At 70.8% G+C, this 47,083-nt stretch carries 44 protein-coding genes and 2 tRNA genes; 22 read left to right on the top strand and 24 right to left on the bottom strand.

Features of this window, described 5'->3' with window-relative positions:
- A partial coding sequence (locus E4F61_RS07505) for an EAL domain-containing protein (RefSeq protein WP_133479055.1) occupies positions 1 to 774 on the top strand: 774 nt, incomplete at its 5' end.
- Positions 775 to 783: 9 nt separating this feature from the next.
- Here the strand turns inward: E4F61_RS07505 and E4F61_RS07500 are convergent.
- Together E4F61_RS07500 and xseA are read right to left on the bottom strand one after the other, a co-directional pair.
- Positions 784 to 2,214 (bottom strand): aldehyde dehydrogenase family protein, encoded by a 1,431-nt coding sequence (locus E4F61_RS07500; protein WP_133479054.1) that lies wholly within the window; start codon positions 2,212 to 2,214, stop codon positions 784 to 786.
- Between the two features lie 69 nt (positions 2,215 to 2,283).
- Positions 2,284 to 3,633 carry an exodeoxyribonuclease VII large subunit gene (gene xseA, locus E4F61_RS07495; protein ID WP_133479053.1) on the bottom strand — a complete coding sequence of 450 codons (1,350 nt, stop codon included), beginning with the start codon at positions 3,631 to 3,633 and terminating at the stop codon, positions 2,284 to 2,286.
- A 110-nt stretch (positions 3,634 to 3,743) separates the two neighbouring features.
- On the opposite strand from xseA, the gene ispG reads away from it, so the two are divergent.
- Together ispG and E4F61_RS07485 are read left to right on the top strand one after the other, a co-directional pair.
- Positions 3,744 to 5,021 (top strand): flavodoxin-dependent (E)-4-hydroxy-3-methylbut-2-enyl-diphosphate synthase, encoded by a 1,278-nt coding sequence (ispG, locus tag E4F61_RS07490; protein WP_133479052.1) that lies wholly within the window; start codon positions 3,744 to 3,746, stop codon positions 5,019 to 5,021.
- Complete coding sequence (locus E4F61_RS07485) at positions 4,999 to 5,724, top strand: phosphatase PAP2 family protein (protein ID WP_133479051.1); 726 nt, start codon at positions 4,999 to 5,001, stop codon at positions 5,722 to 5,724. The genes ispG and E4F61_RS07485 overlap by 23 nt, the downstream gene beginning before the upstream one ends.
- Here the strand turns inward: E4F61_RS07485 and E4F61_RS07480 are convergent, their stop codons facing one another.
- The 6 genes from E4F61_RS07480 to E4F61_RS07455 all read right to left on the bottom strand — a co-directional run bounded on the left by E4F61_RS07480 (position 5,725) and on the right by E4F61_RS07455 (position 10,874).
- The gene (locus E4F61_RS07480; RefSeq protein WP_133479058.1) at positions 5,725 to 6,609 is read right to left on the bottom strand and encodes a DMT family transporter; all 885 of its coding nucleotides are present in this window, start codon (positions 6,607 to 6,609) and stop codon (positions 5,725 to 5,727) included. It abuts the gene before it with no gap.
- Between the two features lie 141 nt (positions 6,610 to 6,750).
- A complete protein-coding gene (murB, locus tag E4F61_RS07475; protein ID WP_238382840.1) occupies positions 6,751 to 7,797 on the bottom strand; it encodes a UDP-N-acetylmuramate dehydrogenase in 1,047 nt (348 codons plus the stop codon).
- Positions 7,794 to 8,855: a quinone-dependent dihydroorotate dehydrogenase gene (locus E4F61_RS07470; RefSeq protein WP_133479049.1), complete on the bottom strand. Its 1,062-nt coding sequence runs from the start codon at positions 8,853 to 8,855 to the stop codon at positions 7,794 to 7,796. The genes murB and E4F61_RS07470 overlap by 4 nt, the downstream gene beginning before the upstream one ends.
- Positions 8,855 to 9,169 carry a DUF4190 domain-containing protein gene (locus tag E4F61_RS07465; protein WP_133479048.1) on the bottom strand — a complete coding sequence of 105 codons (315 nt, stop codon included), beginning with the start codon at positions 9,167 to 9,169 and terminating at the stop codon, positions 8,855 to 8,857. The genes E4F61_RS07470 and E4F61_RS07465 overlap by 1 nt, the downstream gene beginning before the upstream one ends.
- A gap of 4 nt (positions 9,170 to 9,173) precedes the next feature.
- Entirely contained in the window at positions 9,174 to 10,706 is a 1,533-nt protein-coding gene (gene amaB, locus E4F61_RS07460) for an L-piperidine-6-carboxylate dehydrogenase (protein WP_133479047.1), read from the bottom strand.
- Positions 10,707 to 10,797: 91 nt separating this feature from the next.
- Positions 10,798 to 10,874 (bottom strand) — tRNA-Arg (locus E4F61_RS07455).
- 112 nt (positions 10,875 to 10,986) lie between these two features.
- On the opposite strand from E4F61_RS07455, the gene E4F61_RS07450 reads away from it, so the two are divergent.
- Positions 10,987 to 11,062 (top strand) — tRNA-Ala (locus tag E4F61_RS07450).
- 74 nt (positions 11,063 to 11,136) lie between these two features.
- Here the strand turns inward: E4F61_RS07450 and rnd are convergent.
- Positions 11,137 to 12,240 (bottom strand): ribonuclease D, encoded by a 1,104-nt coding sequence (gene rnd / locus E4F61_RS07445; protein WP_238382838.1) that lies wholly within the window; start codon positions 12,238 to 12,240, stop codon positions 11,137 to 11,139.
- An 83-nt stretch (positions 12,241 to 12,323) separates the two neighbouring features.
- Here rnd and E4F61_RS07440 point away from each other — a divergent pair, with 83 nt between their 5' ends.
- Complete coding sequence (locus E4F61_RS07440; protein WP_133479045.1) at positions 12,324 to 14,156, top strand: formylglycine-generating enzyme family protein; 1,833 nt, start codon at positions 12,324 to 12,326, stop codon at positions 14,154 to 14,156.
- Between the two features lie 25 nt (positions 14,157 to 14,181).
- On the top strand, positions 14,182 to 15,108 hold the full coding sequence (locus E4F61_RS07435) for a M48 family metallopeptidase (protein WP_133479044.1): 927 nt from the start codon (positions 14,182 to 14,184) through the stop codon (positions 15,106 to 15,108).
- Between the two features lie 39 nt (positions 15,109 to 15,147).
- Here the strand turns inward: E4F61_RS07435 and phaR are convergent, their stop codons facing one another.
- The 3 genes from phaR to gluQRS form a co-directional block, all read right to left on the bottom strand.
- Complete coding sequence (gene phaR, locus E4F61_RS07430; protein WP_133479043.1) at positions 15,148 to 15,624, bottom strand: polyhydroxyalkanoate synthesis repressor PhaR; 477 nt, start codon at positions 15,622 to 15,624, stop codon at positions 15,148 to 15,150.
- A 105-nt stretch (positions 15,625 to 15,729) separates the two neighbouring features.
- Positions 15,730 to 16,470 carry an acetoacetyl-CoA reductase gene (gene phbB, locus E4F61_RS07425; RefSeq protein WP_133479042.1) on the bottom strand — a complete coding sequence of 247 codons (741 nt, stop codon included), beginning with the start codon at positions 16,468 to 16,470 and terminating at the stop codon, positions 15,730 to 15,732.
- Positions 16,471 to 16,526: 56 nt separating this feature from the next.
- On the bottom strand, positions 16,527 to 17,393 hold the full coding sequence (gene gluQRS, locus E4F61_RS07420) for a tRNA glutamyl-Q(34) synthetase GluQRS (RefSeq protein WP_133479041.1): 867 nt from the start codon (positions 17,391 to 17,393) through the stop codon (positions 16,527 to 16,529).
- 105 nt (positions 17,394 to 17,498) lie between these two features.
- Between gluQRS and htpX the strand changes: the two genes are divergently transcribed.
- The gene (gene htpX / locus E4F61_RS07415) at positions 17,499 to 18,392 is read left to right on the top strand and encodes a protease HtpX (RefSeq protein ID WP_133479040.1); all 894 of its coding nucleotides are present in this window, start codon (positions 17,499 to 17,501) and stop codon (positions 18,390 to 18,392) included.
- Positions 18,393 to 18,457: 65 nt separating this feature from the next.
- On the opposite strand, the gene E4F61_RS07410 is transcribed toward htpX, so the two are convergent.
- A complete protein-coding gene (locus tag E4F61_RS07410) occupies positions 18,458 to 20,536 on the bottom strand; it encodes a GGDEF/EAL domain-containing response regulator (protein WP_133479039.1) in 2,079 nt (692 codons plus the stop codon).
- Positions 20,537 to 20,693: 157 nt separating this feature from the next.
- Positions 20,694 to 21,707: an EF-P beta-lysylation protein EpmB gene (gene epmB / locus E4F61_RS07405; protein WP_133479038.1), complete on the bottom strand. Its 1,014-nt coding sequence runs from the start codon at positions 21,705 to 21,707 to the stop codon at positions 20,694 to 20,696.
- 99 nt (positions 21,708 to 21,806) lie between these two features.
- On the opposite strand from epmB, the gene efp reads away from it, so the two are divergent.
- From efp to folE2, 6 genes are all read left to right on the top strand, one after another.
- A complete protein-coding gene (efp, locus tag E4F61_RS07400; protein WP_133479037.1) occupies positions 21,807 to 22,373 on the top strand; it encodes an elongation factor P in 567 nt (188 codons plus the stop codon).
- Between the two features lie 137 nt (positions 22,374 to 22,510).
- Complete coding sequence (locus E4F61_RS07395; RefSeq protein WP_133479036.1) at positions 22,511 to 23,848, top strand: TRZ/ATZ family hydrolase; 1,338 nt, start codon at positions 22,511 to 22,513, stop codon at positions 23,846 to 23,848.
- A complete protein-coding gene (gene ubiG, locus E4F61_RS07390) occupies positions 23,848 to 24,561 on the top strand; it encodes a bifunctional 2-polyprenyl-6-hydroxyphenol methylase/3-demethylubiquinol 3-O-methyltransferase UbiG (RefSeq protein ID WP_133479035.1) in 714 nt (237 codons plus the stop codon). Before E4F61_RS07395 ends, ubiG begins: the two co-directional genes overlap by 1 nt.
- Positions 24,558 to 25,226 (top strand): phosphoglycolate phosphatase, encoded by a 669-nt coding sequence (gene gph, locus E4F61_RS07385; protein WP_133479034.1) that lies wholly within the window; start codon positions 24,558 to 24,560, stop codon positions 25,224 to 25,226. The genes ubiG and gph overlap by 4 nt, the downstream gene beginning before the upstream one ends.
- Positions 25,226 to 25,930 carry an isoprenoid biosynthesis enzyme family protein gene (locus tag E4F61_RS07380; protein ID WP_133479033.1) on the top strand — a complete coding sequence of 235 codons (705 nt, stop codon included), beginning with the start codon at positions 25,226 to 25,228 and terminating at the stop codon, positions 25,928 to 25,930. Before gph ends, E4F61_RS07380 begins: the two co-directional genes overlap by 1 nt.
- 84 nt (positions 25,931 to 26,014) lie before the next feature.
- Positions 26,015 to 26,935, top strand: a complete 921-nt coding sequence (gene folE2, locus E4F61_RS07375) for a GTP cyclohydrolase FolE2 (protein ID WP_202908968.1) — start codon at positions 26,015 to 26,017, stop codon at positions 26,933 to 26,935.
- Positions 26,936 to 26,947: 12 nt separating this feature from the next.
- On the opposite strand, the gene E4F61_RS07370 is transcribed toward folE2, so the two are convergent.
- Together E4F61_RS07370 and yidD are read right to left on the bottom strand one after the other, a co-directional pair.
- Positions 26,948 to 27,814 carry a M23 family metallopeptidase gene (locus E4F61_RS07370; protein ID WP_238382842.1) on the bottom strand — a complete coding sequence of 289 codons (867 nt, stop codon included), beginning with the start codon at positions 27,812 to 27,814 and terminating at the stop codon, positions 26,948 to 26,950.
- Between the two features lie 34 nt (positions 27,815 to 27,848).
- Positions 27,849 to 28,055, bottom strand: a complete 207-nt coding sequence (gene yidD, locus E4F61_RS07365; RefSeq protein WP_238382841.1) for a membrane protein insertion efficiency factor YidD — start codon at positions 28,053 to 28,055, stop codon at positions 27,849 to 27,851.
- Between the two features lie 214 nt (positions 28,056 to 28,269).
- Here yidD and dksA point away from each other — a divergent pair, with 214 nt between their 5' ends.
- Positions 28,270 to 29,439 (top strand): RNA polymerase-binding protein DksA, encoded by a 1,170-nt coding sequence (dksA, locus tag E4F61_RS07360; RefSeq protein WP_133479056.1) that lies wholly within the window; start codon positions 28,270 to 28,272, stop codon positions 29,437 to 29,439.
- Positions 29,440 to 29,519: 80 nt separating this feature from the next.
- Here the strand turns inward: dksA and E4F61_RS07355 are convergent, their stop codons facing one another.
- The 3 genes from E4F61_RS07355 to cysS are packed head-to-tail and all read right to left on the bottom strand — an operon-like array spanning position 29,520 to position 32,588.
- On the bottom strand, positions 29,520 to 30,752 hold the full coding sequence (locus E4F61_RS07355; protein WP_133479030.1) for an MFS transporter: 1,233 nt from the start codon (positions 30,750 to 30,752) through the stop codon (positions 29,520 to 29,522).
- On the bottom strand, positions 30,749 to 31,195 hold the full coding sequence (locus E4F61_RS07350; RefSeq protein WP_133479029.1) for a SufE family protein: 447 nt from the start codon (positions 31,193 to 31,195) through the stop codon (positions 30,749 to 30,751). The genes E4F61_RS07355 and E4F61_RS07350 overlap by 4 nt, the downstream gene beginning before the upstream one ends.
- A gap of 10 nt (positions 31,196 to 31,205) precedes the next feature.
- A complete protein-coding gene (cysS, locus tag E4F61_RS07345; protein ID WP_133479028.1) occupies positions 31,206 to 32,588 on the bottom strand; it encodes a cysteine--tRNA ligase in 1,383 nt (460 codons plus the stop codon).
- Between the two features lie 151 nt (positions 32,589 to 32,739).
- Between cysS and E4F61_RS07340 the strand changes: the two genes are divergently transcribed.
- The 8 genes from E4F61_RS07340 to argH all read left to right on the top strand — a co-directional run bounded on the left by E4F61_RS07340 (position 32,740) and on the right by argH (position 40,923).
- Positions 32,740 to 33,147 (top strand): hypothetical protein, encoded by a 408-nt coding sequence (locus tag E4F61_RS07340; protein ID WP_133479027.1) that lies wholly within the window; start codon positions 32,740 to 32,742, stop codon positions 33,145 to 33,147.
- Positions 33,148 to 33,384: 237 nt separating this feature from the next.
- A complete protein-coding gene (locus E4F61_RS07335) occupies positions 33,385 to 34,395 on the top strand; it encodes an N-acetylornithine carbamoyltransferase (protein ID WP_133479026.1) in 1,011 nt (336 codons plus the stop codon).
- A 27-nt stretch (positions 34,396 to 34,422) separates the two neighbouring features.
- Positions 34,423 to 35,655: an argininosuccinate synthase gene (locus tag E4F61_RS07330; protein WP_133479025.1), complete on the top strand. Its 1,233-nt coding sequence runs from the start codon at positions 34,423 to 34,425 to the stop codon at positions 35,653 to 35,655.
- Positions 35,648 to 36,742 (top strand): acetylornithine deacetylase, encoded by a 1,095-nt coding sequence (locus tag E4F61_RS07325; RefSeq protein ID WP_133479024.1) that lies wholly within the window; start codon positions 35,648 to 35,650, stop codon positions 36,740 to 36,742. Before E4F61_RS07330 ends, E4F61_RS07325 begins: the two co-directional genes overlap by 8 nt.
- Positions 36,739 to 38,067, top strand: coding sequence for an acetylglutamate kinase (locus E4F61_RS07320; protein ID WP_133479023.1), 1,329 nt, complete (start codon positions 36,739 to 36,741; stop codon positions 38,065 to 38,067). Before E4F61_RS07325 ends, E4F61_RS07320 begins: the two co-directional genes overlap by 4 nt.
- Complete coding sequence (locus tag E4F61_RS07315; RefSeq protein WP_133479022.1) at positions 38,064 to 38,663, top strand: GNAT family N-acetyltransferase; 600 nt, start codon at positions 38,064 to 38,066, stop codon at positions 38,661 to 38,663. Before E4F61_RS07320 ends, E4F61_RS07315 begins: the two co-directional genes overlap by 4 nt.
- Positions 38,660 to 39,625: an N-acetyl-gamma-glutamyl-phosphate reductase gene (gene argC / locus E4F61_RS07310; protein ID WP_133479021.1), complete on the top strand. Its 966-nt coding sequence runs from the start codon at positions 38,660 to 38,662 to the stop codon at positions 39,623 to 39,625. Before E4F61_RS07315 ends, argC begins: the two co-directional genes overlap by 4 nt.
- Positions 39,622 to 40,923 carry an argininosuccinate lyase gene (gene argH / locus E4F61_RS07305; RefSeq protein WP_133479020.1) on the top strand — a complete coding sequence of 434 codons (1,302 nt, stop codon included), beginning with the start codon at positions 39,622 to 39,624 and terminating at the stop codon, positions 40,921 to 40,923. The genes argC and argH overlap by 4 nt, the downstream gene beginning before the upstream one ends.
- 55 nt (positions 40,924 to 40,978) lie before the next feature.
- Here the strand turns inward: argH and pgaD are convergent, their stop codons facing one another.
- The 5 genes from pgaD to E4F61_RS07280 form a co-directional block, all read right to left on the bottom strand.
- Complete coding sequence (gene pgaD / locus E4F61_RS07300; protein WP_133479019.1) at positions 40,979 to 41,458, bottom strand: poly-beta-1,6-N-acetyl-D-glucosamine biosynthesis protein PgaD; 480 nt, start codon at positions 41,456 to 41,458, stop codon at positions 40,979 to 40,981.
- On the bottom strand, positions 41,455 to 42,705 hold the full coding sequence (gene pgaC, locus E4F61_RS07295; RefSeq protein ID WP_133479018.1) for a poly-beta-1,6-N-acetyl-D-glucosamine synthase: 1,251 nt from the start codon (positions 42,703 to 42,705) through the stop codon (positions 41,455 to 41,457). Before pgaC ends, pgaD begins: the two co-directional genes overlap by 4 nt.
- Position 42,706: 1 nt before the next feature.
- The gene (gene pgaB / locus E4F61_RS07290) at positions 42,707 to 44,392 is read right to left on the bottom strand and encodes a poly-beta-1,6-N-acetyl-D-glucosamine N-deacetylase PgaB (RefSeq protein WP_133479017.1); all 1,686 of its coding nucleotides are present in this window, start codon (positions 44,390 to 44,392) and stop codon (positions 42,707 to 42,709) included.
- Positions 44,392 to 46,356, bottom strand: a complete 1,965-nt coding sequence (locus E4F61_RS07285; RefSeq protein ID WP_133479016.1) for a tetratricopeptide repeat protein — start codon at positions 46,354 to 46,356, stop codon at positions 44,392 to 44,394. The genes pgaB and E4F61_RS07285 overlap by 1 nt, the downstream gene beginning before the upstream one ends.
- Positions 46,357 to 46,663: 307 nt before the next feature.
- Positions 46,664 to 46,990, bottom strand: a complete 327-nt coding sequence (locus E4F61_RS07280; protein WP_133479015.1) for a hypothetical protein — start codon at positions 46,988 to 46,990, stop codon at positions 46,664 to 46,666.
- Between the last annotated feature and the right edge of the window lie 93 nt (positions 46,991 to 47,083).

Below are 47,083 nucleotides of genomic sequence, written 5' to 3'. Positions count from 1 at the left end.
GCGATGCGCATCCTCGACCTCGAGGCCGACCTGCGCCGCGCGATCAACGGCGACGGCTTCGTCGCGTTCTACCAGCCGATCGTGCGCCTGTCCGACCGCAGCGTGGTCGGCCACGAGGCGCTGCTGCGCTGGAGCCACTCGAGCAGCGGCCTCCTGACGCCGGCGTCGTTCGTCAACGTCGGCGAGAACAGCTCGTTGATCGAGGAAGTGGACTGGCTGGTGTACGCGCAGGTCGCCGACCGGATCGCGCATACCTCCGGTGGCTACATCTCGGTCAACGTGTCGCCGCGGCATTTCCGCGACAGCGCCTTCGCCGACCGACTGCTGCGGCTGCTGGAAAAGGCGAAGGCCGACCCGCGCCGCCTGCGCATCGAGATCACGGAGGTCGCGCTGCTCGAGGAAGCGCCGCGCGTCCTGAACATGCTCAAGCACCTGCGCGGCCACGGCGTACTGGCGCAGCTGGACGATTTCGGCACCGGCTTCTCGGCGCTGAGCTACCTGCACCGCTTCCCGATCGAGTGCCTCAAGATCGACCAGAGCTTCATCGCGGGCCTCGGCAGCGAAACGCGCGTCGAAAGCGAGGCGGTCGTCCGCGCGATCCAGGCGCTGGCTGGATCGCTTGGCATCCATACCGTGGCCGAGGGCATCGAGAACGTGCACCAGCAGCGGCTCGTGCGCGAGCTCGGCTGCACGCTGGGGCAGGGCTACCTGTACGGCCGCCCGTTGCCCGAGCTGGTGGAAGGCGTGCAGGTCGAGGAAATCCTCGTCGGTTGAGCCAGCCGGTCAGGGCGGGTCGCGCACCACCAGCAGGCGCACTTCCGTCATTTCCTCGATCGTCGAGCGCACGCCTTCGCGGCCCACGCCGGAATCCTTGACGCCGCCGTATGGCATGTTGTCCACGCGCACGCTCGGCACGTCGCCGACGACGACACCACCGACCTCGAGGCGATCCCATGCGTGCATCGCGTGGTCGAGGCGCGACGTGAACACACCGCACTGCAGGCCGTAACGCGAGTCGTTGGCGCGCTCGATCGCCGCGTTGAGATCGGGCACCGACTCGACGACCGCAACGGGGCCGAATGCTTCCTCCCTGTACAGCCGGCACTCGCGCGGGACGTCGGCGAGCAGCCACGGCGCGAGCATCGTGCCGTCGCGATGGCCTTCGACGAGCACGCGTGCGCCGCCCGCACGCGCCTCGTCGATCCATTCGACGAGCCTGTCCGCCGAAGCGGTGTCGATCACCGGGCCGATGTCGGTGGTTTCGTCGTGGGGGTCGCCGGGCTTCAGGGCATGCACCGCACCCGACAATGCGTCGGACAGGCGCGCCGCGATGGCCTCGTGCGCGATGACGCGCTGCACGCTGATGCAGCTCTGCCCGCTCTGGTAGTACGCGCCGAACACGAGCCGTTTGACGAGGTGGTCGAACGGCACGCCGGGGTCCTCGTCGACGATGCAGGCCGCATTGCCGCCCAGTTCCAGCGCGACCTTCTTGCGGCCGGCGCGCGCCCTCAGCTCCCAGCCGACCGGGCCACCGGTGAAGCTCAGGAACGCGATGCGCGGGTCCTCGACCAATGGCGCCGAGGTCTTCGTGTCGCAGACGATGACCGACCAGGCGTCGCGCGGCAGGTCGGTCTCGGCCAGGATCTCGCCGATCACCAGCGCGCCGAGCGGCGTGCGTTCCGACGGCTTGAGCACGAACGGGCAGCCGGCGGCGATGGCGGGCGCGACCTTGTGCGCGACCAGGTTGAGCGGGAAGTTGAACGGCGTGATCAGGCTGCACGCGCCGATCGGCACGCGGCGCGTCATGCCGCGGAACCCGCGCGCGCGCGGCGAGACCTGCAGCTCCAGCACGTCGCCGCCGATGCGGGTGGCCTCGCCGGCGGCGATGCGGAACGTATCGATCAGGCGATCGACTTCGCCACGCGCGTCGCGGATCGGCTTGCCGGCTTCGGTGCAGAGGAGGTCGGCCAGTTCATCGCGCCGCTCGGTGAACCGGCGCACGCAATGCTCGAGCACGTCGCGTCGCGCGTCGGGCGGGAACGCGGCCATCTCCGCGCGCGCGCCGTGGGCGGCCGCGATCGCGTGCTCCACGTGGCTCGCCTCCGCGCGCGCGACCTGCGCCGCGACATCGCCGCTGTACTTGTCGTGGACGTCGAGCCAGGCGTTGGTGGTGACGGGCCGGCCGGCGACGTAGAGGGGTAGGCGTTTCGTCATGGCGTCCTCGCGGATTCGAACGTGTTCGCACTGCGGCCAAACGTGCGGTCGAGCCGGGCAGCCGCCGCGTCAGCCCGTCCGCTGCGCATCTTCGACACGCAACGCGAGTTCGCCGTCGCCGACGCGCGCGGACACGCGATCGCCCGCGGCCACGTCCCCCACGCGCCGCACGATGGCGCCGTCCTCGCGGCGCAGGATGCTGTAGCCGCGCGCGACGGTCGCGAGCGGGCTGATCGCTTCCAGCGAGCGCGCGAGACCGCGCAGCCGCAGCGCCTCGTGCGCGAGGCGACGCGCGATCGCCGCCTGCGGCCGGTTCGCGATCGCGGCCACGCGCTCGCGCAGCCGCGACAGCCGGCGTTCGGGATGCCGCGCGCGCAGCACGGCATCGGCATGCCGCAGGCGCGCATGCTCGCGCTCGAGCCGGCGCTTCCAGGCCGCGTCGAGGCGGCGATACGCCTCCGCCTGACGTCGGCAGAGCATCTCGACGTACGCCTGCGGGCGCAGGGCGTTGAGCTTGAGCGCCGCACGGTCGGTGCGCTGCATCGCGTCGCGCAGCGACTGCGCCTGGCGCGCGTGCAGGCGGCGCTGCAGCGCATCGAGTCGACGCATCAGGTCGTCGCGGTTCGGCACGAGCAGCTCGGCGGCGACCGAAGGCGTCGGCGCGCGGCGGTCGGAGGCGAACTCGGCGAGGCAGAAGTCCGTCTCGTGGCCGACCGCGCAGATGACCGGCACCGGGCTCGACGCGACCGCGCGCGCGACCGGTTCCTCGTTGAACGACCAGAGGTCCTCCAGCGAACCGCCGCCGCGGGTGAGCATCAGCACGTCGTAGCGGCCGCTGGCGCCGGCGCGGCGGAGCATGTCGACGATCTGCGCCGCGGAACCCGCGCCCTGGACCTGCACGGGCAGCACGTCGACTTCGACCAGCGGGAAGCGACGCGCGAGCACGCTGAGCACGTCGCGGATCGCCGCGCCGGTGGGCGAGGTGACCACGCCGATGCGTGCCGGGAAGGCGGGCAGGGGGCGCTTGCGCTCGGCGTCGAACAGGCCTTCCGCCGCGAGTCGGGCCTTGAGCTCGTCGAACGCACGCCGCAGCGCGCCCTCGCCGGCTTCCTCCATGTGGTCGAGCACCAGCTGGTACTCGCCGCGCGCCTCGTACAGGGTCAGCCGGCCGCGGCCGAGCACGTGCAGGCCCTCGCGCGGCTGGAAACGCAGCCAGCTGGCCTTCGGCTTGAACATCGCGCAGCGGATCTGCGCGCGGGCGTCCTTGATCGTGAAGTACAGATGGCCCGAGGCCGGCCTCGAGACGCCGCCGAGCTCGCCCTCGATCCAGACCGAACCGAAGGTGCTCTCCAGCATGTCGCGCGCCAGCGTATTGAGCTGGCTGGGCGTGAAGACGTCGCGGGAAGGCTCGGTGGACATCGATCGGGCGCGCGGAACGGCCGCACACGTTAGCGCAGCCGGTGCGACGACGGCGCCACGGCGCGGTGGGGTTCAGAAGGCGCCGGGGCCGCTGGCCTACAATTCGCGGCATGAATGCCGTCGCCCCGATCCCGCCCGTTTCTCCCGACGAGGGCCGCTTCGGCCCGCTCGACCGCCGCCTCACCCGGGGCGTGGTGATCGGGGGCGTGCAGGTCGGCGGCGGCGCGCCGGTGGTCGTGCAGTCGATGACCAATACCGACACGGCCGATGTCGCCTCGACCGCGCAGCAGGTCGCCGACCTCTGGCGCGCCGGCTCGGAGCTCGTGCGCATCACCGTCAACACCGCCGAGGCCGCCGCGGCCGTGCCGCGCATCCGCGAGCGCCTGGAAATGATGGGCGTCAGCGTGCCGCTGATCGGCGACTTCCACTACAACGGCCACCAGCTGCTCGCGGGCGAGCCGGCCTGCGCCGAGGCGCTGGCGAAGTACCGCATCAACCCCGGCAACGTCGGCTTCGGCAAGAAGCGCGACACGCAGTTCGCGCAGCTCATCGACTTCGCGATCCGCTACGGCAAGCCCGTGCGCATCGGCGCCAACTGGGGCTCGCTCGACCAGGCGCTCGCCGCCACGCTGATGGACGAGAACGCGCAGCGTGCGAATCCGTGGGATGCCGGCCGCGTGCTGCGCGAAGCATTGATCCGCAGCGCACTCGATTCCGCCGCGCGCGCCGAGGAGCTTGGCCTGCCGCGCGAGCGCATCGTACTGAGCGCGAAGGTCAGCGGCGTGCAGGAACTCATCGCCGTGTACCGCGAACTCGCCACGCGCGGCGATTACGCGCTGCACCTCGGCCTCACCGAGGCGGGCATCGGCAGCAAGGGCATCGTGGCCTCAAGCGCCGCGCTCGCGGTGCTGCTGCAGGAAGGCATCGGCGACACGATCCGCATCTCGCTGACGCCCGAGCCCGGCCAGTCGCGCACCAACGAAGTGATCGTCGCGCAGGAGCTGCTGCAGACCATGGGCCTGCGCGCGTTCACCCCGATGGTGACGGCGTGCCCGGGCTGCGGTCGCACCACCAGCACCTTCTTCCAGGAACTCGCGCAGAAGGTGCAGGAGCACGTGCGCGCGAAGATGCCGGAATGGAAGATCACGCATCCGGGCGCGGAGAACCTGACGCTCGCGGTGATGGGCTGCGTGGTGAACGGGCCCGGCGAATCGCGCCACGCCAACATCGGCATCTCGCTGCCGGGCACGGGCGAGGCACCGTCCGCGCCCGTGTTCGAGGACGGCGAGAAGACCGTCACGCTGCGCGGCGACCGCATCGCCGACGATTTCGTCGAGCTGATCGATCGCTACGTGGAGCGCCACTATGGAATCGCCGGGGCCGTCTGAGCCGGTCACCGCGGCGCCCGTCGAGGCGCTGTCCACGCAGGCGAAGGTCGGGCGTGAGGTCTTCCGCAAGTACGGGCCGCGCCTGGTCGCGATGTTCGCGCTGGTCGCGCTTCCGCTCTGGGGCTTCGGCGAAATCGCCGAGGACGTAGCCGAGGGGCACCCGTTCTTCTTCGACGTGCCGGTGCTGGAATGGCTGCACTCGATCTCGAGCCCCACGCTCAATGCGCTGTTCCTCGCACTGTCGGCCATCGGCTACTCGGGCGGCGTGGTGCCGATGGACATCGCGCTCGTGGTGGGCCTGATGCTGCGCCGCCATCCGCGCAGCGCGACGTTCGCGGCCATCGCCGTGGTCGGCTCCGCGCTGGCCAATGCCGCCGCCAAGCACCTGTTTGCACGCGCGCGTCCGGCGCTGTGGCTGTCGCTCGCGCCGGAAACCACCTACAGCTTCCCCAGTGGCCACGCGATGGGCTCCGCGACGCTCGCCTGCGTGCTGGCCTGCCTCGCCTGGGACACGCGCTGGCGCTGGCCGGTGATCGCGGTCGGCGCGCTGTTCACGCTCGGCGTGGGGCTCTCGCGCGCGTACCTCGGCGTGCATTACCCGTCGGACGTGCTGGCCGGCTGGTCGGCGGCCATTGCATGGACGCTCGGCGTGCGCCTGATCGCCTTCCATCGCGGGCTGCTGACGGGCAGCACGCGGGTCTGATCACTCGGCGGGGCTGACGGCCTCGACCGGCGCGGTGGTCGCTGCCCGACGCGCCAGTTGCGCCTCGCGGTGGGCGATGTAGGCATTGGCGCCGAAGATGATCAGCGCGCCTGCCACCGTGTAGCGATCGATGGACTCGTCGAACAGTAGGTAGCCGGCCACGCTGACCACCGGCAGCTGCATGAAGGTGATCGGCGTGAGCGCGGAGACGTCGCCCAGCCGCAGTGCGCGCGTCCAGAGCAGCTGCCCACCGGTGCCGAACAGGCCCGTGAGCGCCAGCCAGATCCACGTGGTCGGCTCGGGCCACACCCAGACGAAGAGCGCGGGCAACAGTGACAGCGGCACCCAGAAGGCGTACGTGTAGAAGACGATCGTGTCGGCGGCGTCGACGCGCGAGAGCTGCTTGATCTGGATGGCCACGACGGCGCTGAGGACCGCGGCAGCCACTGCGATCAGCGAGCCGTGCGTGAAGCCGCTGGTGCCCGGCCGCACGATCACCAGTACGCCGACGAAACCCAGCAGCACCGCGGTCCAGCGGCGCTTGCGCACCACTTCGCCCAGCCAGATCACCGCGGCGATCGTCACGAACAGCGGCGTCGAGTACGAGAGGGAGATGGCCTGCGAGAGCGGAAGGTGGCCGATCGCCCAGAACGAGCAGAGCATCGAGCCGATGCCGATCGCGCTGCGCAGCAGGTATTTCGGAAGCTGCCGGGTGCGCAGCGAGGCGCCACTTCGCAGCAGCAGCGGCAACAGCGCGAGCAGACCGAACGTGTTGCGCCAGAAAGCGATCTCGAACGTCGGCAGCGTGCGCGAGGCGTAGCGGATCGTGATCGCCATGAGTCCGAAGAACAGCGTGCTGGCGAGCATGAGCAGCGCCGCGCGCATGACGGTCGCGGGGGCGGGCGGGGCGGGGGCGGTCATCGGGTCAAGGATCGCCCATCGGGGCGATGCGTTCGTGACGCTGGGTCACGGAGTCGGTGGCCGGCGCGATGCAGCGTCGTGGCGATGACCTCGCGGGCGCCGCCGTCACTGCGCCCAGGTCGCGCCGACCAGTCGCGGCTCGGGCTCGAGCGCGACGCCGTGGCGCGCGTGCACGCCAGCGGCCACGTGTCGCGCCACGCGCAGCAGGTCGGCGCCGGTCGCATTGCCGTGGTTGACCAGCACCAGCGCGTGGCCTTCCGACACGCCGGCGTCGCCGTCGCGATAGCCACGGAGGCCGGCGCTGTCGATCAGCCAGGCCGCCGACAGCTTGCGGCGGCCGTCGCCGGCGGCGAATACGGGCAGGCGCGGATTCGCCGCGAGCAGCGCGTCGGCCTGCGCGGCCGGCACGATCGGGTTCTTGAAGAAGCTGCCGGCGTTGCCGATGACCGCCGGGTCGGGCAGCTTGCGGCGACGGATGGCGATCACCGCGTCGGCGACGTCGCGTGCCGACGGCGCATCGATCCCGCGCGCGGCCAACTCGTCGGCGATGCCCGCATACGAAAGGTTGGGCGCGCCGCCGCGACGCAGCGCGAATTCCACGCCCGTCACGACGTAGCGCGACGGTTCGTGCTTGAACAGGCTGTCGCGGTAGGCGAAGTCGCAGGCCTCGCGCGGCAGTCGCACATTGCCGCCGGTGGCCGGCTCGAACGCGTGCACGGCCACGATGCGCTCGCCGATCTCCACCCCGTAGGCGCCGATGTTCTGGATCGGCGAAGCGCCCACGGTGCCCGGGATCAGCGCGAGGTTTTCCAGTCCGGACAGCCCCTCGTCCAGCGTGCGCATCACCAGCGCATGCCATTCGACGCCGGCGTCGGCGTACACCGTCACCACGTCGCCGTCGTCGTCGACCATGCGCACGTCGACGCCCGGTAGGCGCAGCACCGGCTCGGCCGGGGGTGCGACGAACAGCATGTTGCTGCCGCCGCCGAGCACGAGCGGCACGCGGCCGGCGATCGGCTCCGCCGCGAACGCCTGCGGCAGGCGCGCGGCATCGTCGACCTCGACCAGCCACGGCGCGCGCACGGCGACGCCGAACGTATTCAGGCGGCGCAGGTCGGCGTCGCGATGGATGCGCAGGCCCGGCGTGCTCATGCGGGCGGCACGTGCCCGCGGCTCGGCGCTTCCTTGCGACGGCGGATCGCCGCGACGCATTCGCGCACGAGCACCGGGCCGCGGTAGATGAAGCCGGTGTAGCACTGCACGAGGCTTGCGCCGGCCGCCATCTTCGCGACCGCGTCCGCGCCGGACAGGATGCCGCCGACGCCGATGAGCGGGATCGATTCGGGCATGCGCGTGCGCATGCGCCGCAGCACGTAGGTCGCCTGCGGCATCAGCGGCGCGCCGGACAGCCCGCCGGGTTCGTCCGCATGGGGCGAGTCCTCGACGCCTTCGCGCGAGATCGTGGTGTTGGTCGCGACCACGCCGTCGACCTGCAGGTCGGCCAGCACGCGCGCCGCGGCCTCGATGTCATCGTCCGAGAGATCCGGCGCGACCTTCACCAGCATCGGCACGCGCTTGCCGTGCTGCGCGCCGAGGCGCTCCTGCGCCTCGCGCAGCGTGCCGACGAGGCGGCGAAGCGCCTGCTCTTCCTGCAGTTCGCGCAGGCCGGCGGTGTTCGGCGAGGAGATGTTGACGGTGATGTAGTCCGCCAGCGGATACACGCGCTCGAGGCAGTGCAGGTAATCGTCCTGCGCCGACTCGTTCGGCGTGTCCTTGTTCTTGCCGATGTTGATGCCGAGGATGCCGCGACGGTGGCGCACGGCCTCGACGTTGCGCACCAGCGCATCCACGCCCAGGTTGTTGAAGCCGAGCCGGTTGATGATCGCGCGGTGCTTCGCCAGCCGGAACATGCGCGGCTTCGGATTGCCGGCCTGCGGGCGGGGCGTCACTGTGCCCACCTCGACGAAACCGAAGCCGAGGCCGAACAGCGCGTCGATGTGCGCGCCGTTCTTGTCGAGGCCCGCGGCCAGGCCGACCGGGTTCGGGAAGTCGAGCCCGAACACGGACACCGGGAACGGCGATTCCGCCGGCCGCCGCGCGACGAGGTCGAGCGCGCCCATCCGTTCGAGCGCGTCGAGGCCGCGCAGGCCGATGCCATGCGCGGTCTCCGCGTCGAGCGTGAACAGCAGGGGCCGCAGCAGGCCGTACATCAGTGCGCGTGCAGCCCGATCGCGAGCAGCGCTGCCGCGAACCCGCCGAACAGCAGGATCACGAACACGGTGGCGATGATCGCGAATGCCAGGTGCACGTACCCGAGTGCCAGCCCGGCGGTCGCCATGCCGCTTCCACCGACCCGTCCGTGGGCGTCGCGGATTTCGCGCTTCGCCAGGTGGCCGCAGATGATCGCGCCGAGGCTGCCCAGCACGGGCAGCACGACCCAACACGCGATGCCGAAGACCAGGCTCGCGATCGCCAGGGGGCTCGTCGGCAACGTCGACGCGGACGGAGGCGGCAGCGCGTTCATGGCGTCAGAGGTCGAACTTGATGCCCTGCGCCAGCGGCAGTGCGTCGGAGTAGTTGATGGTGTTGGTCTGGCGGCGCATGTAGGCCTTCCACGCATCCGAACCCGACTCGCGACCGCCGCCCGTCTCCTTCTCGCCACCGAACGCACCGCCGATTTCCGCACCGGACGTGCCGATGTTGACGTTGGCGATGCCGCAGTCCGAACCCGCCGCCGACAGGAACTGCTCGGCCGCCTTGAGGTTGGTGGTGAAGATCGACGACGACAGGCCCTGCGGCACGGCGTTCTGCAGCTCGATCGCCTCGTCGAGCGTCGAATACTTCATGACGTAGAGGATCGGCGCGAACGTCTCGGTCTGCACGACTTCGGCATCGTTGGTCAGACCGGTGACCAGCGCCGGCAGCACGAAGTTGCCGGGACGGTCGATCGCGGCGCCGCCGGATACGATCGTGCCGCCCTGCGCCTTCGCGCGTTCGATCGCGTCGAGATAGGCCTGCACGGCATCGCGCGAGTTCAGCGGGCCCATCAGGTTGGCCGGATCGGTCGGATCGCCGATCTTGCCCTCGACCTGCTTGTAGGCGGTCACGAGCTTGGCGAGCACGTCGTCGTAGATCGACTCGTGCACGAACAGGCGGCGCGTGGTCGTGCAGCGCTGGCCCGCGGTGCCGACGGCGCCGAACACGATCGCCGGAATCGCCAGCTTCAGCTCGGCCGATGGGTCGACGATGATCGCGTTGTTGCCGCCGAGCTCCAGCAGGGAGCGGCCCATGCGGCGCGCGACGCGCTCACCCACCATGCGGCCGACCTTCGTCGAGCCGGTGAAGCTGATCAGCGGGATGCGCTTGTCGTCGACGAACGCCTGCGCGAGGTCGGAGCCGGCGTCGTTGAACAGGAAGAAGATGTCGGGGAAGCCGCCGGCGCGCAGCGCCTCGTTGCAGATCTTCATCGACGCGATGGCCGACAGCGGCGTCTTGGGCGAGGGCTTCCAGATCGAGATGTCGCCGCAGACGGCCGCGACGAACGAGTTCCAGGCCCACACCGCGACCGGGAAGTTGAACGCCGAGATGATCCCGACCAGGCCGATCGGATGCCACTGCTCGTACATGCGGTGGCCGGGGCGCTCCGAATGCATCGTCAGGCCGTAGAGCTGGCGCGAGAGGCCGACGGCGAAATCGCCGATGTCGATCATCTCCTGCACCTCGCCGTCGCCTTCCGGCTTCGACTTGCCCATCTCCAGCGCGACCAGCGAGCCGAGCGCGTCCTTGTGCTGGCGCAGCGCCTCGGCGCAGAGGCGGATCGCCTCGCCGCGGCGCGGGGCCGGCGTGGTGCGCCACACCTTGTAGGCGGCCTGCGCGCGCTCGACGATGGTGTCGTAATCCTCCTGCGACGAGGCCTGCACGCGGGCGAGCAGGGCGCCGTCGGTCGGGCTGATCGACTCGAGCACGCCGGCATCGCGCGTGGACGACCACTCGCCTGCGCCGAGGTAGGTGCCGGATTCGAGCTCGGTCAGGCCGAGGGCGGAGAGGACGGGGTGCGGCATCGGTGGCTCCATGGATCGGCCGGACGGCAGCCGCGGCCGATGCCGATGGGGCATCGCAGCGGGCACAGGCGGCGTAGCGGCGTGGGTGGAATGGCAGCCCCGACACGATTCGAACGTGCGACCTTCCCCTTAGGAGGGGGACGCTCTATCCAGCTGAGCTACGGGGCCCCAAGCGGGCGATTTTCGCACGGACGCGGACCGTGCCGTTAATCACGTTCCGGGCCGCTGCCGACCGCTTGGCAGGACGGCCGTCGCCCCGTTACACTGCGCGTCCCACCGTGGGGCCATAGCTCAGCTGGGAGAGCGCGTCGTTCGCAATGACGAGGTCGGGAGTTCGATCCTCCCTGGCTCCACCACGATTCCAGACGGCGCCTTCGGGCGCCGTTTTTTATCCGCCCGATGCGCGCGCCGATGGCGCGTCGACCGCGACTCAGCCCGCCGGCTTCGCCAGCAGCGGCTGCAGCGCCGGCTCGAGCTGTTCGCGGCGCCAGCCTTCCAGTGCATCCGGCCACTCGCCACTGTCCAGCAGCGGCTCGAGCATCCGGCGCGACGCGAGCACGGCGTCGGGCACGCCCAACTCGGCGGCGCGGCGCGAGACCGCGTCCTGTAGCGCTTTCAGGCGGGACTTGTCGCGACGCTCCGCCAGCGCGGCGTCCGGAGCCTCGGCTTCGTCGGGCAATGCGGTCGTCATCGCGGACCAGACGGCATCGACCAGCTTTCGCGGTCCCTTGGGATGGGCGCGGATTGCCTCGCCCACATCGTCGCGGGTGGGGTCTGGCAGTCGCGCGAGCGACGCCGCGAGCTCGTTGTCGAGCACCCAGCCGCGCGGCAGGTCGGCGGTGCGTGCGTGCGCATCGCGCCAGCGCAGCAGGCGGAGCAGGCGGAGCTGCGCGCCGCGATCGAGGAAGCTGGCGGTGCGCATGGACAGGTGCGGCCAGCGCTCGACGGGATCCTCGATCGCCGTCGCGACGGTGCGCGCCATGTCGGCCTCGAACCACGCGCGGCGGTCGAGCGCGTCGAGCTTCGTCGACAGCACGTCGTGCATCTCGAACAGGTGCGCGACGTCCTCGGCGGCGTACGTCAGCTGCGACGGCGACAGCGGGCGTCGCAGCCAGTCCGAGCGCGTTTCGCCCTTCTCGAGTGCGGTGCCGGTGATCTCGGCGACCAGCTTCTGGTAGCCCATGCCGGCGCCCAGCCCCACGAGCGCGGCGGCGGCCTGCGTATCGAACAGTGGCCGCGGCACTTCGCCGCAGGACTGACGGAACGCGACGAGGTCCTCGCTCGGGCTGTGCATGACCTTCAGCACCGAGGTGTTCGCGAGCAGTGGCGCGAGCGCCTCCGTCATGCCGGGAACCAGCGTGTCGACGAGCAGGATGTCGATGCCGCCGTCGTCCAGCGGGAGCGCGATCTGCACGAGCGCTAGCTTCGGCCAGTAAGTGCGTTCGCGGATGAACTCGGTATCCAGGCCGACGCGCGCGGGTCGCGTGGAAAGGCGCGCGCGCAGCGCGTCGGGGCTGTCGATCCAGTGGGCCAAGACGGGTGCCGGGTTTGCGGGAGCGGGCGACAATAGCCTACTTTCCGTGGACCCGGCGGCAGCGGCCGCAGGCAGGAGACGTCTTGCGCACGAAGGCCCCGACGACGCGCGTCCGTGGCATCGCGATCGCCGTCGCGCTGCTGGCGGGCGGCTGCGGACAGGGCCGCGACGCGCCACCGCCGAAGCCGCGCACGGCGCCGACCGTGACCGTCGCGGGCAGCGACGATCGCCTGCCGACGTGGCGCGCACCGCGCATCGAGGTCGACCGCCGCAATGCGTTGACGCTCGCGGCGCAGGCCGACCGCGCGCTGTCGGAGGGCCGCTTCGTCGAAGACGACGGCGCGCTGCCGATCTTCCTCGCCCTTCGCGCGTACGAGCCGATCCGCACGCGCGCCGAGGCCGGCGTGGTGCATTCGATCGACGGCCTCCTGCTGCAGGCCCGCGAGGCGTTGTCGGACATCGATACCGATCCGGGCGCGCTCGACCGCGTGCGGCAGGCCGCCGCCGCGCTGCGCGTCGTCGCGCTCGACCGGCCGGACGTCGAGCGCTTCCTGCAGCAGGTCGATCGCGTCGAGGACGGACAACGCTTCAGCGAACTCGGCGAGGCGGCACTCGCGCGCGGCGACGTGGGCGAGGCGGGCGGGGGCGCGATCGGGTTCTTCCGCCGCGCGCTGGCCCTGCGGGCGACCGACGCCCGCGCGCGCCAGGGCCTCGCGGCGGCCGAGAGCGCGCTGATCCGGCGGGCGGAGGATGCCGCGGCGCGGGAGGAATACGCGGGCGCCGAGCGCTGGCTCGCGTTCGCGGCGGCGGTCAGGCCGGACAACGCGCCGGTGGCGGAGGCGCGGGCGCGCATCGCCTTCGAACGCGCCGCCCGCATCGGCGACCTGCGCGACGCGGGCATCGCCGCGCTCCCGCAGCCCAAGGGCATCGAGATCGCGCGCGGCTACCTCGCGCATATCCTGCGGATCGCGCCCGCGGCGGATCCGACCGCGGCCGAGTTGCGCCGGCGCATCGACTTCGCGGTGCATTACGGCTTGTTCGTACCGGGACAGCGCTTCACCGACGGCCTGCAGGGCGGGGGACGCACGCCGACGATGATCGTCGTGCCGCACGGGGACTTCGTGATGGGAGCGCCCGCCGGCGAACGCGGCGCGACCGACGCGGAGCGGCCGACGCGGCCCCTGCATTTCCAGCGCGGCTTCGCGATGTCGGTGACCGAAGTCACCGTCGGGCAGTTCCGCCGCTTCGTCGAGTCGACCGGTTATCGCCCGCGTTCGACGCGGCGCGGCTACTCCGTCGCCTACGACCTGCGCAGCGGCAACTTCGCGCGGCGCGGCCACGTCGACTGGCGCGACGATTACCTCGGCCGGCCCGCCGCCGACGACCTGCCCGTCATCCACGTCAGCGCGAAGGACGCCAGCGCCTATGCGCAGTGGCTGGCCGACCAGACCGGGCATCGCTACCGCCTGCCCAGCGAGGCCGAGTTCGAGTACGCCTTGCGGGCCGGAGCACGAACCGCGTACCCGTGGGGCACCGGGACGCCACCGCCCGGCGCGGGCAATTTCACCGGCGCCGCCGATCGCTCGCCGACCGGGCGGGGCTGGACGGACGCGTTCCGCGGTTACCTCGACGGCGCGTGGGGGCCGACGCCGGTGGGGCGCTATCGCCCCGGACGATTCGGTCTTCACGACCTCGGCGGCAATGTCAGCGAGTGGGTCGCGGACTGTTGGCATGCCAGCTACCGCCGCGCGCCGCGCGACCAGCGCGCCTGGGTGAATCCGGGCTGCCGGCAGCGCGTGGTGCGCGGCGGTTCATGGGCCAGCGCGCCGGCGCAGACGCGCTCGGCCTTCCGCGCCGGGCTGGACGCCGACACCACGAACGCGCGCATCGGCTTCCGGGTGGTGCGCGACCTCTGACGTCGCAACCTTCAGGAGTGCTCCGATGCGTATCGATCCAATGGGCCAGGGCATGGGCGCGCGACGCCGTGGCTTCGGCCTCGGCTCCATCCGCTGGATCGTGATGATCGGCTTCGCGATCTACGCGGCGGTCTCGTGGATGGGCAGCGCCAAGAAGGATCCGTACACCGGCGAGACGGCGCATTACGGCGCGTCGACCGACGAGGAGGTGCAGCTCGGCGCGCAGGCCTTCGACCAGGTCATCGGCGATGCGCAGGCGCAGAACGCGCTCATGCCGGCTGACGCGCAGGTGAGCCAGCAGATCCGCGGCATCGCGCAGCGCCTGATCCAGCGCGTGCCCGACGTGACGCAGGCACTGGCCGCCGAGCACGGCGCGCCGGCGCCCGAGGACTACCGCAACTTCCAGTGGGACGTCGCCGTGATCCAGTCCGACGACGCGAACGCGTTCTGCCTGCCCGGCGGCAAGATGGCCGTGTACACCGGGCTGCTGCCCGTCGCGCAGAACCAGGATGCGATGGCCATCGTGATGGGCCACGAGATCGCGCATGCGCTTCTGCGCCACGGCTCGCAGCGAATGGCGCAGCAGAAGCTGGTTCAGATGGGCCAGATGGCGGCGGGCGTCGCGCTGGGCGGCATGGACCCAAACCAGCAGCGCGCGGTGATGGGTGCGCTGGGCGCCGGCGCGCAGTACGGCTTCATCCTGCCGTACGGCCGCAATCACGAATCCCAGGCGGATGAGGTAGGGCTGATGCTCGCGGCGGCGGCCTGCTTCAATCCGCACGAGGCCGTGCCGCTGTGGCAGCGCATGTCGCAGATCGGCGGGGGGCAGCGTCCGCCGGAATTCGCGTCGACGCACCCGGACCCGGAAAACCGCATGGCCCGCCTGCAGCAGCTCATGCCGCGCGCGGAAGCGTTCTACCAGAAGTACTGCGGGACGGCACCGCGCCAGTAAGGCGGTGCAGGGGCGCCCGCGGCGCGATGCCGCAGGCGCTTATTTCTGTGCCTCACCCTTGCGTGCGGTCGGCGTGCCCATGCTGCCGGCGAGGTTCTGCTGGAAGTCCTTCCACATCTGCAGGTTGCGCTCGGTGAGCTGGTTCATCAGCGTCCACGGCGTCTGGCCGAGCAACCCGCCCATCTGCGCGCGGAACTGCTGCTGCTGGTCGAGGAAGACCTGCATCGACTTCTCGAGGTAGGTGCCCATGAAGCCCTGCATCGAATCGCCGTAGAAGCGGATGATCTGGCTGAGCAGCTGCGTGGAGAGCATGGGCTCGCCGTCCTGTTCGTGCTCGGCAATGATCTGCAGCAGCACCTGCCGGGTGAGATCGTCACCGGAGCGCGCATCGCGCACTTCGAACTCCTCGCCATCGACGATCAGTTGGCGCACGTCCTCGATGGTGATGTAGCTCGAGATTTCCGTGTCGTAGAGCCGGCGGTTCGGGTACTTCTTGATGACGCGCGGAGAAGCCATCTGCAAGGACCGGAAGCGGGATGCGTCGAGAATGACGCAGTGCGCAACGCCACGCAACCTCGCGCCGCGAGCGGCCAGCCCCGTGGCTGACCGCTTCAGCGCGGGTTACCAACCCATGTACTGGCCGCCGTTGGCCGACAGGTTGGCGCCGGTGATCCAGCCGGCGTCGTCCGGGATGAAGAACGCCACCGCGTAGGCGATCTCCTCGGGCTTGCCGAGCCGGCCCGTCGGGATCTGCTGGATGATCTTGCCGCGGACTTCCTCGGGCACGGCCATCACCATGTCGGTGGCGATGTAGCCGGGCGACACCGTGTTCACCGTGATGCCGAACTTCGCGTTTTCCTGCGCCAGCGAGATCGTGAACCCGTGCATGCCGGCCTTCGATGCCGCGTAGTTCGCCTGGCCGTACTGGCCCTTCTGGCCGTTGATCGAGCTGATCTGGATGATGCGGCCCCACTTGCGCTCGCGCATGCCCTCGATCACCGGGCGCGTCACGTTGAACACCGAGCCCAGGTTCGTCGCGATCACGTCGTTCCACTGCTGCGCGGTCATGCGGTGGAACGGCGTGTCGCGCGTGATGCCGGCGTTGTTGACGAGCACGTCGACCGGCCCGAGCGCCTGCTCGATGTCGCGCACCATCGCTTCGCACTGCGCGGGATCGGCGACGTCCGCCCGCGACAGGTGCACCTCGATGCCGCGGTCGCGCATCGACTGCTGCCAGGCGCGCGCGCGGCCTTCGTCGCGATAGTTGGTGGCGACGCGAAGGCCCATCCCGGCCAGCCGCTCGATGATCGACGTACCGATGCCACCCGTTCCGCCCGTGACCAGTGCTACGCGGCTCTGCATGTGTTCCTCCCTGCCGGCGCGACCTGCGCCCGTGGCGGGATTCTAGGCACGAAGCCCTAGTCGCAGGTGGGAATGCGGGCCGGATCGAACGCCGCCAGCGCCAGCGCGAGCCAGTCGGCGGGTTCGTGCAGGCCCGCGTCCGGCAGCGGCGACTGCCCCAGCGCGGCCCAGGCGCGTCGCATCGCGGGCAGGGGGGCGGCCGGGTCGAACGGATGCGCGGCATCGGACTTCGAGAGCTTGCGGCCGCCGGCATCCGTCACCAGGGGCAGGTGCGCGTAGCCGGGCGTGGGCAGGCCCAGCGCGTGCTGCAGCAGGATCTGCCGCGGCGTGGAATCGAGCAGGTCGGCGCCGCGGACGACGTGTCCGATGCCCTGCGCCGCATCGTCGACGACCACGGCCAGCTGGTAGGCCCACAGGCCGTCCGCACGGAACAGCACGAAGTCGCCGACCTCGGCGTCGACGTCCTGCACCTGCGGGCCGCGGACGTCGTCGACGAAACGGATGCGGGTCCCGTCCGCGACCCGCAATCGGATCGCCGGCATGCGATCGGGGTCCGGGGCGCGCACGCAGGCGCGGTGGATGCCGCCGGTCGCGGCGAGGTCGCTGCGGCTGCACCAGCACGGAAACGCGAGGCCACGGTCGGCCAGGTCCTCCAGCGCGGCGCGGTACAGCTGTTCGCGCTCGCTCTGCCGTTGCACCGGCTCGTCCGGCTGCAGCCCGCAAGCGCGCAGGGCGGCGAGCTGGCGGACCGCCGCGCCGGCGACCTCGCGCGGCCGATCGACGTCCTCGATGCGCACGAGCCAGCGGCCCGCGGCGCGTCGCGCGAACAGCCAGCTGCCGAGCGCGGCCAGCAAGGATCCGGCGTGCAGGTCGCCGGTCGGGGACGGCGCGAAGCGCCCGCGATAGCCGGTCGGCACTGTCACCGCGCTGAAGCCGTGCTGCACGTGCGGGCGAGCGGCGCTTGAAAAGCGGCCGTCCGCGCGCCACGTTGCAGTGGACGCAGCACGCCCCTCCGGACGATCGACGCCATGCTCAAGCGAATCACCCTGTTCCTCGCCACCAACCTCGCCGTGCTGGTGCTGCTCAGCATCGTCATGCGGCTGCTGGGCGTGGACCCGCAGACCAGCGGAGGCCTCCTCGTGATGGCGACGCTGTTCGGCTTCGGCGGCTCGTTCATTTCGCTGATGATGTCGAAATGGGTGGCCAAGCGCAGCACCGGCGCGCAGGTGATCGACCAGCCGCGCAACGAGTCCGAGCGCTGGCTGCTCGACACCGTGCGCCGCCAGTCCGAGGCGGCGGGCATCGCAATGCCGGAAGTGGCCGTCTACGACGCGCCCGAAATCAACGCCTTCGCGACCGGGCCGAGCCGCAACGACGCGCTGGTCGCGGTGTCCACCGGCCTGCTGCGCAACATGGATCGCGACGAGGCGGAAGCCGTCCTCGGCCACGAGGTCAGCCACGTCGCCAACGGCGACATGGTCACGATGATGCTCGTGCAGGGCGTGCTGAATACGTTCGTGATCGTGCTCGCGCGCGTGGTCGGCCGGATGATCGACGGCTACCTCGGCGGCGGCGACCGTCGCGGCGGCTTCGGCTACTTCGCCACGGTCATGGTGCTCGATCTGGTGTTCGGTCTGTTCGCGAGCGTGATCGCGATGTGGTTCTCGCGCCATCGCGAGTTCCGTGCCGATGCCGGCGGCGCGCGCCTGGCCGGTCGCGAGAAGATGATCTCGGCGCTGGAAAAGCTGTCGCGCACCTACGGCGAGACGACGCTGCCCAAGCAGGTGCAGGCGTTCGGCATCAGCGGCGGCGTCGCGCACGGGTTGCGCAGCCTGTTCATGACGCATCCGCCGCTGGCCGAGCGCATCGAGGCGCTGCGGCGGATGCCGACGGAAGCGCCGTCGGTGCGCGTGGTCAGCTGAGTCGGTCTCGAAACGAAAGAAAGCCCGCCTGACGGCGGGCTTTTTCGTTGGGCCGTCGGCGTGGCTCAGCCGAAGTCGTAGTCCATCGCCGTGCTCACGCCGGCGAGGAAGAAGCCCTGCGCGTAGTCGACGCCGGCGCCGAACAGCACGGTCATGCTCTGCGCGTCGCGCACGTGCTCGGCGATGGTGCGCTTGCCGAGCGCGCGCGCCTTGTCGGTGATTTCGCGCAGGCGCTGCTGGTGCTCGGTGCTGGTGCCCAGGCTCTCCATGAAGGTGCGGTCGATCTTCAGGAAATCGGCCTCGAAGTGGGCGAGCAGCTGGAACGAGTTGAGGCCGGCGCCGAAGTGCTCCAGCCCGACGCGCACGCCCGAGCGTGCGGCGCGCGCCTGGAACTCCTGTGCCGCGCGCAGGTTGGTGAACACCTTCGACTCGGGCAACTGCACGACCAGCAGGCTGCCATCGGCGCCGTGGCGGGTGATCTGCTCCTCGATGTGCTTGAGCAGGCTGTCGTCCTGCAGCGAGCTCTCGGTGATCTTCACCAGCAGCGTCGTGCGCTTTCCGGCGCGCATGCGCTCGCCGATGACCTCGAGCGCGCGGCCGACGACCCAGCGGTCGATCTCCCACAGCAGGCCGTTCTCCTCGGCGATCTGCAGGAAGGCGAGGGGAGCGACGAGCTCGCCCTGGTCGCCCTTCATGCGCAGGTAGGCCTCGTAGATCTCGCCCGGCTCGCCATGCAGGCTCACGAGCGGCTGGTAGGCCATCGTGAAGCGGTCGGAATCGAGGGCATCGCGGATGCGGTCGACCCAAGCCTGCACGCGCTCTTCCTCGGCGCGGTCGGCCGCGCCCGGGTCGAACAGCTCGACGCGGTTGCCGCCCATGCCGACGCAGGACTGCACGCCCTGGGTCGCGCGCGCGAGCACCGCGGTGACGCTCGCGATCTTCTCGCCGACCTGCACGCCGCCGATGCTCAGGGTCGCGTTGAGCGAGCGGTTGCCGACCTCGACCACGTGCTCGGCGAACGCCGTGCGCACCTGTTCGGCCAGCTGCTGCGTGACCTCGTGCGTGGCGCCCCGGGCGAGCGCGGCGAACTGGTGCTCGCCGAAGCGGGCCAGCACGACGTCCTCCGGCACGCTCTCGCGCAACCGGCGGGCGCAGGCGGCGACGAGGTCGTCCGCGGCGTCCAGCCCGATGTCCTGCAGCAGCTTGGCGTAATAGTCCGGCTCGATCAGCAGGAAGCCGCTGTGCGTCGAGTTCTGCGCCGCGTCCGCCACCGCGTCCTCCAGCGCACGCAGGAACGTGGGGCGGTTGAGCAGGCCCGTGGCCTGGTCGCGCTGGCGCAGCTCCTCGACTTCCCGCGCGAGGTCGGGGTCGAGTTCCTGCCGCCGCAGCACGAGTTGCAGGCAGTGTTCGCCCTCGTACATCGCGGGCGTGAATTCCATCACCGCCGGGACCTGGTTCCCGTCCAGCGTGCGCGCCTCGACTTCCACGCGCGGCGGCGGCGCCTCGCCCTTGGACAGCTTCTTCAGCAGCGCCTTGAAGGGCTCGACGTGCGACGGCGCGATCATGTCGAGGATCGACATGCCCTCGACCTCGTCGAACGACTCGTAGCCGAACATCTCGAGGTAGGCCGAATTGGCCCGGATGTGCATGCCCTCGTGGATGTAGGCGATCGGGTCGCGCGAGGACTCGATCAGCGCGTCGCAGCGGCGCTCGGTCTCGCGGACCTGGAACTCGAGCTTGCGCAGCGCGCGGCGCGCCTCGAGGTCGGCCCACTCGGTGCGCACGGTATTGACGATGTGGTCGTTGCGGTGCCGCAGCAGCACGCCGCGGGCGCCGACGGACAGCGCGTCGAGCAGGCCCGCCTCGTCGATCGTATCGACCAGCAGGAGCACCGGGAGATCCTTGCCGCTCGTCGCGACGTGCTGCAGGACCAGCGAGGCCGGGACGAGCGCGGCGTCGCGCCCGACCAGCGCCAGGTCGGGCGACTGCTGGGTGATCTGGTGGACCAGCTCGTCGGCGTTCTCCGGCCGCGAGGGGCGGACCGCGATGCCGGCGTTGCGGAGCGTGCTGACGACGGCCTCGGCCGCCTCGACGGTGTCATCGACGATGAGGAGTCGTAGGGCTGCGTCTTTGCCGAACTGCATTCGCATCTCCTGGCGATCGGTCCTTTATGACATGCCGGGCCCGGCCGCGTCATCCCCGAACGGTCGATCCCGGCGGACGAATGGCGACGTCCATCCCGGTCCGCAGGGGTAGCGATCGGACCCTTACCCGTCCTGATCGGCCGCGGGGCCGGATGCTTCAGAGCGGGCGCTTGCCGGGGTCGCCCGCGACCTCGCGCACCAGCCGCGGCACGAGGTAGCCCGACAGGCGCGCGGCCAGCGCGCGATGGAGTTCGCGGGCCGTGGCGTCGTCGACCTCGAAATGCGCGGCGCCCTGCACGCGGTCGAGCTGGTGCAGGTAGTAGGGCAGCACGCCGGCCGCGAAGCCGCGCTCGGACAGCGCGGCGAGCGCGTCGACCGAGTCGTTGACGCCCCGCAGCAGCACCGCCTGGTTGAGCAGGGTCGCGCCGGCCGCGCGAAGGCGGGCGAGGGCCGCGTCCACGGTGTCGTCGAACTCGTTGGCATGGTTCGCGTGCAGGACCACCGTCACCGGCCAGGGCAGGGCGCGCAGCCACGCGACGAGCGCCTCGTCCACGCGCTCGGGCAGCACGACCGGCAGGCGCGTGTGCACCCGGAGGCGGCGCAGGTGCGGCACGCCGGCAAGCGCGTCGGTGAGCTCGGCCAGTTTCGGGGTGGACAGCGACCACGGGTCGCCACCGGACAGGATGACCTCGTCGATCGACGGGTCGGCGGCGATGAGGCCGACGGCCTCGCGCCAGCCCGCAGCCGCGGCCGTCTCCTCGCCGTAGGGGAAGTGGCGACGGAAGCAGTACCGGCAATTGACGGCGCAGCTGCCCGTGGCGACAAGCAGCGCCCGGCCCCGGTACTTGCGGATCACGCCCTGCCCGGCGCGGGCCAGCGTGTCCCCCACCGCATCGAGCGCGAACCCGGGCGTGGGCTGCATCTCGGCGTCCAGCGGGAGGACCTGGCGGAGCAGCGGGTCGCCCGGATCGCCCGCCCGCATGCGCGCCACGAAGCCGCGCGGCACGCGCAGGGCGAACTGCGCGGCGGCGGCGTCCGACATCCCGCTCGCCGCCGCGTCCAGTCCCAGCATCGCCAGCAACTCGCGGGGATCGCGCACCGCGTCGCGCCAGAGCTGTTGCCAGCGCGGGGCCGGCGTGGCGTGCGGCGGGGTGAGGGCAGCGGGTATCATTGCGGGCTGATCCGAATCGATTCGCGGCCCGTCCGGGCGGCATCGTCCCATTCTAGCCGCGCGCCCCGCGCCGGCCCGACCATCTGCAGGAGTGTTTCCATGGCCAGCCTGGGCATGAACGACGTCAAGACCGGACAGAAGATCCTGGTCAACAACGATCCGTGCGTCATCACCGAGACCGAGTACGTCAAGCCGGGCAAGGGCCAGGCCTTTACGCGCATCAAGTACCGCAACATCAAGTCCGGCCGCGTGGTCGAGCTGACGATGAAGGCGACGGACAACCTCGAAGTGGCCGACGTGGTCGACACCGACATGCAGTACCTCTACGCCGACGGCGAGTACTGGCACTTCATGAACCCCGAGACCTTCGAGCAGGTCCAGTCCGACAAGGCGGGCATGGCCGGCGCCGAGAAGTGGCTGAAGGGCGAGGAGGAGTGCGTGGTGACGCTGTGGAACGGCACGCCGATCTCGGTGCAGCCGCCGAACTTCGTCGAGCTCAAGATCGTCGAGACCGATCCGGGCGTGCGCGGCGACACCTCGGGTGGCGGCGGCAAGCCGGCGACGCTGGAAACCGGTGCGGTCGTGCGCGTCCCGCTGTTCGTGAACCAGGACGAAGTGATCAAGGTCGACACGCGCTCGGGCGACTACGTCAGCCGCGTGAAGTGAGTCATCGCACCGGCCGCACGACGGCCGGCGCCATGCCGAAGCCCGCGGACCTCCGCGGGCTTCTGCGTATCGGGCCGATGTCGCGCGGGTAACGCCGGCGCGGCTAGGCTTCCGCATGGGAAAGACGGGGTGGACGGATGGGCGAGTCGAACGAAGGCTGTGACGTGCTGATCGAGGCCGGCTGGGTCGTGCCGGTGGTGCCGCATGGCGCGGTGCTGGAGGACCACTCGGTGGCGGTGCAGGGCGACCGGATCGTTGCGATCGGCCCGCGCGCGGAGATGCGCGCGCGCTTCGTCGCGGGCCAGACGATCGAGCGCCACGGCTCGGCGCTCATTCCCGGCCTCGTCAATTCGCATACGCACAATCCGATGACGCTGCTGCGCGGCATCGCCGACGACCTGCCGCTGATGGACTGGCTGCAGGGCCACATCTGGCCGGTCGAGGGCGCGGTGATCGGGCCGGAGTTCGTGCGCGACGGCGTCACGCTCGCGATCGCGGAGATGCTTCGCGGCGGCACCACCTGCGCCAACGAGAACTACTTCTTTCCGGACGTGCAGGCCGAGACCTACGCGCGGCACGGTTTCCGCGCGCTGGTGGGGCTGCCGGTGATCGATTTCCCGACCGCATGGGCGAAGACCTCCGACGAGTACTTCGCCAAGGCCGGCGACGTGCACGATGCCTGGCGCGGCCACGCGCTCGTCGGCACCGCGATGGCGCCGCATGCGCCGTACACCGTCAGCGATGCGAACTTCGAGCGCGTCCGCGACTTCGCCCGCGAGCGCGACGTCCGCGTGCACCTGCACCTGCACGAGACGGCCCAGGAAGTCGCCGACGCCGTCGCCCAGACCGGGATGCGGCCGATCGCACGGCTCGACCGGCTCGGGCTGGTCGACGACCGCCTGATCGCCGTGCACATGACCCAGCTGACCGACGAGGAGATCGCGCTCTGCGCCGAGCGCGGCGTGTGCGTGGCGCACTGCCCCGAATCGAACCTCAAGCTCGCCTCGGGCTTCTGCCCGGTCTGCAAGCTCCAGCACGCGGGCGTCACCTTCGGCATCGGTACCGACGGCTGCGCCAGCAACAACGACCTCGACATGGTCGGCGAGACCCGCACGGCCGCGCTGCTGGCGAAGGCGGTGGCGAACGATGCCTCCGCCCTCGATGCCGCCAGCGCGCTGCGCGCGGCAACGCTGGGCGGCGCGATCACGCTCGGCCTCGGCGACCGCATCGGCTCGATCGAGCCGGGCAAGCAGGCGGACCTCGCCTGCATCGACCTGGACGGGCTCGAGAGCCAGCCGCTGCACCACGTGATTTCGCAGCTGGTCTATGCGACCGGGCGGCACCAGGTCACCGACGTCTGGATCGCCGGCCGCGCGAAGCTGCGCGAGCACGTGCTGGTCGACATGGACCTCGACTCGATCATCGCCAACGCCCGCCAGTGGCGCCGCCGCATCGCCGACATCAGGACCTCGTAATGACGACCCAGGCCGCGGGCAATTTCCGCCAGTCCGAACTCGACCGCTTCGGCGCGCTCGCCGCGCGCTGGTGGGATCCGCACGGCCCGCAGAAGCCGCTGCACGCGCTGAACCCCGTGCGCCTTCGCTACGTCGCCGAGCGGACGCCGCTCGCCGGCTCGAAGGTGCTGGACGTCGGCTGCGGCGCCGGCCTTCTGAGCGAGGCGATGGCGCTTGCGGGCGCCGAGGTGACAGCGCTCGATCTCGCGCCCGAACTCGTCAAGGTCGCGCGCCTGCACGCGATGGAAAGCGGTGCGACGGTCGACTATCGCGTGCAGCCCGTGGAGGAGGTCGCCGCGGCCATGCCCGCGGCGTTCGACGCGGTGACGTGCATGGAAATGATCGAGCACGTGCCCGATCCGCAGGCCGTGATCCGCGCCTGCGCCGACGCGCTCAAGCCCGGCGGCCGGCTGTTCGTGTCGACCATCAACCGGACGCCGGCCGCGTTCGCGCTCGCGATCGTCGGGGCCGAGTACGTCGCGCGCCTGCTGCCCAAAGGCACGCACCAGTACCGCGATTTCGTGCGTCCGCACGAGCTGGCCGCGTGGCTTCGCGCGGCGGACCTCGAGCTGGAGGACGTCAGCGGCCTGTCCTACATGCCGTTGACGAATTCGGCGCGGCTGTCCCGCCGTGCCGACGTCAACTACATCGTCAGCGCGCGCAAGCCGGCATGAACAGGGTGTTCCCGAAGGCCGTGCTGTTCGACCTGGACGGCACGCTGCTCGACAGCGCGCCGGACATGCTCGCCGCGGTCAATGCGATGCGCGCGGCCCGCGACATCGAGCCGATGACGCTCGAGGCCCTGCGACCGCACGTATCCAAGGGCGCGCGCGCGATGGTCGGCGCCGCGTTTCCGGGCATCGACGCCGCGACGCGCGACGCGTGGATTCCCGAATTCCTCGAGCATTACCGCCGTGAGCTCGGCCGGCATGGCCTGCCGTTCGACGGCATCGAAGAGGTGCTGTCGGCCATCGAGGCCGCCGGCTCGCGCTGGGGCATCGTCACCAACAAGCCCGAGGCGCTCGCGGTCGCGCTGATGCCGCTGCTGGGCTGGGAGACGCGCTGCGACGTGCTGATCGGCGGCGACTCGCTGCCGGCGCGCAAGCCCGATCCGCTGCCGTTGCAGGTCGCTGCCGAACGCATGGGCGTGATGGAAGCCGATTGCGTCTACGTCGGCGACGACGAGCGCGACATCGTCGCCGCGCGCGCGGCCGGCATGCGTTCCGTGGTCGCGCTCTGGGGCTACCGGCTCGACGGCGACGATCCGATGAGCTGGCAGGGCGACGTGATGCTCGATGAGCCGCGCGACATGCTCGACCCCGCGCGCTGGGTGGGCTGATGCACGACCCGACCGCGGACGGCGCCGACGTCGAGGCCTTCGTCGCCAAGTGGCGTGGCGCCTGGCCCGAATGGGCGATGGTCGAGAACTTCCTGCCGGCCGCACGGCGCCCGCTCGTCGATGCGTGGCAGGCACTGCAGTTCGAGTGGCAGGAAGCGGCCTGGGGCGGCGCGGACGCGCGTCCGGGCGAGGCGAAGCTCGCCTGGTGGATCGAGGAGCTGGACGGCTGGGCGAAGGGCCGTCGCCGGCATCCGCTGGGCGCGGTGCTGCTGCGCGGCGCAGCGCCTTGGCGTGAGGTCGCGGTCGCACTGCCTGCGCTGCTCGCCACCCGCGAGCGGCCGCTGTCGCCGGATAGCGCGTGGAGCGCGCTGGACCCGGTTGCCGGGGCGGTCGCTCAGGTGGATGCCGCGTTGTTCGGCGGACAGGCCGATGCGGCCGCGGTGACGGCCTGCTGGCTGCACGCGCGGCTCGCCCGGCATCCGGAGAACGCACTGCCGCCGTCCGCCGGCGGCGAGGACGCAGCGCAGGCACGTCGACTCGCGGCGACGGCGCTGCTCGCCCGCTGGCCGCGAACGCGCGGTGTCGGCGCGCCCCGGGGCATCGCCCTGGCGCTCGCGCGCCGTCGGCTCGTCCGCGGCGACGCGGCGGCGCCGCTGACGCCCTGGTCCGCGCTCTGGGCGGGCTGGCGCGGCGCGCGCGGCTGATCGCGTACGCAGCGTTGCGCCCGCGGGCCGGGCGCGTCGGACCGCGCCGGTAGAATGCGCGATTCCGCCGACACCGCATCCGCCATGAATCCGATCCGCCCCATGCCCGACGTCGCGCTCGATCGCGCCGCGTCGGCGCGCACGCTCGACCGGGTCGGCATGGCCGGGATCGCGTTGCCGGTGCGTACGCGTTCGGCGACGGGCGAGGCGATGCAGGTGCCCGCGCGCGTCGACGTGCACGTCGACCTGCGCGACCCGCATGCGCGCGGCATCCACATGTCGCGGCTGTACCTGCGCCTGCAGCATGCGTTCGCGGCCGAGGAGATGACGCCCGCGGGACTCGCGCGGGTACTGGAAGCGCTGGTCGAGACGCAGGCCGGCCTGGCCGGTACCGGGCAGCTCGTGATCCGGTTCGACCACCTGCTGCTGCGGCCGGCGCTGGCCAGCGCCAACGCGGGATGGAAGGCGTATCCGGTCGAAGTCGATGCGCAGCTCGCCGACGGCGAACTGATGCTTTCGCTCGGCGTGGCGGTCGACTATTCGTCCACCTGTCCCGCCTCCGCCGCGCTCTCGCGGCAGATGGCCAGCGAGGCATTCGCGCGCCAGTTCGGCGCGGACGGCGACATCCCGGCCGCGGCCGCGCGCGACTGGCTTCATTCCGAAGCGGGGCTGGTCGCTACGCCGCATGCGCAGCGCAGTCGCGCCGAGGTGCGCGTCCGCCTCGCGGACGGCCTCACGGCCTTGCCGATCGCCGACCTGATCGATCGCGTCGAACTCGCGCTCGGCACGCCGGTGCAAACGGCGGTCAAGCGTGAGGACGAGCAGGCGTTCGCGGCGCTTAACGCGCGCAACCTGATGTTCTGCGAGGACGCCGCGCGACGCGTGGCGCACGCGCTGTCCATGGACCCGCACGTGCGCCGGTTCGAAGCGCGCGTCGCGCATTTCGAGAGCCTGCACGCGCACGACGCGGTGGCGTCCGTCGCGGGCGAGGGTGGCGCGCCCTGAGCGTCCACCGCCTCAGCGGGGCGGGGTCTCCAGTACCAGCAGCGGGTCGATCCGCACGTCGAACCAGTTCATGCCCCAGTGCAGGTGGGGCCCGGTCGCGCGCCCGGTCGCGCCGACCGCGCCGATGACCTGCCCCTGCTCGACGCGATCGCCGACGCGCACGTCGATCCGCGAGAGATGCAGGAAGTTCGAACTGACGCCGCGGCCGTGGTCGAGCAGCACCGTGCCGCCGGTCAGGTAGAGATCCGGGTCCGCGAAGGTGATCACGCCCGCCGCCGGTGCATGTACAGGCGTACCGCGTGCGGCGGCGATGTCCATGCCCGAATGCGGCGCGCCGGCGCTGCCGTTGTACACGCGCTGGTTGCCGAACCGGCCGCTGATGCGGCCCTGGACGGGCCACACGAATCGCGCGAGGAAATCCTCGCGCGGATCGTCGCGGCGACGCGCATCCGTCACGCGCGCCTGCTCCGCGGCGATGCGCGCCGCGATCGCCGGCGGCGGAGTCACGGTGGCGGGCGGGACGCCGTCGATGCGCTCGATCGGCCAGGCGCGCGGGGTCACCGTGATTTCGAGCGAGTCCTGCGTACCACCGGCCGATGTGAGCTGCAACGGCAGGCGCCCCTGCGCATCGCGCGCGACACCGAACACGAAGCGCCCGTCCGGCGCGACGCCGAGCTCTCGCCCGGCGAACTCAACACGCGTGCCGGGCGCGACGCGGCCGATGACCAACGCGCCCTGCGAAGCGGTGCGCGGCACGTCGATCGCCGGTCGCGCGCGCTCCGCGGCGACCCCTGCGGATGCGGGCGGTGCAGGCGATCGCGTTCCGGCGCAGCCGGGCAGTGCGATCGCGGCGACCAGGGCAACGAGGGCGGAGCGCAGCGCTTTCATGGCCGGCATGATCGCGCGATGCAGGTCAACGCGGTGGCACCGGGTCGTGGCCGCCCGGATGGAATGGGTGGCAGCGCAGCACGCGCCGCGTCGCCAGCCAACCGCCGCGTACTGCACCGAAGCGTTCGATGGCCTGCATGGCGTAAACCGAGCACGACGGGTGGAACCGGCAACGCGGGCCGAGCAATGGACTGATCCAGCGCTTGTAGCCGCGAAGTGCGGCGATCAGCATGCGGTCGATCACGGAATCTTGATGCTCCGGCTCACCATCATGGCGGCCACGTCCTGCCGTTCGCCGCGCTCCGCGGCACGTGCAGGCATTGCAAACAGCGTCGAAGCGCGTTCGCGCCCTGCATCAAACGCATGTCCAGCGCGGTTGCCGCGGCTGTTGCGGGCAGGGTATAACAGCGCGCTTTCCCGCCTCAAGGGAAGAAGGAAAGGCGCTCGTGGCGACAAAGAAAACCGCGAAGAAGGCCGCTCCGCCGGCCCGCAAGTCCGCAGCGAAGCCGGCCGCCAAAAAGGCCGCCAAGCCCGCGTCCAAGCCGGCTGCAAAGAAGGCGGCGCCCGCCAGGAAGGCGCCGGCGAAGCCGGTCGCGAAGGCCGCCAAGCCTGCCGCGAAGCCCGTCGCCAAGAAGGCCGCGCCTGCGAAGAAGGCGTTGCCGGCCAAGAAGGCGGCCCCCGTGAAGAAGGCAGTGTTGCCGGCCCGGAAGACAGCGGCCGTCAGCAAGGCTCCGGTGAAGGCGCCCGTCGTCAAGAAGGCGGCGGCAACGAGCGCGCCGGCATCGCGCGCTGCCGAGGCAGCGGCAGCGCGCAAGTCGACGACGGTGAGCAAGACCGCCGCGACGAAGGTCGCGACGCCCGCGCCACGGCCGGTCGCGCCGGTCAAGGCGACCGAGGGAACGAATGAACGCTCGACGCGGACCGGCTCGACCGGCGCCGCGGCGGGCGCGTTGAAGACCGGGACGTCGTCGACCGCGAAAGACGCGGCGCGTTCGTCCCTGCAGGTGGAGTCGATGAGCAAGAGTCCCAACAAGAAGAGCGCGGCGGCAACGTCCGCAGCGGGTACCGAAGGCGGCGCAGCCGTCGCACCCGCCCAGCGCCCGCAAGGAAAGGTCGCCGTCGCCGTGACGGCCAATCGCGGTGGCGCGTCGGGGGCGGAGCGTCCGCGCCGCGTGCCCACGTACACCACCGACGAAACGACCGGCCGTCCGGTCGTGCCCGATGGCTACAAGCCGGCGGGCGACGAGGAGTACATGAATCCGCTGCAGCTGGAGTATTTCCGTCAGCGGCTGCTGCAGTGGCGCGGCGATCTCGTCGAGGAATCGAAGCAGACGATCGAGAACCTCCGCGAGGAAGTGCGTGATGTCGGTGACGAGGCCGAGCGGGCGACCCGCGAAACGGAGAATTCGCTCGAGCTGCGTACCCGCGATCGCTACCGCAAGCTGATCAGCAAGATCGACAGCACGCTCAAGCGCATCGATTCGGGCGACTACGGCTTCTGTGTCGATACGGGCGAGGAGATCGGCCTGGAGCGCCTGGAAGCGCGACTGACCGCCGAGCGCACCATCGATGCGCAGGAGCGCTGGGAGCACCTGCAGAAGCAGATGGGCGACTGACCCACGCGCTGGCCCGATACGACGAAGCCCCGCCTCGAGCGGGGCTTCGTTTTTTACGGCGGCGGGAACGGCGCGTCGTCCTAGCGCAGGTCGCCCAGCACCAGGCGGCGCAGGCGGGGCGCGCGCCAGGCCGTCGCTCCGACCACGGCGATCGTCATGAACCCGCCGAGTACCACCGAAGGCACGAGTCCCAGCAGGCGCGCCATCGAGCCGGACCAGAAGGCACCGAGTTCGTTCGACGAGCCGATGAAGATGCCGTTGATCGACGAGACGCGGCCGCGCATGTCGTCGGGCGTGGCGAGCTGCAGGATGGTCGAGCGCAGCACCACCGACACGCCATCGCAGATCCCCGACACCAGCAGGATGGCGGCCGACAGCCAGAACGAGGTCGACAGCCCGAACGCGATCATGCATAGCCCGAAGCCGGCCACCGCGCCCAGCAGGATGCGGCCGGCGTGGCGGTCGAGTGGCTTGCGCGCGAGCCAGAAGCCCACGGCGACCGCGCCCAGTGCCGGTGCGCCGCGCAGGATGCCCAGCGCCTCGGGGCCCCGGTGGAGAACGTCGTGGATGAACGCGGGCGCCAGCGAGATCGCGCCGCCCAGCAGCACGGCGAACATGTCCAGCGCGAGCGCGCCCAGCAGGATCTGGTGCCCGAAGACGAAGCGGATGCCCTCGCCGATGCTGCGGAAGATCGGCCCGCGCTGCATCTGCTGCGGCGGCTCGGTGACGCGCAGCGAGACCACCGCGAGCGCCGCGCCGATTGCCAACGCGGCCGCGATCCAGTAGGCCAGCACCACGCTGCCTTCGCCCACGAGTGCACCGCCGAGGGCGGGACCGACGACCAGTCCCGACTGGAACACGATGCTGCCGACGCTCGCGCCGCGCGTGTACTGCTCACGCACCAGGACCCGTCCGAACAGCGCGTTGTAGACCGGTCCGAGGACCGAACGCACGGCGCCTGTCAGCGCGACCGCGCCGTACATCAGCGCGAGCTGCGAGGCGCCGGCATGCCGCGCGGAAACGGCGACGAGGATCAGCGCGGTCGCCGCCAGCCCGAGGCAGGCGGCCATGCCAAGCCGGCGGCGCGGCAGGTGGTCCACCAGGTAGCCGGCGAACGGCGCCATGCAGAAGTACGGGATCACCTCGGCCAGCCCGATGAGGCCGAGCTTCAGCGGATCGTGCGTGAGCTGGTAGATCTGCCAACCGACCGCGATGGCCACGATCTGGTACGACAGGATCGTCAGGATGCGGTAGCCCATCAACGCGACGAACGCGGGCACGCGCATCGGGCTCGGCACGGCGTCCGCCGTCATGCGGCGTCCCGCGCGGCCCGTGCGGTGTCGCGGATGCGTTGCAGGAGTGCGCTCAGCCCGTTGCTGCGCGTGGGCGAGAGATGGCGCGACAGGCCGATGTCGGCGACGAACGACGGCTCGGTCGCGAGGATCTCGTCGGCGCTGCGCCCCGAGTAGACACGCAGCGCGAGGAAGACCAGCCCCGACACGATGGCCGAATCGCTCGCGGCCACGAAGTCCAGTCGCGCGGCGTCGCCGTGGCTGACGATCCAGACCTTCGACTGGCAGCCGAGCAGGCGGTTGTCCTCGATGCGCAGGTCGTCCGCCATCGGCGGAAGCTTGCGGCCGAGGTCGATCAGGTACTGGTAGCGCTCGGCCCAGTCGCCGAAGAAGGCGAACTCGTCGCGGATCGCCTGCTGGGCCTCGGCGGCCGTGGGTTCGAGCGGGAACGCGGTGTCGGCCAAATCGATGTCCTCAGGCGCGGCGCCAGCGCACGCCGGCCGCGGTGTCCTCGAGCAGGATGCCCTCCGCGGCGAGAGCGTCGCGTATGGCGTCGGCGCGGGCGAAATCGCGCGACTTCTTGGCGGCGGTGCGCTCCTCCACGAGGGCGCTGATGCGCCCGTCGTCACCGTCGCCCGCGCCCCGGCCAAACCAGTCGGCGGGCGCCTGCTGCAGCAGGCCGAGCGCGAGACCCGCGCCCAGCAGTGCGGATTTCAGCGGCGCCAGGCGGGACGGATCGGCATCGCCCGCCGCGAGCGCCGCGCGGGCGTCACGGGCGAGCTCATTGAGGATCGCCAGCGCCTGCGGCGTGTTGAGGTCCTCGTCGAGCGCCTGTTCGACGGCGGCCGGAATCGCGGCGGCCGCCGGCACGTCGCCGAGGTCGCGCAGCGTGCCGTACAGCCGGTCCAGCGTGCGCACGCACTGCTCGATGACCCCCTCCGACCATTCCAGCGGCTGGCGGTAGTGCGCGGAGAGCAGGGCGTAGCGCAGGGCCTCGGGCGGGTGCTTCGCAACGAGGTCGTGGATCTTCTCGATGTTGCCGATCGACTTGCTCATCTTCGCGCCGCCGAAGTTGAGCATGCCGTTGTGCAGCCAGTAGCGCGCGAAAATGCGCCCGCCGTGCGCGCACTCGCTCTGCGCGATCTCGTTCTCGTGGTGCGGGAACTGCAGGTCCACGCCGCCGGCATGGATGTCGATGGTCTCGCCCAGCAGCGCCTCGGCCATCGCCGAGCACTCGATGTGCCAGCCCGGGCGGCCGCGGCCCCAGGGCGACTCCCAGCCGGGCAGGTCGTCGGTCGACGGCTTCCAGAGCACGAAATCGCCCGGGTCACGCTTGTACGGCGCCACGTCGATGCGGGCGCCGGCGATCATCTCGTCGCGGTCGCGGCGCGAGAGCTTGCCGTAGCTGTCGAACGAGCCGACCGAGAACAGCACGTGGTTTTCGGCCGCGTACGCATGGCCGGAGGCGATCAGGCGTTCGATCATCGCGACGATCTGCGGGATGTGGCCGGTGACCGTCGGCTCCGCATCGGGGGCGACGGCGCCGATCGCCGCCATGTCGTCGCGGAAGGCGGCGGCGTAGCGATCGGTGATCGCCGAGATCGGTACGCCGAGCTCGCGCGCGGCGTTGTTGATCTTGTCGTCGACGTCGGTGATGTTGCGCACGTAGCGCACCGCACCGTAGCGACGGCGCAGCAGCTCGGCGAGCACGCCGAACACGACGTAGGGGCGCGCGTTGCCGATGTGCACGTAGTTGTAGACGGTCGGCCCGCAGACGTACATCGTCGGGCAGGACGCATCGAGCGGCTCGAACGGCTCCAGCCGGCGGGTCAGGCTGTTGTACAGGTGCAGGCTCATGGGCGCGGGTGCGTCGCGTGGCGGCGAGCCGGCCATTGTACCGGCGCGTGCCCCGCGGCCCGCGGCGGACCGGGCGGGGACAGGGGGCATTCATCGGGGTTCGCCGCGGCCCGCATACACTTCCCGGTCCGAGCCCCGCGGAGAGCCCGCCTTGCGACGTCGAACGCTGCCGTTCATCGCGCTCCTGCTGTCCATCGCCGCGGCGACCGCCTCCGCCGAAACCGTGGTCCAGCGCGAGAACGTCCGCTACGAATACGCGCGGGTGCTGCGGGTGACGCCGGTCTACCAGACCCTGACGGCCACGAGCGTCGAGACGCGGTGCGAGGACGGCTCCCGTGTTTCCCGTGCCCTCGGCGCCGTGCGCAGCGTGCTCAAGCGCGAGCGCGAGCGGAACCAGTCGGGCGAGGACTGCCGCACCGTGCCGGTCGAACGCCAGTTCCGGCGGCCGGTCGCCTACGACGTCGACTACACCTACCGCGGCGCGAAGTACCGCTCACGGCTGGCCGACGATCCGGGCCACCTGTTGCGGATCCGCATTTCCGTGATGCCGGCACCCTGACCTTGCATCGACCGCCCGCAGGCCGCAGAATCGCCGCCCGCATGCGCACCGACTACGCCGACGCCGACATCCTGACCTCCGCCTACATGGCGGCGGGCATGACCTCGCGCGCGCGCCGACGCACCCGCCACACGGCTGGGTAACGCGGCTTTTCGCCTTTCGGCGTCAGACTCGAACCCAGCCTCGCGCTGGGTTCTTGCGTTTCAGGGACCCGGCGACCTTCCTCCCGGAGCCCCGATGAAGCACTTCCTCAATACCCAGGACTGGTCCCGCGCCGAACTCGACGCGGTGCTCGCCGATGCCGCCGCCTTCAAGACGTCCAAGCTCGGCGACCAGCTCAAGGGCAAGTCCATCGCGCTGGTGTTCTTCAACCCGTCCATGCGCACGCGCACGAGCTTCGAGCTGGGCGCGTTCCAACTGGGCGGCCACGCCGTGGTGCTGCAGCCGGGCAAGGATGCGTGGCCGATCGAGTTCGACCTCGGCACCGTGATGGACGGCGACACCGAGGAGCACATCGCCGAAGTGGCGCGCGTGCTCGCCCGCTACGTCGACCTGATCGGCGTGCGCGCCTTCCCGAAGTTCGTCGACTGGTCGGTCGACCGCGAGGACCGTGTGCTCAAGGCCTTCGCGCAGTACTCCACGGTGCCGGTGATCAACATGGAGACGATCACGCATCCGTGCCAGGAACTCGCGCACGCACTCGCGCTGCAGGAGCATTTCGGCACAGCCGACCTGCGCGGCAGGAAGTACGTGCTGACGTGGACCTACCACCCCAAGCCGCTCAACACGGCCGTGGCCAACTCGGCGCTGACGATCGCGACGCGCCTCGGCATGGACGTGACGTTGCTGTGCCCGACGCCGGACTACCTGCTCGACCAGCGCTACATGGGCTGGGCCCAGCAGAACGTCGCCGAGAGCGGCGGCTCGCTGACGGTCAGCCACGACATCGACAGCGCCTACGCGGGCGCGGACGTCGTGTACGCCAAGAGCTGGGGCGCGATCCCGTTCTTCGGGCGCTGGCAGGACGAGAAGCCCATCCGCGACCAGTACAAGCACTTCATCGTCGACGAACGGAAGATGGCGCTGACCAAGAACGGCGTCTTCAGCCATTGCCTGCCGCTGCGCCGCAACGTGAAGGCGACCGATGCCGTCATGGATTCGCCCGCGTGCATCGCGATCGACGAAGCCGAAAACCGCCTGCATGTGCAGAAGGCCGTGATGGCCTCGCTCATCAAGCAACGCGCCTGACCCCGAATTTCCTTTCCGAGCCCTTCCATGACCACCGAATCGACCGCGCCGTCGGCCTCCCGCGACATCGTCCTCGCCTTCTCCGGCGGCCTCGACACCAGCTTCTGCGTTCCGTACCTCAAGGAGCGCGGCTGGAACGTGCACACCGTGTTCGCCGACACCGGCGGCGTCGACGCCGAGGAGCGAGCGTTCATCGAGGCACGCGCGAAGGAGCTCGGCGTCGCGAGCCACGTCACCGTCGACGGCGGCCCCGCGATCTGGAACGGCTTCGTCAAGCCGTTCGTGCAGGCGGGCGAGGGCTATCAGGGCCAGTACCCGCTGCTGGTGTCGGATCGCTACCTGATTGTCGACGCCGCGCTGCAGCGCTGCAAGGAACTCGGCACCGACGCGATCGCCCACGGCTGCACGGGCATGGGCAACGACCAGGTGCGTTTCGACCTCGCGGTGAAGGCGCAGGGCACGTACCGCATCGTGGCGCCGATCCGCGAGATCCAGAAGGAACACACGCAGACGCGCGCGTACGAGCAGAAGTACCTCGAGGAACGCGGCTTCGGCGTGCGCGCCAAGCAGCAGAGCTACACGATCAACGAGAACGTGCTCGGCGTGACGCTGTCGGGCGGCGAGATCGACAAGTGGGAGGCGCCGGGCGAGGGTGCGCGGGGCTGGTGCGCGCCGCGCGAGGCCTGGCCGGAGCAGCCGCTGCGCGTTGCGATCGGCTTCCGCAATGGTGAGGCGGTGACGCTCGACGGCGTGTCGATGCCGGGGCACGCCATGCTGGCCAAGCTCAACACGATGTTCGCGGCCTACGGTGTCGGTCGCGGCATGTACACCGGCGATACGACGATCGGGCTCAAGGGCCGCATCGTGTTCGAGGCGCCGGGCATCACCGCGCTGCTCACCGCGCACCGCGCGCTCGAGGAAGCGGTGCTGACCAAGCAGCAGAACCGCTTCAAGCCCGATGTGGCGCGCAAGTGGGTGGAGCTGGTCTACGAAGGCTTCTTCCACGATCCGCTCAAGACCGACCTCGAAGCGTTCCTCGCGAGTTCGCAGCGCACCGTCAACGGCGACGTCGTGCTGGAAACGCATGGCGCGCGCGTCGACGCCGTCGCCGTGAAGTCGCCGCACCTGCTCAACGCCAAGGGCGCGACGTATGCGCAGTCGGCCGACTGGGGCGTCGAAGAAGCGGAAGGCTTCATCAAGCTGTTCGGCATGAGCAGCACGTTGTGGGCAGAAGTGACCGGAGCGACGTCCGATGCGTGAGGCGGTGCTCCGCCACCTGGAGGCGCTGGTCGCGTTCGACACCCGCAATCCGCCGCGCGCGATCGGCACCGACGGCATCTTCGACTACCTGCGCGCGCAGCTGCCGGGGTTCCAGATACAGGTGAACGATCACGGCGCGGGTGCGGTGTCGATGCTCGCCGTGCGCGGTCGCCCGGCGCGGCTGTTCAACGTGCACCTCGATACCGTGCCATCGTCCGCCGCGTGGTCGGACGATCCCTTGCGCCTGCGCGTCGAGGGTGACCGCGCGATCGGGCTCGGCGCATGCGACATCAAGGGCGCGGCTGCGTGTCTGCTCGCTGCGGCCGCGGTGACGACGGGCGATGCCGCGTTCCTGTTCTCGACGGACGAGGAAGCCAACGACCCGCGGTGCATCGCCGCCTTCCTCGCGAGCGACCACGGCTTCAGCGAAGCGCTGATCGCGGAACCGACGAACTGCGAAGCCGTGCTCGCGCATCGCGGCCTGAGCTCCGCGCGCATCGCCTTCCGTGGCGAGGCCGGCCACGCGTCCTCGCCGAACGCCATGCAGCTCAGCGCCGTGCATCGCGCGATGCGCTGGGGCGTTCGCGCGCTCGACCACGCGCAGTCGCTCGCGCACGAGCGCTTCGGCGGGCTGACGGGGCTGCGCTTCAACATCGGCACCATGGCGGGTGGCATCAAGGGCAACGTGATCGCGCCCAGTGGTGAGCTGCGCTTCAACTTCCGCCCACTGCCCTCGATGGACATCGACGCGATGCACGCAACGTTGCAGGGCTTGGCCGGCGAGGGCGAACTCGACGCCTACGAGGAAACCTTCCGCGGTCCGCCGCTGCCTGCAGGCGTGCTGCACGAAGCCGAACGCCAGCGTCTCGCCGCACGCGATCTCGCCGACGAGCTCGGCCTGCCGATCGGCAACGCCGTCGACTTCTGGACAGAAGCCTCGCTGTTCTCGCAGGCCGGCCTGACCGCTTTCGTGTTCGGCCCCGGCGACATCGCGCAGGCGCACACCGCCGACGAATGGGTCGCCCTCGACCAGCTCGACACCTATGCCGCGCACGCGGCCCGCATCATCGGAAACACGCCGGCATGACGCCGATCGAAGACATCCAGACCCGGCAGACCATCGTGCGCCTGCTCTCGAGCATGGGCAGCGCGAAGGAGATCGACCAGTACCTGCGCCGCTTCGCGCAGCTCGACGCCGAACGCTTCGCGGTGGTGAAAGTGGGTGGCGCGGTGTTGCGCGACGATCTCGATGCGCTGTCGTCCTCGCTCGCCTTCCTGCAGGACGTGGGCCTGACGCCGATCGTCGTGCATGGCGCGGGGCCGCAGCTCGACGAGGAGATGGCGGCCGCCGGGATTACCAAGGAGACCGTCGACGGCCTGCGCGTGACGACGCCGGAAGGCCTCGCGATCGTGCGGCGCGTGATGCAGGCGCAGAACCTGCGTCTTGCCGAAGCCTTGCAGGAAGCCGGCGCGCGCTCGACCTCGATCGTCTCCGGCGTGTTCGAATCGGAGTTCATCGATCGCGAGCGCCTGGGCCTGGTCGGCCGCGTGAAGCGCGTCGAGCTGGCACCGATCAAGGCCGCGCTGCGCGTCGGGTCCATCCCGGTGATCGCCAGCCTCGGCGAAACGATCGAAGGGCAGATCGTCAACGTCAACGCCGACTACGCGGCGAACGAGCTCGTGCGGGAACTCCAGCCGTACAAGATCGTGTTCCTGACCGGCACCGGCGGCCTGCTGGACGGCGACGGCAACGTGATCGATTCGATCAACCTGTCGACCGAGTACGAGCACCTGCTGGCGCAGCCTTGGCTGACGGGCGGAATGCGCCTGAAGATCGAACAGATCCGCGAGCTTCTGGAAGCGCTGCCGCTGGCGTCGTCGGTATCGATCACGCGCCCGGCGGAGCTCGCCAAGGAGCTGTTCACCCATCGCGGCTCGGGAACGCTGGTACGCCGCGGCGAACGGGTGCTGCGGGCCGACGCGTGGGCCGGCCTCGACCTCGAGCGCCTGCGCGACCTGATCGAGTCCGCCTTCGGCCGGCGCCTTCTGCCCGACTATTTCGGGAGGAAGACGCTGCACCGCGCCTACGTCAGCGAGAACTACCGGGCCGCGGTGATCCTGACGTTCGAGAACGGCATGCCGTACCTCGACAAGTTCGCCGTGCTCGACGAGGCGCAGGGCGAGGGTCTCGGCCGGGCGGTCTGGCAGGTCATGCGCGACGAGACGCCGGCCCTGTTCTGGCGGTCGCGTCGCGGCAATCCGGTGAACGGCTTCTACATGGGCGAGTCGGACGGCAGCATCCGCCGCGGGCCGTGGCAGGTCTTCTGGTACGGCATCGAGGACATGGCCACCATCGCCGGCTGCGTCGAGTACTGCGCGTCGCACCCCCCGTCGCTGGAGGATCCGCGATGACGGACGTCGACCGCTGGCGCACGCCCTGGCTACGCGACGGGCACGTGTCGCTGCTGCCGCTGCAGCCCGAGCATGCGGCGCCACTGGCGCGAGCCGCGGCCGATGGCGAGCTGTGGACGCTCGCGTTCACCAGCGTGCCCGCGCCGGGCGAGGAAGCGGACTACGTGCGGGGTGCGCTGTCGCTTCGCGACGCCGGGGATTCGATGCCGTTCGTCGTCCTCGACGCGGCGGGCGAGGTCGTCGGCACCACGCGCTACTACGACATCGACCGGTCCGTGCCGACGCTTCATATCGGCTACACCTGGTATGCGCGGCGCGCGCAGCGCACCGGCCTGAATACGGCCGCCAAGCGCCTGCTTCTGTCTCACGCATTCGACGTGCTCGGCTGCGAATCGGTGTCGTTCGAGACCAGCCATCTGAACCTGCGTTCGCAGGCCGCGATCGAGCGCCTCGGCGCAGCGCGCGACGGCATCCTCCGCGCGCACATGCGCCACCGTGACGGCACGCTGCGCCACACGCACCGCTATTCCATCGTTCGCGACGAATGGCCCGCGATCGACGCGCGCCTTCGCGAGCGGCTGGAGACCCCGGCATGAATCCGATTCCCGTCAGCCTGATCGGCGCGCGCGGCCATACCGGCCTGGAACTCATGCGGCTGCTGGCCGCGCCTCCGCGGTTTTCACTGGTGCACGCCGCGTCGCGCGAACGCGCCGGGCAGCCGGTCGACGTACAGGTGCCGGGTGTGGATGCGTCGCTGCGCTACAGCGCGCCGTCGCCGGAGACGCTGCCGGTGCTCGGCGGCGGTGCGTACATTCTCGCCCTGCCTAATGGCATGGCGGCGCCGTATGTCGAGGCCATCGAGCGCGTCGCGCCCGATGCGGTCGTTGTCGATCTCTCGGCCGACTTCCGCTTCGACGATCGCTGGCATTACGGCCTGCCCGAGCTCGCCACGTCGGCACCGGGCCGCCGCATCGCGAATCCCGGCTGCTATGCCACGGCGATGCAGCTGGCGATTGCGCCGATGCTCGACCGCATGGCCGGACCGGCGCAGTGCTTCGGCGTGTCGGGGTATTCGGGTGCCGGCACCACGCCGTCGCCGCGCAACGATCCCGCATTGCTGCACGACAACCTGATGCCGTACGCGCTCACGGGCCATGTGCACGAGCGCGAGGTGACGCGTCACCTGCATGCGGTGGAGTTCATGCCGCACGTCGCGGCGCATTTCCGCGGCCTCGCGATCACGGCGAACCTGCACCTCGACGGCGCGATGGCGCTCGACGACGTGCGCGCGCGCTACCGCGCGCGGTATGCCGACGCGCCACTGGTGTCCGTCTCCGACGACGCGCCGTGGGTGCGCGACATCGCGGGCCGGCACGGCGCGACCGTTGGCGGTTTCGCGCTCGCGGGCGACGGCCGACGCCTGGTCGTGGTGTCGGTGCTCGACAACCTGCTCAAGGGCGCGGCGACGCAGGCCGTGCAGAACCTCAATCTCGCCTTCGGGCTCGATGGCCTCACCGGCATCGACCCGGCGGCATCGACGCTGGAGCCGTCCGCATGAGTCTGTTGTGGCAGAAACAGGGGGTCCAGGTCGACCAGCGCATCCAGTCGTTCCTCGCCGGGGACGACGTCCAGCTCGACCGCGAGTTCTTCCTGCACGACATCACGGCCTCGCGCGCGCATGCGCAGGGGCTGGCGGCGATCGGCATCCTGTCCGGCCCCGAGCTCGCGGCCATCGACGCGGCGCTGGACGATCTCGCGCATCGCTATGGCGCGGGTGGGTTCGTGCTGGACGATCGATACGAGGACGGCCACTCGGCGATCGAAGCGTTCCTGACCGAGCAGCTCGGCGACGCCGGACGGCGCATCCACACTGGACGCAGCCGCAACGACCAGGTGCTCGTGGCCACGCGGCTGTGGCTGCGTGAGCGATTGCGCGCGCTGGCCACGACCTGTGCCGAGGCGGCGGGCGTCGCCCTGGAGCGCGCGCGCACCGAGCACGGGATCGCGATGCCGGGCTATACGCACCTGCAGCGCGCGGTCGTGTCCTCCGCGGCGCACTGGTGGGCGGGCTGGGCGGAAGCGTTCACGGACAACGCGCAGCGCGCGCGGCTTACCTTTGACTGGATCGACGCGAACCCGATGGGCACCGCGGCGGGTTACGGCGTCAACCTGCCGCTGCAGCGCGACGCCGCCACGCAGGCGCTCGGCTTTGCGCGCCTGCAGGTGAATCCGGGCTATGCGCAGCTTTCGCGGGGCAAGTTCGAGATCGCCGCACTCGAAGCGGTGTCGTCGGCGACGATGGACCTGCGCCGTTTCGCCTGGGACCTCAGCCTGTTCACCACGGCCGAGTTCGGCTTCGTGGCATTGCCGCCGCGGTACACGACCGGCAGCTCGATCATGCCGAACAAGCGCAATCCGGACGTGGTGGAACTGCTGCGCGCGAGCCATGCCGTGGTGGCGGCAGCGCGTGCCGAAATCGAGCAGGTCGTCGCATTGCCGTCGGGCTACCACCGCGACCTGCAGTTCACGAAAGCGCCTCTGGTGCGTGGCATGGCGCATGGGCTGCGGGCACTCGAACTGCTGCCCGACCTCATGCGCAGCCTCGCATGGCGACAGGACGCGATGCGGGCCGCGATCGATCCGTCGATGTACGCGACCGATCTCGCGGTCGAGCTGGCGCGCGACGGCGTGCCGTTCCGGGACGCCTATCGGCAGGCTGCCGATCCGGCGGCATGGGAGGCCCGGGATCCGCAGGCCAGCCTCGACGCCCGCGTCTCGCCGGGTGCACCCGGCGACCTCCGGCTCGACGTGATCGAGGCGCGGCTGCGCGCGCTCGACGCGGCTGGCCCGATCTGACGGTCAAAATGGCGCGGGGCGAACGGGCCGCCCCGCGCAAGCGCGAGGAAACCGGTCAGAGCTGACCGCGCATCGGTGTCTCGCGGTGCAGGCCGATGAGGCGCGAGTCGTCGCCCATCTGCAGCGTTGCCGACTTCGCGCGCGTGAGGCGCTGCGACACGTCGATGGGGGCGAACAGGGACTCCGCGACGTCGTTGGCATCCACGTGACGCGGCGCGGCGCGGCGGTCCTGCCCGCCGTACTTGTGGCGGTTCCATTCCGCCCAGCCCACGAGCAGCAGCGTCGCGACCAGCGCCAGCACGCCGATCACCAGGAAGATCTGGTTGTCCACGCGGTTGTTGCGCATGTACAGCTCGATGAAGCTCGTGCGGATGCCCAGCACCCAGGCCAGCACAGTGAGCAGCGGCAGCCACAGGTACGCGTAGAGCCCCCAGGCGATGAGCGTGAGGACGCCGTGCACCGTGCGCGTGGCGCCGGCCGGGCGGTCCTGCGGCGTGTAGATGTAGGGATGGTCGGTGGGGTTGGGAGCGCTCATCGGTAGCCTCGGTCGGGACTGGTCCACGTGGCGGCGCCGCGCGGGCGGGCGAACAGGATCCTGGGTACCGCAACGATCGTCGTCAGCAGATTGAGAACCCAGTACGCGAGCGGGTACCAGATGATCCAGAAGTACGTCCAGCCGATGCCTTTCTCGTAGCGGCGGTCGATGAACAGGCTGATGGCGAACTGCAGCAGGCAGGTGACGCCCAGCACCACGCCGTGCCAGCGCGGGATCAGGCCGCCCGTCTGCAGGCCCGGCGGAATGTCGAAGAAGTAGCTCAGCAGCCAGAGCACGATCGACAGCAGCATCACGTAGGCCCAGACCACGCTCAGCAGGTATTCGAGCACCACGCCCCACATGCGCCGGCGCCGCCAGTTGTTCAGGCCCTTCGCGTGGCGCGTGATGACTTCGACCGCGCCGCTCGCCCAGCGCAGGCGCTGCCGCCACAGGCCCCGGAACGTCTCGGGCATGAGGATGTAGGCCAGCGCATTGGGTTCGTAGCGGATGTCCCAGTGGTCCATCTGCAGGCGCCAGCTCACGTCGATGTCCTCGGTCTGCATGTCCTCCGACCAGTAACCGACGCGGTGCAGCGCGGTCTTGCGGAAAGCCGACACCACGCCCGACACGGTGAAGATGCGGCCGTACGCGCGCTGAGCGCGCTTGATCATGCCGATGATCGAGCTGAACTCGCCAACCTGCATCTTGCCCAGCAGCGTCGAGCGGTTGCGGATGCGCGGGTTGCCGGTGACCGCGCCGACGCGCGGGCCGCTGGTGAGGTGGTGGACCATCCAGTGCGTGGCGGTGGGATGCAGCAGCGCGTCGCCGTCGATGCAGACGAGGTACTCGCTGCGCGACGCCAGCGTGCCGATGCGCAGCGCGTTCGCCTTGCCGAGGTTGCGGTCGAGGTGGATGACCCGCAGGTTCTCGTGGATGCCGGCGAGCCGGTCGAGGCGCTCGCCGGTGTCGTCCGTGCTGCCGTCGTTGATCGCGATGATCTCGAAGCTCGGATAACGCTGCGCCACGAGCGACGCGATCGTGTCGTCGACGCACGGCCCCTCGTTGTGCGACGGCACCAGGATCGAGACCATCGGATAGGCGTTCATGGCCGGCGGCTCGCCCACGCCGGGATGCTTGCGTTCGCGGCGCACGTAGTAGTACAGGCCGCCCGCCATCCAGAACAGCGACATCACGATCGGATAGAAGAACGCGAAGCCGAACAGTACGCCGAGGAGATCGAACCGCATGTCAGCGCTCCAGGTAGGGGAACGCGCGCGCGCTGATGGCTGCACGTGCGGGGTCGAGGGGCGGCTGGTCCGTCAGGGCGTTGTCCCGTGAATACGCGACGTGCTGGCCGCCGCTCGCGATGACGCGGCGCACCTGGGCTTCGAGCTCGGCGGCGGGGACCGCATGAGTGGCATCGCCCGCGTCGACGACGAACACGGTGCGGTCCAGCGCGCCGGGCACGCGCGCCACGTTCGCCACGATCCGGTCGACGTCGCCGCGGTTCGCACGCAGTCCCGGCGGCAGCATCACCGCGACGAAATCGTCGTCCGCAAGCGCAGCGAGCCGCGCGGCGAGGCCCGGCGCGTCGCCGGCCGACGCCGGCACGGCGTGCATCGTGACCATGCCCGGACGCCACGCGGATGCGGCGGCGACGAGAGCACGGCTCGCGTTGGAGGACCCGGCATTCGCGTCGTCGAAGACGAGGCCCGAGATCGGCGCCGCGATCGCGAGGTCCTCGTAGACGGCGGATGCGTCGGCGGGGCCGTCGCCCGGCACCCAGGCGTAGACGTCGACGCCTGCGCGCGCCATCAGGCGTGCGGCGACGTGCGTGAACAGGTCGCTCCGCATCGGCAGGCGGGCGGTCGGGAAGTAGGCGGCGTCGACGCGGCCGTCGCCGTTCGTATCCGTCAGTGCCTGCAGGAAGACGTGGCTGGGATGGATGCCGCGGATCCGCTCGGCCAGTGCCTCGACGTTGCGGCCGGTCGCGGCCGCGTCCGCGCCGACGATGTCGTCGAGCGCGACATGCACGCCGCGCAGCCCGTCGCGCCGCACGTCGCGTCGCAGCTCGTAGGCGAGGTCGCTGGCGCCGGGATTGTCGTGCATCACGAGGCGCACCGGATTCGCGGGCGCGGCGTCGAGCGAGAGATGCCCACCGAAGCGCGCGTCGGCGCTGCCGCTGCGGGCGTCGCTCGCGAGTACGAGCGGCATGCCCAGCGAGCCGGCCAGGGCCGCCGCCGCCGTGTTGCCGGCGCTGCCGGGCAGCACCAGCGCCTGCGGGCGCCGACCCGTCGCCCGCGCGATCAGCTCGGCGCTCGTGGCGAGGTCACGGCGCAGGCGCTCGCGGTACGCCGCATCGGACTCGTAGCCGCCGTCCCAGCGCCGGGTGGTCGATGCCGGCAGCAGGTCGCCCTGCGGGTCGGCGGGGACGGGCGTCACGAGGTCGTGCCCCTGCGACGCGAGCTCCACGAGGCCGCTGGCCTGCAACGCCTTGACGTCGGCCCACGTGAGGAACGCATCGCGCGGCAGCGCGCGCGCACCTTCCCGCAGCATCGCGCCGGCCCCGGCGTCGATCCGCGCGGTCGGCAGCGCCACGAGCGCGGGGTAACCGAATGCCTCCAGCAGTGGCAGCGCATGCGTGTACGCGCTGCGGTAGCCGCCGTCGAACGTCAGCAGCACGGCCTTCGGCGGCAGCGCCGCGCGGCCGTCGCGCGCATCGCGAAGGGCCTGGGCGGTCACCGGCACGTAGCCGTGCGCGCGCAGCCAGTCGAGCTGCATGGCGAAATTGCGCGCGGTGATGGCGTCGGCATCCGGGTCGCCATCGGGGATGCGGTCACGGATGTCGTGCCAGCCCAGCACGACGACGGCCGCGGCGGGACGCGGCGTCAGCGCGGCCATCAGCAGGACGAGAAAAAGCGCGAGCGATCGCATCAGAACCCCCACCGATAAGCGACGTCGAAGGCGATGCGGCGCTCGCGGCCGCCGTCGTACACCGGCTTGGACCACGACACGCCGTACTCGAACGTGTGGCCGGCGGCGGGCCGCCACTCCTGCCGGTACGCCACCGACGGCACCCAGTTCGTGCCGTAGCCTTCCTGCCAGTACGGCCCGACCTCGAGGTCGAGCCGCTGGCGCAGGTACGCGTCGTAGCGACGCCAGATCATGTGGTTGAAGCGCAACCCCGCCGTCACCATCGCGTCGTGACCGGGATTGAAGTACGGCGCATCGTCGTGGGTGCCGCGACTCCACCAGCCGGAACCGAGGCCTTCGACCATCAGGTGCGGCGAGGTGAAGAGCCGCCAACGTCCAAACACCGACGCCTGGTCGCGCTCGTTGCCGTCGCTGTAGCGCAGGTGCTTGACGCGCATGTCCACCGCGCCGAGGTCGCTCGGCCGCCACGAGGCGCCGATGGACACCGAGTCGGCCTTGTACCCGGCGCGACGCGCCTGCAGCGACGTGTCGACGTCGTTGTCGGCCACCGATCCACGCAGGGTCCAGCTGTCGTTGAGCATCCACGACGCATCGATCGTCCACGCCCCGTCGAGGTCGGGTTCCTGCACCTCGTAACCGGAGAGCCGCAGGCCGAGCCGGTGGTAGCGGTAGTCGACCGCGCCGCCGATGCGGCGGTAGCGGACGGTGTCGGGGCGGAAATGCGCGTCGACGGTGTCGCCGACGATGCCCAGCCTCCAGCGCGTCGCGATGAGCGGGGTCCACGTTTCGAAGCCGAAGCGGTGGTCTTCGATGCCGAACGGCGAGCCCGTGGGCGACTCGGCGTCGTTGCGCCCCTTGACCCAGCCGATGCGGCCCATCGGGCCGGTGCGCAGGTCGACCTCCTTCTGAAGGCGCTGCGCGTGCAGGTTCCTCGGATACCGCAGCTGCACCTGGCGGTTCGCCTCGAGCGCCTCGTCGGCGCGCCCGGTCTCGAACAGCGCGGACACGCGGCCCATCTCGGCGTCGCGATTGCGCGGATCGAGCGTCAGCGCCATGTCGTAGCGCTCCAGTGCGGCGGTCGGATGGCCGCGGCGGTACATCAGCGCGCCCATCGCCGCCTGCGTGGACGACCGGTTCGGGCCGGTGCGCAGCAGGGGCTCGAGGATCCGCTGCGCGCGCGCATTGTCGTCGCCGAACGAGATCATCTGCGCGTAGGTCATTTCGGCGCGGTAACGGCGCCAGTTCGCCTGGTCGGCTTCGGCGCCCGCGCGCTCGATCCACGCCGGCTGCGATTCGACCAGCGCGCGCATCATCGGCAGCGCGCGGTCGAAGCGCTCCTGTTCGAGGTAGGCGTAGGCGAGCAGGATCTTCGTGTCGACGTCGGCGGGGTCGAGGGCGACCGCGCGCTCGAGCGCGAGCTGCGCGTCCTCGGGGCGATGCAGCGCGAGGTAGGAGTCGCCGGCCGGCCCGTGGGCGTAGGCGGGCAGGTCGACGCCCTCGCGTCGCAGCGCCTCATACTCGTCGATCGTCTGCTGGTACAGGCCCAGTGCATTCGTGGCCATCAGCGAGTCCATGCGCAGCCGCGTCTTCTCCCAGTTCGTGCGCTCGGGATGCGTCTGCAGCTCGAGCAGCGCGTCGTACGCGCGTCGCAGCTCGGCGTTGGGGTCGTCCGGGTTCTCCGGATAGGCCATGCCCCAGCCAATCGCGCGGGCGATGCGGTCGCCCTCGATGCGGTCGCGCTGGTAGTCGGCGAAGACCGCCGGCCACCGGGCCCTCAGCTCGTCCGCGCGGTACGCCGCGCCGAGGTCGGCCAGGGTGACGGCCTGCAGCCGGTACGCGACGTCGTCGCGGGGATCGGCCGCCAGCAGGTGCTCGTAGATCGCCAGCGCCTCGACCCAGCGCTGGTCCTTGCGGGCGGCCTCCGCGCGCGCCAGCAGCTGGTCGCGGGCGGCGCGGCCGGTCACGGGCGGCAGGTCGGATGCGGCGGCTGCGACCGCCGCGACTGGGGATGGCAGCGACTGTGCGAACCCCGGCGTCCATACGAGGGGCAACAGCAGCGCCAATGCTTTTTTTCTGAATGGGCGCACGTGTCGTTCCGAGAGCTAGCCGAATCGCGGCTGAACGCGGATGAGTCTTGGCAGGTGCGCGTGAAGGCAGTGTCGGCCGAATCGTGAAACGCGTCACAAACAGCGGCCGTGTCAGGCGAGGGCTCCGACGGGCGGCGAGGCGAGGCGTGCCCGAGAGGCCCCTGTCGCGCGGCACGGCTGCCGATCAGGTCGCGTCGGGGTCCGCCAGCTCGTTGAGATGCTCGACGCGCTGCTTGGCCGTGTCGGCGATCTCCGAGTCCCAGGGCGACGGGCCGCGAACGATCACGTTCGGGATGACCGCCGCCGACGACTGCCGCCACACCGCGTTGAGCGATTCGCGATCCGGATGCGAGAGGATCAGCGCCGACAGCATGCAGTCGTTGACCTGCGCGCGACCGATCATGATCGCGAGGTACTGCGCGAGCAGCGACATCTGCTCCTTGAGGAACGCCACCTCGGCCTCGAGGGCTTCCAGGCGGTCGTCGTCCTGCGGGTCGTTCTCCGTCGTCATGGGCGGAGCCTCGCAGGCCGGGCTTGTCGACCGGGTGAAACCGTCGGCGCCGCAAAACGACGAAAGCCGGCACGGGGCCGGCTTTCGCGTGGA

Source organism: Cognatilysobacter segetis, from assembly GCF_004359965.1.
Classification (GTDB): domain Bacteria; phylum Pseudomonadota; class Gammaproteobacteria; order Xanthomonadales; family Xanthomonadaceae; genus Cognatilysobacter; species Cognatilysobacter segetis.
Note: the sequence above shows the minus strand (reverse complement) of the source record. Positions and strands in the feature narration are given on the sequence as shown.

Bases quoted from the DNA above. Each gene is read 5' to 3' on its own strand.
- amaB (WP_133479047.1), bottom strand. From the start codon at position 10,706: ATGCCGCACCCCGTCCTCTCCGCCCTCGGCCTGACCGAGCTCGAATCC.
- folE2 (WP_202908968.1), top strand. From the start codon at position 26,015: ATGAATCCGATCCGCCCCATGCCCGACGTCGCGCTCGATCGCGCCGCG.
- argC (WP_133479021.1), top strand. From the start codon at position 38,660: ATGAATCCGATTCCCGTCAGCCTGATCGGCGCGCGCGGCCATACCGGC.
- pgaC (WP_133479018.1), bottom strand. From the start codon at position 42,705: ATGCGGTTCGATCTCCTCGGCGTACTGTTCGGCTTCGCGTTCTTCTAT.
- E4F61_RS07465 (WP_133479048.1), bottom strand. From the start codon at position 9,169: ATGAACGCGCTGCCGCCTCCGTCCGCGTCGACGTTGCCGACGAGCCCC.
- E4F61_RS07485 (WP_133479051.1), top strand. From the start codon at position 4,999: ATGGAATCGCCGGGGCCGTCTGAGCCGGTCACCGCGGCGCCCGTCGAG.
- xseA (WP_133479053.1), bottom strand. From the start codon at position 3,633: ATGTCCACCGAGCCTTCCCGCGACGTCTTCACGCCCAGCCAGCTCAAT.
- gph (WP_133479034.1), top strand. From the start codon at position 24,558: ATGAACAGGGTGTTCCCGAAGGCCGTGCTGTTCGACCTGGACGGCACG.
- yidD (WP_238382841.1), bottom strand. From the start codon at position 28,055: ATGCTGATCGCCGCACTTCGCGGCTACAAGCGCTGGATCAGTCCATTG.
- phbB (WP_133479042.1), bottom strand. From the start codon at position 16,470: ATGCAGAGCCGCGTAGCACTGGTCACGGGCGGAACGGGTGGCATCGGT.
- epmB (WP_133479038.1), bottom strand. From the start codon at position 21,707: ATGATACCCGCTGCCCTCACCCCGCCGCACGCCACGCCGGCCCCGCGC.
- E4F61_RS07330 (WP_133479025.1), top strand. From the start codon at position 34,423: ATGACCACCGAATCGACCGCGCCGTCGGCCTCCCGCGACATCGTCCTC.
- cysS (WP_133479028.1), bottom strand. From the start codon at position 32,588: ATGAGCCTGCACCTGTACAACAGCCTGACCCGCCGGCTGGAGCCGTTC.
- E4F61_RS07470 (WP_133479049.1), bottom strand. From the start codon at position 8,855: ATGTACGGCCTGCTGCGGCCCCTGCTGTTCACGCTCGACGCGGAGACC.
- E4F61_RS07325 (WP_133479024.1), top strand. From the start codon at position 35,648: ATGCGTGAGGCGGTGCTCCGCCACCTGGAGGCGCTGGTCGCGTTCGAC.
- E4F61_RS07320 (WP_133479023.1), top strand. From the start codon at position 36,739: ATGACGCCGATCGAAGACATCCAGACCCGGCAGACCATCGTGCGCCTG.
- E4F61_RS07335 (WP_133479026.1), top strand. From the start codon at position 33,385: ATGAAGCACTTCCTCAATACCCAGGACTGGTCCCGCGCCGAACTCGAC.
- E4F61_RS07355 (WP_133479030.1), bottom strand. From the start codon at position 30,752: ATGACGGCGGACGCCGTGCCGAGCCCGATGCGCGTGCCCGCGTTCGTC.
- E4F61_RS07480 (WP_133479058.1), bottom strand. From the start codon at position 6,609: ATGCGCGCGGCGCTGCTCATGCTCGCCAGCACGCTGTTCTTCGGACTC.
- E4F61_RS07315 (WP_133479022.1), top strand. From the start codon at position 38,064: ATGACGGACGTCGACCGCTGGCGCACGCCCTGGCTACGCGACGGGCAC.
- E4F61_RS07280 (WP_133479015.1), bottom strand. From the start codon at position 46,990: ATGACGACGGAGAACGACCCGCAGGACGACGACCGCCTGGAAGCCCTC.
- phaR (WP_133479043.1), bottom strand. From the start codon at position 15,624: ATGGCTTCTCCGCGCGTCATCAAGAAGTACCCGAACCGCCGGCTCTAC.
- pgaB (WP_133479017.1), bottom strand. From the start codon at position 44,392: ATGCGATCGCTCGCGCTTTTTCTCGTCCTGCTGATGGCCGCGCTGACG.
- murB (WP_238382840.1), bottom strand. From the start codon at position 7,797: ATGAGCACGCCGGGCCTGCGCATCCATCGCGACGCCGACCTGCGCCGC.
- E4F61_RS07500 (WP_133479054.1), bottom strand. From the start codon at position 2,214: ATGACGAAACGCCTACCCCTCTACGTCGCCGGCCGGCCCGTCACCACC.
- htpX (WP_133479040.1), top strand. From the start codon at position 17,499: ATGCTCAAGCGAATCACCCTGTTCCTCGCCACCAACCTCGCCGTGCTG.
- efp (WP_133479037.1), top strand. From the start codon at position 21,807: ATGGCCAGCCTGGGCATGAACGACGTCAAGACCGGACAGAAGATCCTG.
- E4F61_RS07395 (WP_133479036.1), top strand. From the start codon at position 22,511: ATGGGCGAGTCGAACGAAGGCTGTGACGTGCTGATCGAGGCCGGCTGG.
- argH (WP_133479020.1), top strand. From the start codon at position 39,622: ATGAGTCTGTTGTGGCAGAAACAGGGGGTCCAGGTCGACCAGCGCATC.
- pgaD (WP_133479019.1), bottom strand. From the start codon at position 41,458: ATGAGCGCTCCCAACCCCACCGACCATCCCTACATCTACACGCCGCAG.
- E4F61_RS07435 (WP_133479044.1), top strand. From the start codon at position 14,182: ATGCGTATCGATCCAATGGGCCAGGGCATGGGCGCGCGACGCCGTGGC.
- E4F61_RS07380 (WP_133479033.1), top strand. From the start codon at position 25,226: ATGCACGACCCGACCGCGGACGGCGCCGACGTCGAGGCCTTCGTCGCC.
- ubiG (WP_133479035.1), top strand. From the start codon at position 23,848: ATGACGACCCAGGCCGCGGGCAATTTCCGCCAGTCCGAACTCGACCGC.
- ispG (WP_133479052.1), top strand. From the start codon at position 3,744: ATGAATGCCGTCGCCCCGATCCCGCCCGTTTCTCCCGACGAGGGCCGC.
- E4F61_RS07410 (WP_133479039.1), bottom strand. From the start codon at position 20,536: ATGCAGTTCGGCAAAGACGCAGCCCTACGACTCCTCATCGTCGATGAC.